Genomic DNA, 57,671 nt, shown 5'->3' with positions numbered 1-57,671 from the left:
ATGCCGCGTGCTGCCAGGGTGATCATGGCGTACTGCTCTGATTCCACCGGGATCTGTACGCTCAACCCATCTCGCTCTTCCAGCACCACTCCGCGTTTTGCCAGTGCCGCCAGTAACTGCTGGCGACGCTGCGCGTAAACGGTCTTCGCCTGTTGAACGCTCTGCTGTGTGGCCTCATCGGTGAGCATCCATGCCACCGCATCCTGCAAGATACGGCTGGTCCAGCTGACGCCGAAGTTACGCCACGACTGTAAGCGTTTCACCATGTCTGCCGTCGCGGATAACGCCGCCAGGCGCAGATCGGGACCATAGGCTTTGGAAAAAGAATGAACGTGAATGACCCGTTCCGGGAAGTGAAAACCGAGGCTCCAGGCCGGCCAGCGCGACAGATCGCCAATGCCATCATCCTCGACAATCATCGTGGTACAGTTCGCCAGCACCCTTGCTAACTCGGCGCTGCGACGCTGAGTCACGCTGTAGCCGGTGGCCGAATGCGTGCGCGGCTGATAGATAAACATCGCCGGTGATTTTTGCAGATGTGCGGCCAGCGCCGTGGGTATAGGCCCCTGATCATCACAGGGCAGCGGCAAAATTTCTGCGCCGATATTTTCCAGCATATCCAGCAAACGGGTGGCCGTGGGATTTTCAATCACCACCCGATCGCCCGGCGACAACAGCGTCTGCACAATCAGGTTCATGGCATCAAAACCGCCATCAGTGGCTAACCAGGCTTCCGCCGGATAGGGCCAGCGTGGACTGATGGCCGCTTGCAATTGCGGGGAGATCGCTTCGCGCTGATAGCTGTTTAACTCAGGTGAGGCAATCCCCGCGAGGATCGCCCGTTTAAGATCGGGTAGCAACGCCGGATCGGGTGACGCCATCGCCAGCGCCGCCCGGATGTTCTCGCCGTAGTTACCAATCTTCTCAAAGCGGATAGGGCGTGGCAGTACGCTGTTGCCACACACCCATACGCCACTGCGTCCTTTACCCGCCAGCACTTTCTGCTTCTTCAGTTGCGCCCAGGCAGCAGAAACGGTTGCCGGACTGACGCCCAGCCGCTCCGCCAGTTCGCGCACCGCAGGCATTTGCATGCCAACAGCAATTTGGCCGTCCCGAATTAAGGATGAGGCGGTAAGCGTTATTCCCTTTACCGAAGCATCGTCTATTTGATGGCTAAGCCACTCGACATCTACCGTTTGCGTCATAAGAAAATCATTTGTTCAGTAACAAAGAATTGATTGTTCAGATTAGTATTCGCGTTTTAGACTCAAATTCAAGCACTATTTGCTGAATAAATAAACAGCGCCAGATCTCTGGCCGAAAACGGGGAAAGCACAATTATGGTAACCATCAGACTGGCGGTGCGTGACTGGGATTATTTCACCCCGCTGGCACTCGGCGACATCAAACCGGAGGGCTTCACGCTGGAAATTGACCGCGTGGGCACGCTGGTTGATAACCTCGCGACCAGCGACAAATACGACGCGGGTGAAGTGTCATTCAGCCGCTATGCTCAGGCATGCGCCAGAGGCGATAACGCACTACTCGGCCTGCCGCACTTTCTGATGCGCGGCTTCCGCCAGCGCTGCATCATCACCACCGCTGACAGCCCGATTACCACGCCCGCTCAGCTGAAAGGCAAGAAAATCGGGGTGACCGGCTGGCAGGATTCTGGCAACACCTGGACGCGCACCGTGCTGCGTGAAGCTGGCGTAGAGATCGATGATGCGTACTGGTTTGCCGGCCGTTTGACCGAAGAACATCCGATTGTGGATCGCCTCGCGGGATTCGGTCGTCCGGGCCGCATTGAGCCGGCACCGGGTGAGCGCCCGCTGATCGAACTGCTGAAGGCCGGTGAGCTGGATGCGGTGTTCACGCCCTTTATGCCAGAAGGTTTCTTTATGAAAAATTCTGGCCTGCGTCAATTGCAAAACGACTTTGTGACCGCCGAGCGCGACTACTTTAATCGCGTCGGCTACGTGCCGGGTATCCATCTGCTGGCGATGAAACCGGCACTGGCGGAAATGCATCCCTGGCTGCCGCAGGCGTTAAGCGAAATCATCGATCGTTCGTACCAGATGTGGATGCAGAAACGCGAGAAATACGCCGACACCACACCGTGGCTGCTGGATGATTTGCGACGTACCGCGCAGGAATTACCGGCGGACTGGAATCAAAACGGATTCTCCGCTAACAAAAAGATGATCGCCGATTTTGCTAACGAGCTGTTCCAGCAAGGCTTAACCAAAACATTACTGACGCCGGAAGCGATTTTCCCGGCAGCAGTGCAAGGGGAGTGAAGATGAAAGTTGCAATGGGGCAGTTTGCTGTCAGCCGGGAATGGCAGGAAAACACCGATATCTGCATCGGTTTAATGAACAATGCACTGGCCGGAGGCGCGGATTTACTGGTCCTGCCAGAAGGCGTGCTGGCGCGTGATATTGCCGACCCTGATCTGGTACTGAAAGCCGCACAACCGCTGGATGGTCCTTTCATCACGCAGCTGCTGGCAGTCAGCAAAGGCAACGATTTGACCACCATGATGAGCGTGCACGTGCCAACTGAAGGCAACAAAGCGCTCAACGTGCTGATTGCCATTCGCAACGGTGAACTCATCGCCGCCTACGAAAAGCTGCATCTTTATGATGCGTTTGCAATGCAGGAGTCACAGCGCGTGAATCCAGGCAACGAAATCCCACCGCTGGTGGAAGTGGCCGGGATGAAAGTGGGCCTGATGACCTGCTACGACGTGCGTTTCCCTGAGCTGGCGCGCCGTCTGGTGCTGGACGGTGCTGATGTGCTGGTATTGCCTGCCGCGTGGGTCAAAGGCCCGCTGAAAGAGATGCATTGGGAATTGCTGTGTACGGCAAGAGCACTGGAAAACACCTGTTACATGGTGGCCGTGGGCGAATGTGGCCCGCGTAACATCGGCAACAGTCTGGTCATCGATCCTCTCGGCGTGGCGATAGCCAAAGCGCCAGAGTCGGCGGCACTGGTGTTCGCCGACCTCGATCCACAACGTATTGCCTACGCACGTAGCGTACTGCCGGTGCTGGAAAACCGCCGTTTTGCTCGTCCTGAACTGAAACCACTTTGATAGATTTTGGGGAACTGGCTCATGAATAAACTTACAACAGCAATAACGTTGGCGCTGGGGCTGACAGTCAGCGCAGTGCAGGCAGCGGAAACTATCCCAACGCAGAAAGTTGATCAGGCGCTGCATGACCGCTTGCCAGCAGAGATTAAAAGCGCTGGAAAAATGATTTCGGTAAACAACGGATCGTTTCCTCCTTATGAGATCGTGAACGGTCCACATTCGATGGACGGCGCCTCAGCCGACCTGACGAATGCTTTGGCTCAATTGCTGGGTGTGAAAATTGAACATGCCACGGTCAGCGGTTTGTCGGGTGTTTTAGCTGGCATTAACTCGGGCCGTTATCAGATGGCGATTGGGCCGATTGGCGACTATCCCGATCGTCAGCAGAAAGTCGACTTCATCGATTTTGTGCAGGAGTTCGTGGTGTTCGGCGTTCAAAAGGGCAATCCAGCGAAAATTAACGGTCTGGAAGACACCTGCGGCAAGCGTATTGCTGTGATGGCAGCCGGTTCAGCTGAGCAGGTGATTCGTAAGCAGTCGGACGCTTGCGTCGCCGCGGGCAAGCCCGCGGTGGTGGTGCAATCCTTTACCGATCAGCCTTCATCGATTCTGGCAGTACGCTCTAAGCGTTCTGATGCATTCTTCTCTTCACAGGCACCGCTGACTTACTTTATCGATCAAGCCAATGGCCAGTTGGAGCTTTCCGGTAAAGGACAGAAAAACGGCTTTGGCGACATTTTCCAGGGCACGGTGGTGCCAAAAGGTTCCGAACTGGGCAACGTAGTACTCGACGCCTATAAAGAGCTGTTCGCCAACGGCACCTACGCGGCGATCATGAAGAAGTGGAAACTCGACGGCAATATCTTGCAGCAGCCGGGTCGTAATCTGGCGCAGGGGACAGCAAAATGAATCCGGTCACCCACAATACGCGAGCCAGGGATAAGGCCAACGTGCAGCAGCGCGATGTCGCTTTCGCCCGCAGTGCGCCCACCTATGGACGCTGGATCTCATGGATTGTGGTACTGGTGGTCGCGGCCAACTTTCTCTGGCTGGTGGCGACCAATCCCAATTTTGAATGGAAAGTGGTGTTGCAGTGGTTCACCGAAGGTTCGGTGATGAAAGGGCTGCAGGTGACGCTCGGGCTGACGGTAGTCTCGATGATCCTCGGTACGCTGCTGGGGCTGCTGCTGGCGGTATGGCGTCTTTCGGAAAATAAACTGCTGAGCGGCATCTCGTCGCTTTACATCTGGTTTTTCCGGGGTACGCCGCTGCTGGTGCAACTGATCTTTTGGTACAACCTGTCGACGCTGTTTCCGAACATTTCGATTACCGTACCCTGGACGGATATTACCTTCGCCAGTTGGAATACCAACGATCTGATTACGCCGCTGACCGCTGCGTTTGCCGGACTGGCACTGAATGAAGCGGCGTATATGGCGGAGATTATTCGCGCCGGGCTGTTGTCGGTGGATCAGGGGCAGGTGGAAACCACTCAGGCGTTTGGCATGAGCCGCAGCCGTGCATTGCGCCGCATTATCATTCCTCAGGCGATGCGATCCATTATTCCTCCCACCGGCAATCAGCTGATCAGTATGATTAAAGCGACCTCGCTGGTCAGCGTAATAGCCATGGGCGATCTGCTTTACTCGGTGCAGGCCGTGTATAACCGCACCTTTGAAATTATCCCGATGCTGATGGTGGCCGTGATTTGGTATCTGCTGATCACATCGATCCTGAATATTGGGCAGTCAGCAATTGAACGCTACTACGCACGCGGCACCAAACGTACCGTGGTGAATAAACGCCGGACAGACACGGCTGTCGCAGCCACACATCAGCTGAAGGAGGATGTATGAGTGAGATTCAGCCGCTGGTCTCTGCGCGCAATGTCCAGAAGAGTTATGGCGATAACGAGGTATTGAAAGGGATCGATCTGGATGTGTTTCCAGGTGAAGTGGTGGTGATTCTCGGGCCATCGGGATCGGGCAAATCGACCTTCCTGCGCTGTATAAACCATCTGGAAGATATGAACGCCGGCTCCATCATGGTGGGTGAAGAGCAGATTGGCTACGAATTGAAGCGTGGGATTCTGCATCGCCTGTCGGCACGGCGGATTGCTCACCAGCGTCAGAAGATCGGCATGGTGTTTCAGCAATTCAACCTCTATCCACACATGACCGTGCTGCAGAACATTATTGAAGCGCCCATTGGTGTGCATAAGTTTCCCCGCCATGAAGCGTTGCAGCATGCGCGCGAACTGCTGACAACGGTGGGATTGAGTGACAAAGCCGATGCCTGGCCACGCCATCTTTCCGGCGGCCAGCAGCAGCGTGTGGCGATTGCTCGTGCGTTAGCCATCAAACCGGCGTTGATGCTGTTTGATGAGCCGACTTCCGCGCTGGACCCCGAACTCGTGGGAGAGGTGCTGGCGACGATGCGCACGCTGGCCGATCGTGGTCTGACCATGATCGTGGTGACACATGAGATTGGCTTTGCACGTGAGGCGGCGGATCGGGTGGTATTTATGGATGGCGGCGTGGTGGTGGAGCAGGGAACACCGGAGCAGGTGATCGGTAATCCACAGCACCCGCGTACGCAAGCCTTTTTGAGCCGCTTTATTTAATGTTGCGCGGGTGTTGATCGTAATCTGTTACAGATTCCAGTTGTGACAGCTGATAAACTGCGCGTTAATAGCTATGTCTGTTTTCGCTAAGGTTGAAAGGTAAAGTATGGAAGGTTTCAGCATTGCCAAACTGCTGATCATCGGTGCACTTATTGTACTGCTGTTTGGTACCAACAAGTTACGTTCACTGGGTGGTGATCTGGGTTCCGCCATTAAAGGCTTCAAGAAAGCCATGAAAGACGATGAATCCACCGCAACCAAAAGCACCGCTGAAGAAGCGCCGGCTGAACGCGTGAGCCACAAAGAGTAATCCGACTTCAAACGTCAATAAGTGTAAATGTTTATGACGTTGATAAAAAAACCAGACTGCTTCCAGTCTGGTTTTTGTTTTTTGGCACCGGTGAAAAAAAGGCTGGCTGCGGGCGTCACACCAGTAGAACCGATTATTTCACTTCCAGCCCTTTGGCCTGCATATCCGCATGATAAGAAGAACGGACGAATGGGCCACAGGCCGCGTGGGTGAAGCCCATCGCCATGGCTTCCTCTTTCATCTCATCAAACTCTGCCGGGCTCACATAGCGCTGTACCGGCAGGTGGTGGCGGCTTGGCTGTAAATACTGGCCGAGTGTGAGCATGGTGACACCATGACGACGCAGGTCACGCATCACTTCTACGATTTCCGCATTGGTTTCACCCAATCCGACCATCAGGCCAGACTTGGTTGGCACATCAGGATGCGCTTCTTTGAAACGCTCCAGCAGCTTCAGCGACCAGTCGTAGTTGGCGCCAGGGCGTACCTGACGGTAAACGCGTGGCACGTTTTCCATGTTGTGGTTGAACACATCTGGCGGCGTGGCGGTGAGGATTTCCAGCGCACGATCCATACGACCACGGAAGTCAGGCACCAGCGTTTCAATTTTGATGTTAGGGCTTTTTTCGCGAATGGCAGTGATGCAATCGGCAAAATGCTGAGCCCCGCCGTCGCGAAGATCGTCGCGGTCAACCGAGGTGATCACCACATAACGCAGCGCCATATCGGCAATAGTTTGTGCCAGTTTCAGCGGTTCGTTGGCGTCAGGCATATTTGGACGGCCGTGGGCGACGTCGCAGAATGGGCAACGACGCGTACAAATCGCGCCGAGGATCATAAAGGTGGCGGTGCCGTGGTTAAAACATTCAGCGAGGTTAGGGCAGGAGGCCTCTTCACATACTGAGTGCAGACCATTTTTGCGCATGGCGGCTTTGATACCCTGAATGCGGCTGGAATCCGCAGGCAGTTTTATCTTCATCCACTCCGGCTTACGCAGAATTTCTTCACGCTCGACCATCACGGTTTTCACCGGAATCAGCGCCATTTTGTCGGCATCGCGATACTTGACGCCACGTTCCATCTGAATTGGTTTACTCATAAATCTGCAGGTTCCGGTCGGGATTGCGATTTGAAAGCTTCCTCACTCAAACTGAGAACCAGGCTTTCAACTTTATTTGAAAATATGGCAAAAATTATATCATTTCGTCTGCGCATAAGCAGCCGATATGCGAGCGCTAAAGTTACAATTTTGTAAATGAGCACAGACAGTCAAGGTCAGACCCTGGCCTCATTTTGCCATTCAAGCTGGGTGAAACCCATTAAGCGGGCGAAATGTTGTACCAAACGGGGTTGTACGTCGGCGGTTGTGACGCCCGGCTGCTTTTCACTTAACTGCGTCATGCGCATGCCGGCATAACCGCAGGGATTGATGCGCAGGAAAGGTGCCAGATCCATCGCCACATTTAATGCCAGGCCGTGGAAGGAGCACCCTTTGCGAATGCGAAGGCCTAATGAGCACACTTTGTCATCGCCGATATAAACGCCGGGTGCGTCGGCACGTGCGCGCGCAGCGATACCATAATCCGCCAGGGTGGCGATCACGGTTTCCTCCAGCGCAGTGACCAGCTCTCTGACACCGATTTTGTGACGTTTAATATCAATCAACACGTACATCACCTGTTGCCCAGGCCCGTGATACGTCACCTGGCCGCCACGATCGCTCTGCACAACCGGAATATCGCCCGGCATCAGCAGATGTTCGGCTTTGCCTGCCTGGCCCTGGGTAAACACCGGATGATGTTCCACCAGCCAGATTTCATCGGCAGTGCTGCTGTCACGTTGATCGGTAAACTGATGCATCGCATCGGAGATAGGTTGCCAGTCGCGCTGGCCCAGTTGACGAACAAGAAGCGTGTTAGCTGACAAAGCGGAGATCCGGTAGAGAGTGAAGGGCTGAGTATAACGCTGGCAAAGCCGCCTTTGCCAGCGCGGGTATTACAGGACCATGCGCACGATATCGATGTTACCCAGTTCTTCGTACAGGGTTTCTACCTGTTCGATATGCGTTGCGGTGATGGTGATGGAAACCGAATGGTAGTTACCTTTGCTGCTCGGTTTCACTGCCGGGGTATAGTCGCCGGGGGCGTGGCGCTGCACCACTTCAACCACTTGATCAACCAGCTCCGGTTGCGCCAGACCCATTACTTTATAGGTGAAGGGGGTAGGGAATTCGAGCAGTTCATTCAGTTTGGTTTTCATGTTGGCTCCGGTGCTTAAAATTGAGAAGAGAAGCCCGAAGGCCGCCCCTACAACAGGTGATGCATAAAAATCGATAAGGGAGGCTTTCCAGCCTCCCCTATACGTTTGAAACGGGGGTTTCTAATTATATGGTATCAGACAGACGATTTTTCAAGCGTCTTAGCCAAACCAGTGATGGAACATCAGTTTGATGTAATCAATGATACGGCTGAAGAAGCCGCCTTCCTGCACTTCGTTCAGCACCACCAGCGGACGCTGTTCAATGGTTTTGCCATCCAGCTGGAAGTTGATGCTACCCACCACCTGGTTTTTCTGCAGCGGTGCATGCAGTTCGGTATTGGTCAGTACATAGCTGGCTTTCAGGTCTTTCATACGGCCGCGTGGAATGGTCAGGTAGGCATCTTTTTCAACGCCTAACTGGACACGATCGCTGTTACCAAACCAAACCGGCTCAGAGGCGAACTCTTTGCCTGCTTTCAGAGGTGCGACGGTCTCAAAGAAACGGAAGCCCCAGGTCAGCAGTTTTTTACTTTCGGTTTCACGACCTTTATAGGTGTGACCGCCCATGACGGCGGAGATTAGACGCATCTGGCCTTCAGTGGCAGAAGCCACCAGGTTGTAACCTGCCGCATCAGTGTGACCGGTTTTGATGCCGTCAACGTTCAGGCTGGTATCCCACAGTAAACCATTGCGGTTCATCTGTTTGATATTGTTGAAGGTGAACTCTTTTTCACGGTAGACCGAGTATTCGTCCGGCACATCACGAATCAATGCCTGGCCGATCAGCGCCATATCACGCGCCGAGCTGTACTGGCCTTCAGCATCCAGGCCGTGCACGGTCTGGAAGTGGGTGTTTTTCAGACCCAACGCGTCAACGTAGTTATTCATCAGGCTAACAAACGCATCCTGGCTGCCGGCAACGTAATCGGCCATCGCTACACAGGCATCATTCCCTGACTGCAACACGATACCGCGCGTCAGTTGAGAAACCGGTACGCGATCGCCTGGCTTCAGGAACATCAGTGACGAGCCTTTGAACACCGGATTACCGGTGGCCCATGCGTCTTTACCGACGGTGACGATATCATCGTTATGGATTTTGCCTGCTTTGACCGCCTGACCAATCACATAGCTGGTCATCATTTTGGTCAGACTGGCGGGATCGCGACGCGCATCGGCGTTCTTTTCGGCCAGGACTTTACCTGAGTTGGCATCGATCAGCACATAAGCTTCAGCATCGATTTCCGGGACGCCCGGGATCATCGTCTTAAGGTTAACATCGTCCGCAAAGGCGGCATGGCTGAGAGAAAGGGCGACCAGTGATCCCACTGTCAGGCGTTTCAGAAAACGAGAGGGTTTCAGCGTATTCATGTTAAGGACTACAACATCCGTGGGCTAAGAGTGAAAAAAGTGCCTTACTATAGCAAACGCCCGATCGAGCGACATCTTGCTTTGCAAATCAGTTTCAGCAGTAAAGGTAACTGCCCGTAACATTACGGACGGGCAGTTGTAATAAATGAGCTCATTTGTGCTTCAGTGGTCAGGCGCTGTTGTAACGCAGCGGCTTCCGCCCGGCTGCTGTAGCCGCCGAGTTGAATACGATAAACGTTGCCATTGGCTTCCACATTGCCGGGGACGCCAAAACGTTTACCCAGGCTGGTCGCCAGTTGACGGGCGCGCGCCGCATCATTGACCGCACCGACCTGAACGACATAACCACCGGCGGTATGCGTACTCTGAGGTGCAGCGCTGGCTGGAGCAGAAACCGATGCCGCGACAGGCGCAGCGGATGTTGCCTGCACAGGCGTGGCGGCCGGTTCACTGCCTTCCAGTACACCGTTTGCTAAAGGCTGAGGCGCGCCGAGGAAACCGCTGCTCTGCACCGGGGCACCGAGTCCACCGTTACTCTGCAGGGTGCTGTTATCGACTGCGCGAACATCCTGTGGCGCAGGTGCAGGCGTGGTATTGGCGCTGCCACCCATCATCACCATGCCGCCGTTAAGATCCGGGCGCGCGGGCAGGGCGTAGCTCTGCTTCGCCACTGTGGTGCCAATGGTGCCGGGGCCGGAAACAGAACCATCCGGTGCGACTTTGATGTAATCCACGCGAACACGGGAATTATTCGAGATATTCAAACGGTCGCCTGCCGCGCGAGACAGGTCAATGATGCGGCCGGGGGTATACGGGCCACGGTCATTAACACGCACCACGATCTGGCGACCATTGGCGAGGTTAGTGACGCGCACATAGCTTGGCAGTGGCAGAGTAGGGTGTGCCGCAGTTAAGGCGTCTGGATCGTAAGCTTCGCCGATCGCTGTGCGATTACCTTGTGCTTCTGCACCGTACCAGGTGGCCAACCCAACTTCGCTGAAGTTCGAAGGATCCTTGATTACGCGATAATTTTTACCATTAACGCTGTAATCCTGACTGGTAGAAGGATTGATCGGTTCATAGCGCGGTTCAACGCCTGGGATTTCCACCACCGGGCCATTATAGGCCGGCTGCGGTGGCGCAGTATTATTCTGCTGTTCCGGTGCGGAACAGGCAGCCAGTACCAATGATGCCAGTGCAACCCCAAGCCAATCCTTACGCATGTGCAGCCTCTTAAACGCTTTTAGATAACATTTTTCGATGAGTATGGATCGACATCACGATGCCAAATCCGGCCATTAATACAATCAACGCCGACCCGCCGTAGCTCACCAGCGGCAGCGGAACACCGACCACGGGTAAGATACCACTTACCATACCAATGTTAACGAAAACATAGACGAATAAAATCAACATCAAACCACCGGCCATCACGCGACCAAAGGTGGTTTGCGCGCGCGCCGCAATAATCAGGCCGCGCAAAATCAGCAGCAGATACAGTACCAGTAACACTAATACGCCGACCAGGCCGAGTTCCTCTGCCAGTACCGCAAAGATAAAGTCGGTGTGACGTTCAGGCAAAAACTCCAGCTGTGACTGGGTGCCATGCAGCCAGCCTTTGCCACGTAAACCACCGGATCCAATCGCAATCTTGGACTGAATAATGTGATAACCGGCACCGAGCGGGTCACTCTCTGGATCGAGCAGCATCATCACACGGTCGCGCTGATAGTCATGCATCAGGAAGAACCACAGTACCGGAATAAAGGCCGCCACCAGCAGCACCGCCAGGGCAATCAGCTTCCAGCTCATGCCCGACAGGAACAGCACAAACAGGCCGGACGCGGCGATCAGAATCGAGGTGCCGAGGTCAGGCTGTGCCGCCACTAACAGCGTCGGCATGAAGATCAACACCAGCGCAATGCCGGTATTTTTCAGCGTCGGTGGGCAGACATCGCGGTTAATAAAGCGCGCCACCATCAGCGGCACCGCTATTTTGGCGATTTCCGAGGGCTGGAAACGCACAAAGCCAAGATCGAGCCAGCGCTGAGCCCCTTTACTGATATGGCCAAAGGCATCCACCGCCACCAGTAATATCACGCAGACAATATAGAGATAGGGCGCCCAACTTTCATACACGCGCGGCGGCACTTGCGCCATGACCAGCATGATAATGATACCCATGGCAATCTGACCGAGCTTACGCTCCATCATGCCAGGATCCTGACCGCTGGCGCTCCAGATGACGATGGCGCTGTAAGCCAGTAGCGCAAGGATGATCAGCATAAACAGGGGATCGATATGGATACGCGTCCAGATCGATCTTTTCTGCGGGCTATCGTTCATGGACATCTTTATTCACCTTCGTAGCCAGGCGGCGTCGGTGCGGCTTCAGGCAGCACGGTATTGTTGTCGCCTAGCATTATGTGGTCGAGAATCTGACGCATCACCGTACCCACTGCCGGGCCGGCACCGCCGTTCTCCAGAATCATGGTTACGGCAACGCGCGGTTTGTCGTAAGGCGCGAAAGCCGTCATCAGTTTATGGTCACGCAGGCGTTCAGCAATTTTGTGCGCGTTATAGGTCTCGTTCTCTTTCAGACCGAATACCTGCGCAGTACCGGATTTCGCGGCGATTTTGTAAGGCGCATCGGCAAAACTTTTGTGCGCCGTCCCGTTCGCGCGGTTGGCCACGCCGTACATGCCATCTTTGGCGATTTCCCAATATCCCGAGTGGATGTCGCCAATCGGCGCATCCGGCGGCTGGCGATACGGCACCATGGCCTGACCTTCACGGGTGGCGCGCAGCAAATGCGGCACTTTGATAATGCCGTCATTGATCAGAATCATCATGGCTTTGTTCATCTGCACCGGCGTTGCAGTCCAGTAACCCTGACCAATGCCCACCGGAATGGTGTCACCCTGATACCACGGCTTCTTAAAGCGCTTCAGCTTCCACTCACGCGTTGGCATGTTGCCGGGACTTTCCTGCGGCAAATCAATACCGGTGCGATGGCCATAGCCAAATTTGGTCATCCACTCTGACAGGCGATCAATGCCCATGTCGTAGGCGACCTGATAGAAGAAGGTATCGGCAGACTCTTCCAGCGACTTGGTGACGTTAAGACGGCCGTGTCCCCATTTTTTCCAGTCGCGATAGCGTTTTTCCGAACCGGGCAACTGCCACCAGCCGGGGTCAAACAGGCTGGTATTGCGGTTAATCACCCCTGCACTCAGCGCAGAAACGGCAACATAAGGTTTCACCGTTGAAGCTGGCGGGTAGGATGCCTGTAACGCGCGGTTATACAGCGGACGGTTCTCATCGCTCAGCAGGGCTTTGTAATCCTTGCTGGAGATGCCATCGACAAACAGATTAGGGTCGTAGCTCGGTGTGGACACCAGCGCCAGAATTTCACCGGTGCGTGGATCGCTGACCACCACGGCGGCACGGCTGCCGGTCAACAGGGTTTCGATGTACTGCTGCAGTTTCAGGTCAACGGTCAGATAGATATCGCGACCGGCCTGAGGGGATTGCTCGTGCAACTGGCGGATCACCCGGCCGCGGTTGTTCACTTCAACCTCTTCGTAGCCGGTTTTGCCATGCAGCACATCTTCGTAATAGTTCTCGATGCCCAACTTGCCGATATCATGCGTCGCGGCATAGTTAGGCCATTTACCTTCATCATCGAGGCGCTTAACGTCGCGGTCGTTAATTTTAGAGACGTAGCCCACTACATGCGTCAGCGTCTGACCGTAGGGATAATAGCGGCGCTGATAACCTTTCACTTCCACACCGGGGAAGCGGTACTGATTGACGGCAAAGCGCGCCACCTGCACTTCGTTGAGTGCGGTTTTTACCGGAATGGAGGTGAAACGACGTGAGCGCTTACGCTCTTTTTCAAAGGCGTCGAGATCGTCGTCCGTCAGATCCAGCACCGTGCGCAGATCCTGCAGCGTCTGCTTCAGGTCATCGACTTTTTCGGGTACCAGTTCAGCCTGGTAAATGGTGCGGTTCAGCGCCAGCGGGACGCCGTTGCGATCAAAGATGATGCCGCGGCTGGGCGCAACGGGCACCAGCTTGATGCGGTTCTCATTGGAACGGGTGCTGTAATCGTCAAAACGCAAAATTTGCAGATGATAGAGGTTGACCACCAGCACGCTGGAGAGCAGGAAAATACCGACAAAAGCCACCAAAGCCCGGCGGACAAAGAGTTTCTGTTCGGCAGTGTAATCGCGAAAGGCGTTGCTCTGTAATTTCATCCGCTGCGTTTATTGTCTGGAGGTTGTCAGGCGTTTATTCACGGTGATAAGGATGATTCGTGGTGATGCTCCAGGCACGATACAGGCTTTCAGCGACCAGCACACGCACCAGCGGATGTGGCAACGTCAACGTGGACAGCGACCAGCTCTGCTCGGCAGCGGCTTTACAGGCCGGCGCCAGTCCTTCCGGGCCGCCAATCAACAAGCTGACATCGCGGCCATCTTGTTTCCAGCGCTCAAGCTGTTGCGCCAGCTGTGGGGTTTCCCACGGCTGCCCTGGAATATCCAGCGTGACGATGCGGTTGCCTTTGCCGACGGCCGCTAACATCGCTTCACCCTCTTTTTCCAGGATGCGCTTGATGTCCGCGTTCTTGCCGCGTTTACCCGCAGGCACTTCGGTCAGTTCAAACGGCATATCCTTGGGGAAGCGGCGCAGATACTCCATGAAACCGGTCTGAACCCAGTCAGGCATTTTGGTGCCGACGGCCACAAGCTGCAGTTTCAAGGCTTAGCTCCAGAGCTTTTCCAGCTCATACAGCTGGCGGCTCTCTTCCTGCATCACGTGTACGATCACTTCGCCAAGATCAACGACGACCCAATCAGCGGCAGCTTTACCATCGACGCCTAGCGGTTTTAAACCCGCGGCACGGGATTCCTGAACCACGTGATCGGCGATTGAAACCACATGACGCGTCGACGTGCCGGTGCAGATGATCATGCAATCGGTGATGCTCGATTTGCCCTGCACATCAACAGCAATGATGTCCTGGCCTTTAATATCGTCAATCTTATCAATAACGAAATCTTGGAGTGCTTTACCTTGCAAAAGGTTCCCCTTAAAAACAGGTGATTACGAGAAGGCTGAATGCCCGGAAAACATAGCCTAAAATGAAGCGGCGCAGTATAGCACGCAACGATCAACCGCGATATAAGCCAGCGCGATCGATGTAGTCGATAACCGCATCGGGCAGCAGATCGGTGCAGGATTGCCCCAGGTGACGACGCTGGCGTATTTCCGTGGCGGAGATGTCAAACAGCGGCGTATCAGCCAGCCAGATATGGCCTGCCGGTGCTTGATGCAACTGTTCTGCGTGCTGTGCACGATGCGCATCCAGCCACTGCTGCATCTCAGGCGTTTCCATCTGCGTTGCATAGCCCGGTCGCTGGCACACCAACAGATGGCACAAAGAGAGGAGATCCTGCCAGCGATGCCATTTGGCTAACGTTAGCAGAGAATCTTGTCCGATGATAAACCCGAGGGGCTGTTCTGCACCGCGTTCCGCACGGAGTGCTTCAAGGGTTGCCACCGTCCATGACGGCGTATCCCGTTCCAGCTCGCGCGTATCAATATCAAACAGGGGGCGGGTCGCAATGGCACAGCGCAGCATTTCCACGCGTTGCCGAGCACTGGCTTCGGGCTGTGGGCGATGCGGTGGCACGTTATTCGGCAGCAGCGTGACCTTTTTCAACCCCACCTGTTGCGCCAGCGCTTCCACCGGGCGCAGATGGCCAAAGTGGATAGGGTCGAAGGTGCCGCCGAACAGCGCGTAGAGTTTAGACATCAGTGAAGCTCAGGGGAAAATCGCGGTGACACAGCAGCAGCGACAAGGTCTCCAGCTGCGGCCAAAGATTTTGACCATAATCCTGCTTCATGGTCAGCTCCAGTTCGGCGAGCAGATGAACGGCGCGTTGCAGACGACGTGCATCAAGGCGTTGCAGCGCATCGGTAAACAGTGCGCGACGGTTTTGCCAGATGCGCTGTTGATCCATTAGCGCACGCAAGCCCTGTTTACCCTGATTGCGCTGCAAATGCAGCAGCGTCAGTAAATCACGTTGCAGAGAACGCAGTAAAATCACCCCTTCAGCATCCTCTTTTTCCAGCTGATGCAGGATATGCAGGGCGCGCTTACTTTTGCCCGCCAGCAGGGCATCCACCCAGTGGAAAGGGGTAAAATGCGCAGCGTCATTTACCGCGTCTTCCACGCGGGGCAGAGTGAGTTTGCCATCCGGCCACAGCAGTGACAGACGTTCCAGCGCCTGCGCCAGCGCCAGCAGATTACCTTCGTAGCAGTAGCACAGCAGTTGAATCGCCGCGTCATCAACACTCAACTTCATGGCTTTGGCACGGCTCGCGACCCAGCGCGGCAACTGCGCTTGTTCGGGCGTCTGGCAGGGAACCAGCACGGCATGAGCGCTGAGCGCTTTAAACCAGGCGCTGTTTTCCTGCGCTTTGGTCAGTTTTGCCATGCGCAGCACCAGCAGGATATCGCTGTGCAGCAGGCTGGCGAGTTTAACCAGTTGCTCGGCCATCGCTGCATTGGCACCGTTTTCTGGCAGTTGCAGCGTTAAGGTCTGGCGTTGAGTGAACAGGCTGAGTGCCTGACAGCTGGCAAAGATCGCATCCCAGTCGGTTTGCGCATCAAGAGTGACACTGAAGTGTTCTTCAAAGCCTTGAGAAGATGAGGCCGCGCGAATGGCATCGGCACTTTCCTGAATCAGCAACGGTTCATTGCCGGTCAGAAAATAACAGGCGCGCAGCCCCTCACGAAGCTGCGCGCTCAGTTGTTCAGGATAAATCCTGATCATTGCAGACTGGTTGCTGACGAAGAGGGCACTTCTGGTGAATTCTCACCTGGTGCGATGATCTCCGGCTGTGGCAACGTGTCTTTGTTGCTTTCCTGCGCGGCATGAACCGTTAACAGTTTACGCACCAGTTGCTCGGCGGCACGCTGGCGCATCTCCTGCACGATCATGTCTTGCTCGGCATCCTTCGCCAGTGCGGCATTCGGGTTGTCGAAGAAAGAACGGTACACGGTGGTGCTGATCGGGTAGATGCCTTTGCCCGGGATCAGAACCTGCGCGGTCACTGTCATCACCAGTGAATACTCAGCAGTGGTGCCGCTGATAAACACTGACGCGGTATCACGCCCCAGCACTTCTGCACCTAAGCGCAGAGTCGGGTATTTGGCACTGGCCTGTTTGCTGTCATTAACAATGGTGACATCATTGATACGCAGCTGTTGGCGCACGGTGCGCGCCATTGGGCCATACGGGTCGCCACTCTGGACGATCAGCGTTTTCATCTCGTTAGGCACCATGGTGGTGCCACGCGGGTGAAAACCACAGCCTGCGGTGATCATCACCGCGAGCAGGACAAACAGCCTGATAATCAGTTGTCGCACAGTTCCTCCTGAACTTAACCTACGACCAGGTTAAGCAGTTTGCCAGGGACATAAATCACTTTACGAAGTGTGACGCCTTCCAGATATTTCGCCACAATGTGCTCCTGCGCAGCACGCGCCTGAACCTGCTCCTGCGTAGCATCCGGCGCAACGGTAATCTTGCCGCGCACTTTGCCATTCACCTGTACAACGACCAGCAGTGAATCTTCCACCATCGCGGATTCATCCGCAACCGGCCAGCTGGCTTCATCGACACTACCTTCTCCGCCCAGCGCCTGCCACAGAACATAGCTGGCGTGCGGCGTGAACGGATAGAGCAGACGAACGACCGCCACCAGCGCTTCCTGCATCAGTGCGCGATCTTGATCGCTCTCCTGCGGGGCACGAGTCAGCTTGTTCATCAACTCCATGATGGCAGCGATAGCGGTGTTGAATGTCTGGCGACGACCCACGTCATCGGCCACCTTGGCGATGGTTTTGTGCAGATCGCGACGCAGCGCTTTCTGATCGTCGTTCAGTGCATTGAGGTCCAGCGCCACGGTGGCACCTTTCGCTACGTGTTCGTAGGCCAGTTTCCACACGCGCTTCAGGAAGCGGTTCGCACCTTCTACACCCGATTCCTGCCATTCCAGCGTCATTTCTGCTGGTGAAGCAAACATCATGAACAGACGCACGGTATCGGCACCGTAACGTTCAACCATCAGCTGTGGATCGATGCCGTTGTTTTTCGACTTGGACATCTTGCTCATGCCGGCATAAACCACTTCGCGGCCTGCGTTGTCGACAGCCTTAACAATACGACCTTTTTCATCGCGCTCAACGCTAACATCAACCGGAGAAACCCAGTTACGCTCGCCGTTCGTGCCGGTGTAATAGAACGCATCGGCCAGAACCATACCTTGACACAGCAGACGTTTGGCTGGCTCATCAGAGTTCACCAGGCCCGCGTCACGCAGCAGCTTGTGGTAGAAGCGGAAATACATCAGGTGCATGATGGCGTGTTCGATACCACCGACATACTGATCTACCGGCAGCCAGTAGTTCGCAGCGGCAGGATCCAGCATGCCTTCGTTGTAATTGGCACAGGTGTAACGTGCGTAATACCAGGACGATTCCATAAAGGTGTCAAAGGTATCGGTTTCGCGCAGCGCTGGCTGGCCGTTAACCGTGGTTTTCGCCCACTCAGGATCGGCTTTGATCGGGCTGGTGATACCGTCCATCACCACATCTTCTGGCAGAATCACTGGCAGCTGATCTTCTGGCGTTGGCATCACGGTGCCGTCTTCCAGTGTCACCATTGGAATTGGCGCGCCCCAATAACGCTGACGGGACACACCCCAGTCGCGCAGACGATAGTTGACTTTACGCACGCCGACGCCTTTCGCCGCCAATGCATCAGCAATGGCGTTGAAGCCCGCCTGATGATCCAGACCGTTGAACTCACCCGAGTTGAACAGCGCGCCTTTATCGGTCATCGCCGCTTCGCTCAGATCAGGCGTTGAACCATCCAGATTCAGGATTACTGGTTTGATGTTCAGGTTGTACTTAGTCGCGAACTCCCAGTCACGCTGGTCATGGCCTGGAACAGCCATCACTGCGCCGGTGCCGTATTCCATCAGGACAAAGTTAGCGACCCAGACTGGGATCTCTTCGCCCGTCAGCGGATGGATAGCAAACAGGCCGGTGGCCATGCCTTTCTTCTCCATCGTCGCCATATCTGCTTCAGCCACTTTGGTGGTGCTGCACTCTGCGATGAAGTCAGACAGCGCAGGGTTGCTGGCCGCAGCCTGGCGCGCCAGTGGGTGGCCAGCTGCCACAGCAACGTAGGTGGCACCGAGGAAGGTGTCCGGACGTGTGGTGTAAACCGTTAATTTCTCTTCGCTGTACGCCACATCGAAGGTGATTTCCACGCCCTCAGAACGGCCAATCCAGTTACGCTGCATGGTCTTGACCGTTTCAGGCCAGTCTTCCAGCTTATCCAGATCGTTGAGCAGTTCTTCCGCGTAAGCGGTGATTTTCACGAACCACTGAGGAATCTCTTTGCGCTCTACTTTGGTGTCACAGCGCCAGCAGCAGCCGTCGATAACTTGTTCGTTAGCCAGTACGGTTTGGTCATGCGGGCACCAGTTCACCGCTGAGGTCTTTTTATAGACCATGCCTTTTTCATACAGCTTGGTGAAGAACCACTGTTCCCAGCGATAGTACTCTGGCTGGCAGGTCGCCAATTCGCGGCTCCAGTCATAGCCAAAGCCCAGCAGTTTGAGCTGGTTCTTCATATATTCGATGTTGTCATAAGTCCATGGTGCGGGCGCGGTGTTGTTTTTTACCGCAGCGCCTTCGGCTGGCAGTCCAAACGCATCCCAGCCAATCGGCTGCAGGACATTTTTACCCAGCATGCGCTGATAGCGCGCAATCACATCGCCGATGGTGTAGTTACGCACGTGGCCCATGTGTAGGCGGCCAGAAGGATAGGGCAGCATAGAAAGGCAGTAGTATTTCTCTTTGCCTTCCTGCTCGGTCACTTTAAAGGTTTCGTTTTCGTCCCAGTGCTGTTGGACGCGGGATTCTATCTCTTCCGGGCGGTATTGCTCTTGCATGGCTGCCTGTGGTCCTTTATGAAAATCGTTAACCCTGAATAGTTCACGTCACAGGCAGGCGGCAAAGGTGTGAATACGCTCGCGCTTAACGAAGTAAGCGACGGCGTGAACACGTGCAGCCAACGCACCTGCGACTTGAAGTATGACGGGTTCGCATACATTTAGATCCGCATAGCATACCCATAAGGCTCTTCCTCAACAACATTTCACGCCCCGGCTGAGCGGATTTCTACTCAATGCGCCGCCGCTTTCACCCTTTTGCGATTTACTCCGCTTTCGTCACGGCAAATATGACAGAACAGCTAAACTTACTATCAGCTATTCCCGCGGAAAGGAGAACAAAATGAATAACGTGGCGCAGGAGTATCGTGCAACGATAGCGGCATTAACCCAGCGGCTGGAACAGGGCGAGCGTGATGTTGATGCCCTGGTCGCTGAGGCTCGGCAGGAGTTATTAGCGAAAAAGACGCTGACCTCTTCTGAAGTGAATGAGGTGATGCGGGCGGTCAGGCGTGATTTACATGAGTTCGCGCTCAGTTATCAGGAATCTTCAGATGTGCTCGGTGACTCCGTATTCTTGCGCGTCATTCGCGAGAGCGTATGGAAAGAACTGGCGGATATCACGGACAAAAGCCAGTTAGAGTGGCGCGAGGTGTTTCAGGATCTACGACATCACGGTGTTTATCAAAGCGGTGAAGTGGTGGGGTTGGGTAACCTGGTGTGTGAGAAGTGCGGTTTTACCCGGGCGATCTATACACCGGAGAGCTTAACGCGCTGCCCGGAGTGTGGGCACGATCATTTCCAGCGTCAGCCTTTTGAGCCTTGATTTGCGCAAAATCGCGCCGCTGCGTGATTAATGGGGAAACCCCATCCATACAGCGGCGCAATTGAGAGCGCTAATTAATGCAGGATCTTCGCGAGGAAGTCTTTTGCGCGGTCGGACTGCGGGTTATTAAAGAAGTCATCTTTGTTAGTGTCTTCGACAATTTTCCCTTCATCCATAAAGATCACGCGATTGGCCACTTTGCGCGCAAAGCCCATCTCGTGCGTCACCACCATCATGGTCATGCCTTCGTTCGCCAGCTCAACCATCACGTCCAGCACTTCGTTGATCATCTCTGGGTCGAGCGCAGATGTCGGTTCGTCAAACAGCATCGCGATGGGGTCCATACAGAGCGCGCGGGCAATCGCCACACGCTGTTGCTGGCCGCCCGAGAGTTGTCCAGGGAACTTCTCCGCATGCGCAGCCAGACCAACACGCGTCAGCAGCTTGAGACCTTTCTCACGCGCAGCGGCTTTATCACGCTTTAACACCTTGACCTGCGCCAGCACCAGGTTATCGACAATGCTGAGGTGCGGGAACAGTTCGAAGTGCTGGAACACCATACCGACTTTGCTGCGCAGTTGTGCCAGGTTGGTTTTCTTGTTGTTCACTTCGGTACCGTTAACCTGAATGCTGCCTTCCTGCACCGGTTCCAGACCGTTCACCGTTTTAATCAAGGTTGACTTACCTGAGCCGGACGGTCCACAGACCACCACCACTTCACCTTTTTTTACTTCGGTGGAGCAGTCGGTCAGCACCTGAAAGTGACCATACCACTTAGAAACATTTTTCAGGCTAATCATTTAAACCGTCCTCTTTCTTTTCAGATAGCTAACCAACAGCGAAGCGCTCAGGCTGATCACAAAATAGACCAGACCGGCAAACAGAACCATTTCAACCTGGGTACCGTCACGCTCGCCAATCGTCGAGGCGGTACGGAAGAAGTCAGCCAGGCTTAACACATACACCAGCGAGGTATCCTGGAACAGCACTATGCCCTGCGTCAGCAGCAGTGGCACCATGGCGCGGAACGCCTGCGGCAGGATGATCAATTTCATTGATTGCCAGTGCGTCATACCCAACGCGAGCGCAGCATTCGACTGTCCGCGTGAGATGCTCTGGATACCCGCTCGGATGATTTCCGAATAGTAGGCCGCTTCAAACAGTGCAAAAGCAATCATGGCGGAAATCAGGCGAATGTCAGTTTTGGGGGAAAGTCCCAATACCTGTTGCAGTAATGCAGGCACCACCAGATAGAACCACAGCAGCACCATCACCAGCGGGACGGAGCGGAACAGGTTGACGTACAGCTTAGCGAACCAGCGAATCGGCGCGAACGGCGACAGACGCATCACGGCCAGAATCGTGCCCCAGATAATGCCGAACACCACGGCGACGGCGGTAATCTTGAAGGTGATGATCAAGCCATTCCACAAATAGGGCAGGCTGGGAGGAATCGAACTCCAGTCAAACTCGTACATTATTTGCCTCCCAGATTGCCGGGCAGGCGAATTTTACGTTCTACCAAACTCATAATCAGCATGATCACCAGGTTAATACCCACGTAAGCCAGGGTAATGGCGGTGAAAGATTCATAGGCGTGCGCCGAGTAGTCGAGCAACTTACCGGCCTGCGCCGCCATATCCACCAGACCAATGGTCGAAGCGATGGCAGAGTTTTTCACCAGGTTCAGCATTTCCGAGGTCATCGGCGGCACAATCACGCGATAGGCATTCGGCAGCAGCACGTAGCGATAAGTTTGTGGCAGCGTCAGCCCCATCGCCAACCCTGCGTTTTTCTGACCGCGTGGCAATGATTGAATCGCGGCACGTACCTGTTCACAAACGCGCGCAGCAGTGAACAAGCCGAGGCAAATGGTTGAGGAAACGAAGAACTGAATATTGGGATCCAGCTCTGCTTTGAACCACATCCCCAGTTTTTCGCCCACCAGTTCTGGCGCCACCAGGTACCAGAAGAAGAACTGGACGATCAGCGGGATATTACGAAACAGTTCCACGTAGCAGGTGCCAATGGTCGACAGCAGTCGATTGGGCACGGTACGCAGAATGCCGAAGAAGGAACCTACCAGGAAGGCGATAATCCAGGCGCAGCAGGAAACCGCAACGGTAACCTGAAATCCGGACCACAGCCAGCCGAGGTAAGTCGTATTGCCGAACGGGGCCTGTTGTAAAAAGATGCCCCAGTTCCAATCGATACCCATAACGAGCTCCGGTAAAAAAAGGGTAGCGAGGCTACCCATAAGATTGTTGAGCGGTGTCTTGCGTCCTGCTTCAGGGGAACGACCTGTTGCAGTCTGTCTGTCCGCACCGCGTGTTCAGCAATCGAGAGGGCAGCCTGACTGCCCTTGTTTTCATTGTTAATTCAGAGTGCTTTATCGTTTGGTGCTTTGAACAGCGCCTGCATGTCAGAAGACAGCTCGAAGTTCATGTTCAGATTCTTCGGTGGGATTGGCTGTTTGAACCAGGTATCGAACCACTTAGCGGCTTCACCCGAGGTCTGCGCTTTGGCAATGGTGTCATCCATCAGCTGTTTGAACTGCGGGTCTTCTTTACGCAGCATACAGCCATAGGCTTCTTTCGACTGAGGTGTGCCAGTGATCTGCCAGTCGTCTGGTTTCTTCGCTTTAGCACGTTCACCCGCCAGCAGCGCGTCATCCATCATAAAGGCCACGGCACGACCGGTTTCCAGCGTACGGAAAGAATCGCCATGGTCTTTGGCGCTGATGATGCGCATGTCCATTTTCTTCTCATCGTTCAGCTTGTGCAGCAGAACTTCAGAAGTGGTACCAGAGGTCACGACAACGGTTTTGCCTTTCAGGTCCGCGAAATCTTTGATGTCGCCACCCTTTTTCACCAGCAGACGCGTACCGATGATGAAGACGGTATCGGAGAATGCGGCTTGCTGCTGACGTTCCAGGTTGTTGGTGGTAGAACCACATTCAAAATCGTAAGTGCCGTTTTGCATCAGTGGAATACGGTTCTGAGAGGTGATCGGCAGCATTTTTACTTGCAGATCAGGCTTGTTCAGCTTGGCTTTGATCGCCGCTACGATGGCGTTTGAGTAGTCTTGTGAATAGCCAACCACTTTTTGCTGGTTGTCGTAGTAAGAAAAGGGAACTGATGACTCACGATGCCCAACGACGATCACGCCGCTATCATTAATTTTTTTCAGGGTGCCGGTGAGATCTTCCGCCTGGGCCGCTCCCACTGCTGCTCCCAACAGCAGAAGAGATAATGCCACTTTGCGTGTCTGCATGTTCCTACTCCTTTGAATGGATGTTGCGCAGAACATAAACTGCGCAGATTGTGATGTTGTGTGTATTTCGTGCTGCTTTTTTAGTTATCCCTTAGCGCAACTGCGCGCAGGATAGTGATTAACATAGCGAATTGTTAACGCAATGAAACAAAAAAGTTTGTTTTTTGCGAGCCGCTCCGCACCATTTAGAGGCAATAAAAAGCCATTGCGCCGTTTCGGTGCGTGTCAGTGCCAAATAATAGTGCGTGAACATGGCATTACGCTGACAAAACGCTGATGTTGAGAAAATCACTGAAATAAATAGCAATGATCGTGCCAGCACGGTGAAATGCGTGAAAAAGCCAGCAGAGAATCTGGTAAAGCGTAGCCGATGGGAGCGGAAAACAGCGCAAAAAAAAGGCGAAGTGAGCACTTCGCCTGTCAGAATGTGATCGGAGTGTCAGTGGCGACGACGAATAATCGCCAGGACGATGCCGATTAACGTCAGAATCCATACCGGCCAGATGCCTGCTTTGGCATAAGGGGTCTCACCAGTGGTGGGTGTTACCCTGGCTTCCAGCACGTCACGCGTGAACTGCGGGATCTCTTTTTCAACCTCGCCGTTGGCATTCACCACCGCCGTGACACCGTTATTGGTGGATCGCAACAGCGGACGGCCCAATTCCAGTGCACGCATACGCGCCATCTGGAAATGCTGCCACGGGCCGATGGAGTGACCAAACCAGGCATCGTTAGAGACGGTCAGCAGGAAGTTGGTATCAGGACGGAAGTTGGCTCGTACCTGCTCGCCCAACACAATTTCGTAGCAAATGGCGCTGGTAAGATCATAACCCGCCACCTTCAACTGCGGCTGCACATAGGCACCACGGCTGAACGACGACATTGGCAGATCGAAGAACGGCGCCAGCGGACGCAGCAGATCTTCCAGCGGCACAAACTCCCCGAACGGCACCAGATGGTTTTTCTGATATCGGTTATGGCTTTGATAGCTGTAAGGCTGCTCGCCGCCCAGCACAATCACGGAGTTGTAATCGTGGTAGCGGTTATCCCCTTCAACGCGTGAATCGACAATCCCGGTAATTAGCGAGCTGCCGCGCTCGCGCAGTTCGGCATCCAGCGCTTTGAGGAACGGCTGCTGATTGCTTTCAAGGTCGGTAATCGCCGATTCCGGCCAGATAATGATGGGCGCTTTGCCCATATAAGGCTGGCTGTAAGAGGTGTACACACGCAACGTATTCAGCAACTGCTGTGGGTCCCACTTCATCGACTGGGGAATGTTGCCTTGCACCATCGCCACGTCCACGCTGCGTTCCGGCAGCGGCTGATACCACTGCAACATGCGCAGTGGCCATGGCAGCAGCAGCAATACCGCGGCCGCCACCAGGCTCTTCACCGTACGATGATAAAGCGCATGCACCATCAGACCGGCGATCACCATTAACAGGAAAGTGATGGTTTCAACGCCCGCCAGCGGCGCAAGGCCTTTGAGCGGACCGTCGATCTGGCTGTAGCCGAACTGCAGCCACGGGAATCCGGTCAGGATCCAGCCACGCAGAAATTCGCTGATTTGCCACAATGCCGGTGCCGCCAGCACCAGACGCCACAAGGTCGCACGTGGCCACAGGCGATTAAGCACCACCGCAAACAGCATCGGATAAATCGCCAGGTAAGCGGCCAGCAATATCACCAGGAAGATGTTAACCAAGCCAGGCATACCACCAAAGGTGGCGATGCTGACGTAAACCCAGTTAATGCCACTGCCGAACAGCCCAAAGCCCCAGACGAAGCCAATCGCGGCGGCTTGAGGGCTGCGGCGATCCAGTAGCAACAGTTGCAGTCCCGCCAGGGAAACTAATGCGGCAGGCCAAAAATCATAGGGAGAAAAGGAAAGGGTGCCAACGGCACCCGCAATCAAAGCCAGCAGCAGGCGAACCCGCTGCTGCGAGTAGAGAGAGGCTAAAGCCATAAAATTATTCGTCTTCCAGTTGCGGTTGTGGAGAGTCTTCCGGAATTTTCACATGCACCTGGATGATACGGCGGCTGTCGGCCATCGCGACTTTGAATTGGTAACCATCAATGTCGATGCTCTCACCGCGCGCGGGAAGGTGGCCGAATCCCTGCATCACCAGACCGCCAATGGTATCCACTTCATCATCACTGAAGCTGGTACCAAATACCTCGTTAAAATCCTCGATAGGCGCAAGCGCACGTACGGTATAGGTATGGCGGTTTAACTGACGGATATCACGATCTTCTTCATCGTCATATTCATCTTCAATTTCACCGACAATCAATTCGAGGATATCTTCAATCGTGACTAGCCCGGAAACGCCACCGAATTCGTCAATGACAATCGCCATATGATAGCGCTGGGAACGGAACTCTTTCAGCATGCGGTCAACACGCTTACTTTCAGGCACGACAACGGCGGTGCGCAGCACTTTCTCAATGCTGAAAGGTTCAGACGCGCTGCTCATAAACGGCAGCAGGTCTTTGGCCATCAAAATGCCTTCGACGTGGTCTTTATCTTCGCTGATCACCGGGAAGCGCGAGTGGGCGGAATCAATAATGACCGCAAGGCACTCTTCAAGACTTTGGTTGCGTTTAAGGGTGATCATCTGGGAGCGCGGGATCATGATGTCACGCACGCGCTGCTCGGCAATATCCAGCACCCCTTCGAGCATGTCGCGGGTGTCCTGGTCGATCAGCTCTTTTTGCTCAGAATCGCGGATCAGTCCCAGTAGCTCATCACGGTTTTTGGGTTCACCGTGAAAAAGTTGGTTAATTAACAGGGAGAAAAATCCCTTTTTACTACTGGGTGCGTCGCTGTTTTGAGAATGGTCGTCGCTCATGGCGTTTTTATTTCGTTCTCTCTGGTGAGGGAAAGGAACTGCTGGCATCCGCGCCAGCAGCGCAATAACCTGAACCTAAGGGGATCAGGCGTCTTCTTTCTCCGAAATGTACGGGTCAGGATAACCAAGAGCAAGCATTATCTCGGTCTCCAGCGCCTCCATTTCTTCGGCTTCTTCATCTTCAATATGGTCATAGCCCAGCAGGTGTAGCGTGCCGTGGACTACCATATGCGCCCAGTGGGCTTCAACGGTTTTGCCTTGTTCTTCCGCTTCTTGCTCAACAACCTGACGACAAATAATCAGATCGCCCAGCAGGGGCAGCTCAATCCCTGGTGGCGCTTCAAACGGGAAAGAGAGCACGTTGGTCGGCTTATCCTTACCGCGATAAGTCAGATTAAGCTCATGACTCTCCGCTTCATCCACCAGACGGATGGTGACTTCACTTTCCGGCTGGAAAGGCGTCACGGCGGCTTCGAGCCAGCGCTGGAAAGCAGGTTCGGCTGGCAGGCCATTTTCATCGGCACAGGCCAACTGTAAATCTAAAATCACCGCGCTCATGAAGGCTCCTGCGGGCTGGATGGGGCGGCAAGTTGAGACGCCAGCGTCTCACGCTTGCGCTCTTCTGCCAGTTTGTCACGGCGCTTCTGATCGGCTTCTTCCCACGCTTCATAAGCATTCACGATGCGTGCGACAACCGGATGACGCACCACGTCTTCGCTGTGGAAAAAGTTAAAACTGATTTCATCGACTTCCGCCAAAACCTCAATGGCATGGCGCAGGCCGGATTTAGTGCTGCGCGGCAGGTCAATCTGCGTCACGTCACCGGTGATCACCGCTTTGGAGTTGAAGCCGATACGGGTCAGAAACATCTTCATCTGCTCGATGGTGGTGTTCTGACTCTCATCGAGAATCACAAAGGCGTCGTTGAGTGTACGTCCACGCATGTAAGCCAGCGGAGCCACTTCAATCACATTGCGCTCCATCAGCTTTTCCACGCGCTCAAAGCCGAGCATTTCAAACAAAGCATCGTAGAGCGGACGCAGGTAAGGATCGACTTTCTGGCTCAGGTCACCCGGCAGGAAGCCCAGTTTTTCACCGGCCTCTACCGCAGGGCGCGTCAGCAAAATACGGCGGATTTCCTGACGTTCCAGGGCATCAACGGCAGCGGCCACCGCCAGATAGGTTTTACCGGTACCAGCTGGACCCACACCGAAGGCGATGTCATGGTCGAGGATATTAGCCACATACTGCGCCTGATTGGGCGTACGAGGTTTAATCACACCGCGCTTGGTTTTGATGTGAATCGCCTTACCAAACTCCGGCACGCTTTCGGCGGTTTGCTCCAGTACACGGCTCTCTTTGATCGCCAGATGCACCTGGTCCGGTTCAATATCCGGGATTTGGCCACGCACTGGCGCAGTACTCACGTACAGGTCACGCAGAATGTTGATGGCTGCGTCAACGCTGAGCGATCGGCCCACCAGTTTGAAATGGTTGTCCCGGCGGTTGATTTCGACACCGAGGCGTTTTTCCAGCTGCTTCACATTGTCATCAAACGGACCGCACAGGCTCATCAGTCGGCGGTTATCAGCCGGTTCAAGGGCGATTTCACGAGTTTCGATATTCAAATGAATCCTTTGGGGCACTCAGGGCCAGTTGAAGAAGGTGTATCCAATGCTCCATCACAGATTGAGCATCTATACGGAATTATTTATGGGGCAAGGCCCGGCTGCAAGTTACAGAAGCGATATTTGGGCGTTGCAGGTGGAATGCAAGGGGCACGGGATGAAACAGGCGGCAGCACCTTGTGCACTGCCGCGCAAAGTTGGAGTATCAAGGCTGGTAAAGACCGACACCGATGTCATTTTCACGGCGCGTGCGGGCTATCACCGCATCGGGGCTGAGGCTGACACGCAATGCCATTTCATCTTCAGTGCGGATCAGTTTGCCACGCAGCGAGTTGGCATGGACATCGACAATTTCCACGTCAACAAACTTACCGATCATCTCAACAGGCGCTTCGAAGTTCACCACGCGGTTGTTGTCGGTGCGTCCGGTCAGTTCCATGACATTTTTACGTGAGATGCCTTCTACCAGCACACGCTGTGTGGTGCCGAGCATGCGGCGGCTCCACGCCATCGCCTGCTGATTGAGGCGATCCTGCAGAATATACAGGCGCTGCTTTTTCTCTTCTTCCGAAACATCGTCAGGCAAGTCAGCGGCTGGCGTACCCGGACGTGCCGAGTAGATAAAGCTGAAGCTGACATCGAAATTCACGTCGCCCACCAGTTTCATGGTCTGCTCAAAATCCTGCTGCGTTTCGCCAGGGAAACCAATGATGAAATCTGAACTCATCTGAATATCAGGACGTGCTTTCTGCAGTTTGCGGACGATGGCTTTATATTCCAGCGCGGTGTGCGCACGCTTCATCAGCGTCAGGATACGATCGGCACCGCTCTGAACGGGCAAGTGCAGGAAGCTCGCCAGCTCTGGCGTGTCACGGTAGACATCAATAATGTCATCAGTGAATTCAATCGGATGGCTGGTGGTAAAGCGGATGCGGTCGATGCCATCAATGGCCGCCACCAGACGCAACAGTTCCGCGAAGCTGCAGAGCTGGTCATCAAAGGTCGTGCCGCGATAGGCATTGACGTTCTGGCCCAGTAAGTTAACTTCTCGCACGCCCTGCGCAGCCAGTTGCGCGATTTCCAACAGAATATCGTCACATGGACGGCTCACTTCCTCGCCTCGGGTGTAAGGCACCACGCAGAAAGTACAGTATTTGTTACAGCCTTCCATAATGGAGACAAAGGCCGTCGGGCCTTCTGCACGCGGTTCTGGCAGACGGTCAAATTTCTCGATTTCCGGGAAGCTGATGTCAATCACCGGGCTTTTCGTCCCGCGCACCTGATTCAGCATCTCTGGCAAGCGATGCAGCGTCTGTGGACCAAATACAATATCCACGCAATTGGCGCGTTCACGCAGGCGTTCACCTTCCTGCGAAGCGACACAGCCGCCGACGCCAATAATCACGTCAGGATTTATCGCTTTCAATTTCTTCCAGCGTCCTAACAGCGCGAAAACCTTCTCCTGCGCCTTCTCACGGATCGAGCAGGTGTTGAGCAGCAGGACATCCGCCTCTTCAGCGTCCTCGGTCAGGGTGTAACCGTGCGTGCTGTTCAGCAGATCGGCCATCTTTGATGAATCGTACTCATTCATCTGACAGCCCCAGGTTTTAATATGCAGTTTTTTGGTCATCGAACTAGCCATTGATTCAGAGCAGGGAAGTGCAGGGCGCGTATTGTAATGCTTTGCTGCTGTTGTGACCAGCACAGCAGGGGCTGAGATTGTGCAGCAAATTTCCGGTACACTTTATCTATCAACGTGATGACGTGAGCTATCACGACAAGCAGAAGGATTAGAGTCAATGCAGGATTCACATTTTGATGTGGTGGTGGTGGGCGGCGGTATGGTCGGTGCCGCGCTGGCTTGTGGACTGGCACAGCAGCAATTTCGTGTGGCGGTGATTGAACGTGCCGAACCCGCTGCGTTTGATGCAGAAAGCCCGCCCGATGTCCGCATTTCCGCGATTGGAGCCTCGTCGGTAGCACTGCTGCGTCAGTTGAATGTGTGGGAACGCGTGCTGGCGATGCGCTGTGCGCCTTATCGCAAGCTCGAAACCTGGGAGTGGCAAAGTGCACATGTGACCTTTGATGCTGCCTCGCTGGGCTTGCCAGAGCTGGGATATATGGTGGAAAACAGCGTGCTGCAACGTGCGCTGTGGGAAAAGATGCAGGAAGAGGGGATCATGCTGATTTGTCCCGCCAGCCTGCAGCAGCTTCAATCGCATCGTGGCGGCTGGCAGGTCCAGCTGGATAATGGTACCACGCTGGATACGCGGCTGGTGGTTGGCGCGGATGGCGCCAACTCGCGCGTGCGCCAGCTGGCGGGTATTGGCGTCCGTGGCTGGCAATACGCGCAGTCCTGCATGCTGATTAGCGTCGAATGTGAGCATGATGCGGGGGATTCGACCTGGCAGCAATTTACGCCAGAGGGGCCACGTGCTTTTCTGCCGCTGTTTGATCGCCACGCTTCTCTGGTGTGGTATGACGCACCGGCGCGTATTCGCCAGCTACAGGCGTTGCCATTGTCACAGCTTGAAAAAGAGATTCACGCCCATTTCCCGGCACGCGTTGGGCGGGTTCAGGTCAAGAAAGCAGCCTCATTCCCGTTGGTTCGTCGCCACGCTACGCGCTATGTTTTGCCGGGATTGGCGCTGGTGGGTGATGCAGCACACACCATCAATCCCCTTGCCGGACAGGGCGTAAACCTCGGGTATCGCGATGTTGATGCGTTGATCAATACGTTGGTGGAGGCGCGCAGCCAGGCTCAGTTATGGTCATCGGATGCGGTGTTAAAGCGCTATCATCGTCAACGCTATAACGATAATTTGCTAATGCAGGGTGGGATGGATCTGTTCTATTTTGCCTTTAGCAACACGCTGGCCCCATTGCGTTTTGTGCGTAATCTGGGATTGATTGCAGCGGAGAATGCCGGAGCGCTGAAACGTAAGGCGCTGAAGTACGCGTTGGGCTTATAGATGGCAGAGCGTCGCAGGGCGCTCCTGGCATTTTCCCGGATGCAGAAAACAATAAAGCCCGCAAAAGCGGGCTTTATTGTGCAATTTGGCTGGGGTGCAGGGATTCGAACCCCGGAATGCTGGTATCAGAAACCAGAGCCTTACCGCTTGGCGACACCCCAATTAATGGCGTTACAAATTATCTTTAATATGGCTGGGGTGCAGGGATTCGAACCCCGGAATGCTGGTATCAGAAACCAGAGCCTTACCGCTTGGCGACACCCCAAAAATTTGGTGGCTACGACGGGATTTGAACCTGTGACCCCATCATTATGAGTGATGTGCTCTAACCAGCTGAGCTACGTAGCCTGAGTTTACTGCTTACTGCATCCGATAATGGCTGGGATACCTGGATTCGAACCAGGGAATGCCGGTATCAAAAACCGGTGCCTTACCGCTTGGCGATATCCCATTTGTCGACTCGCATCCACGAGTAAATATCGGATTGGCTGGGGTACCTGGATTCGAACCAGGGAATGCCGGTATCAAAAACCGGTGCCTTACCGCTTGGCGATACCCCATCCGGCTGCCGAAGACTGAAATGGTGCGGGAGGCGAGACTTGAACTCGCACACCTTGCGGCGCCAGAACCTAAATCTGGTGCGTCTACCAATTTCGCCACTCCCGCGAAAAGATGGTGGCTACGACGGGATTTGAACCTGTGACCCCATCATTATGAGTGATGTGCTCTAACCAGCTGAGCTACGTAGCCATCTTTTTTCGCTAACCTTCATCGGCGTTGCGGGGCGCATTATGCGTATTGAGCTTTGTAGCGTCAACAAGTTTTTTGCCGTTTTTTGCCTTAAAACGCCTGTTTGACTGGCTTGTAACCAGGGTGGCGATTTATTCAGCAGTTTTCTATCGTCACATCGACGATGAAAACAAAAAGGGGCCTTTACAGACCCCTTATCCTACTCATTCACAAGCTTATTTGTAGGCGGACTGATGCACGCCGACAGCACGACCAGATGGGTCATCCATGTTTTTGAAAGCTTCATCCCACTCAATCGCTTTGGCCGATGAACAGGCAACAGATGGACCGCCTGGAACACACTCTGCTGCACTGGCAATCGGGAACAGCTCTTCAAAGATTTCGCGGTACAAATACGCTTCTTTCGAGTTCGGCGTGTTGTACGGGAAACGGAAGTGCGCGGTAGACAACTGCTGATCGGTGATCTGCTTCGCGGCCACTTCTTTCAGGCTATCGATCCAGCTGTAGCCTACGCCATCAGAGAACTGCTCTTTCTGACGCCATGCCACGCTCTCCGGCAGGTAAGAAGAGAAGCATTCACGCAGAATGTGTTTCTCCATTTTGCCGTTGCTGCCGCACATTTTGTCTTCCGGGTTGATGCGCATCGCCACATCAAGGAATTTCTTGTCGAGGAACGGTACGCGCGCTTCAACGCCCCATGCCGACATCGCTTTGTTGGCACGCGCACAGTCAAACATGTGCAGCGCCAGCAGTTTACGCACGTTCTCTTCGTGGAATTCCTGAGCGTTAGGTGCTTTGTGGAAATACAGGTAACCACCAAACACTTCGTCCGCACCTTCACCTGACAGCACCATTTTGATGCCCATTGCCTTGATTTTACGCGACATCAAATACATCGGCGTAGAGGCGCGAATGGTGGTGACGTCATAGGTTTCGATGTGGTAAATCACATCGCGAATCGCATCCAGACCTTCCTGCACGGTGAAGTGAATCTCGTGGTGCACGGTGCCCAGATGTTCCGCCACTGATTTGGCCGCTTTCAGATCAGGTGAGCCTTCCAGACCTACCGCAAAAGAGTGCAGCTGTGGCCACCAGGCATCACTTTTATCTTCATCTTCCACACGTTTTGCCGCAAAGCGCTTCGTCACGGCAGAAATGATAGAGGAGTCGAGGCCGCCAGACAGCAGCACGCCATAAGGCACGTCAGACATCAGGTGGCTTTTCACTGACTCTTCCAGCGCATGCTTCAGGCCCGCAGCGTCAGTGGTGTTCTCGGCAACGGCAGAGAAATCCATCCAGTCGCGCTGCCAGTAACGACGGATTTCGCCATCGCTGCTGCACAGGAAGCTTCCCGGCGGGAATTCTTTGATGGTGCGGCAAACCGGCACCAGCGCTTTCATTTCAGAGGCGACAAACAGGTTTCCGTGCTCATCGTTGCCCATGTACAGTGGGATAATCCCGATGTGGTCACGGCCAATCAGATACTGCTGCTTCACGCTGTCCCACAGAATGAAGGCGAACATACCTTGCAGATCATCGAGGAAATCGAGACCTTTTTCCTGGTACAGCGCGAGGATCACTTCGCAGTCAGAACCGGTCTGAAACGCATAACGATCGCTCAGTTCAGCACGCAAAGCCTGATGGTTGTAGATCTCACCGTTCACGGCCAGTACGTGGGTGTGGTCAGCGTTGTACAGCGGCTGTGCGCCGTTGTTGACGTCAACAATCGATAGGCGCTCATGCACCAGAATGGCTTTGTCATCGGCATACACGCCAGACCAATCCGGTCCACGGTGACGCATCAGACGGGAACACTCCAGCGCTTTCTTGCGCAGTTCAACAGGATCGGATTTCAGATCCAGCACACCAAAAATCGAACACATAACTGACTCCTGATCTCACCTTGCGGCGATGTTATTTCTACGTTTGTCCGGCAGCCTTGACTGCGTGATGTATAAGAAAATGCGCTATCAGGTGGTGTTAACGCAAGTTAAATTGCGATCTTTTGATAAAAAGATTGTTGTGATGGCTTAAAAATTGAATTTCATCTAATTAAATGTCAATTAAATTAAATGGCGTCTAATGAATTGGCGTTTTGGATGATTTCCTGCGCAATTAATGGTGCACAGAATCATAATAAAGGGATGTAAAAACAAACGCCCTGCTCACACGACGTACGGGCAGGGCGATAAGTAAACGCGATAAGAGAAGGTTTAGAACAGGTCGATATCGGCCACTGAAGGGTAAATCCAGTCAGGGCGGAAAGGCATCGCATCAATGTCACTCAGCGTCGAAACCCCGGAGAGCACCAGAATGGTTTCCAGGCCCGCCTGGAATCCGGCCAGAATATCGGTGCGCAGGTTATCGCCGACAATCACCGTCTCTTCCGAGTGGGCATGCATCTTATTTAGCGCAGCACGCATGATATACGGGCTCGGCTTACCGACGTAAAACGGTTTGCGACCGGAGATGGTTTCGATACCGGCGCAGAGTGCACCGCAGGCTGGCACAAAACCGCGTGCGTGGGTATCCGGGTTGGTGGCGATAAAGCGTGCGCCATTAGCGACAAAGAAAGCCGCTTTATGCATCATTTCCCAGTTAAAGGAGCGCGTCTCCCCAACAATCACAAAATCGGGATTCACATCGGTGATGGTAAATCCGGCTTTATACAGTTCGTGAATCAGCGCGCCTTCGCCAATCACGTAGGCTTTTTTGCCTTCCTGACGACGCAGGAAATCGGCTGTCGCCATCGCCGAGGTATAGAACACTGAATCCGGTATCTCGACACCTGCATTGGCAAAACGGTTTGCCAGATCCTGAGCGGTTTGCGACGGATAGTTGGTCAGCACCACCAGCGGCATCTCTTTTTGAAGGATACGCTGCAGAAACTCATTCGCGCCTTTCACGGCGGTATTGTCGTGCATCAACACGCCGTCGATGTCACAGATTACGCTTTTGATGGTCATATTGGCTTCCGGTCGGGCCCGCCAGACGGCAGGCTTCAATTATTCTTCCAGCAGATGCTGCAGCAAAATACCATTCAGCATCGCACGTTTCGCCAGGGCAAAGGCGCCAATAGCGGAACGGTGATCCAGTTCGGAACGCACCACCGGCAGGTTTTTGCGGAAGGCATTCAGCGCCTGGGTATTAATGCAGCCTTCAATTGCTGGGAACAGCACTTTGTCTGCGTCGGTGATTTCCCCCGCCAATACCACCTTTTGTGGATTGAACAGGTTAATGGCAATCGCAATCGCTTTCCCGAGGTAGCGTCCCACGTATTCGATCACTTCGCAGGCCAGCGCGTCTCCCTGATTAGCGGCACGACAGATTTGTGGCATCAGACAGTTATCCAGCGTCAACGTGCTCGGATAGCCCTGATTGAGCAGATGGCGCACGCGATTCTCAATCGCGCCGTTGGCGGCAATCGTTTCCAGACAGCCAAAGTTGCCGCAGTGGCAGCGCTCACCCAATGGATCGACCTGGATGTGGCCAATTTCGCCCACGTTGCCGTTGCTGCCAAGGAAAATATGGCCGTTAGCGATGATGCCCGCGCCGGTACCGCGATGTAAACGCACCAGAATGGAGTCTGCACAGTCACGACTTGCACCGAAATAGTGCTCTGCCAGCGCCAGACTACGGATATCGTGACCGACAAAGCTGGTGACGTTAAAGCGTTTCTGCAAGCTGGATACCAGCGGCCAGTGGCTGACAGCGATGTGCGGCATATAGCGAATAATGCCGTTAATCGGGTCCACCAGGCCTGGCAGAATCACCGCGATCGCGATTAATTCATGAATCTTGCGTTGATGCGCCGCCATAAATGCCGTGATGGCATTGAACAGCGCATTCTCCAGCGTTTCCTGGGTGCGCTCAGGCAGGGGATAATCTTCCTGCGCCAGCGATTTTCCGCTCAGATCGAATAATGTCAGCGTGGCATCATTGCGTCCTAAGCGAACGCCGATGGTATGAAAATGGCGAGTTTCGGTAATGATGGAAATGGCGCGGCGACCACCGGTAGAGGCTTGTTGCTCTACCTCTTTGATCAGGCCGCGCTCAATAAGCTGGCGGGTAATTTTCGTGACGCTGGCGGGCGCAAGCTGGCTGAGATCGGCAATCTGTATACGCGATATCGGCCCTTGTTGATCAATTAGCCGGTAAACGGCTGCACTATTGAGTTGTTTGACAAGATCGACATTTCCTATTTGAGTCTGGCCGCCAGTGGTCATTCAGTACTTACTCGCTGAGGACGTCGTCTCCATTGACTAACGTCTTAGTGATTTGATAATCGCGGGTAAAGACAGTGAGGTTAGCGACTTTTCCTGCTGTCACTGAACCCAGCTGTTTTTCCACACCCATTGCCTGGGCCGGGTAGAGCGTTGCCATGCGCAAAGCTTCATCCAGCGCGATACCACAATGTTCTACGCTGTTTTGCACCGCTTCAATCATGGTGAGCGCAGAACCGCTTAAGGTACCGTTTTCGTCAACGCAAAGGCCGTCGCGATAGTATATTGTTTTGCCTGCAAAAATGAATTTATCAATTGATGCGCCAGCGGGTGCGGTCGCATCCGTTACCAACACCAGCTTGTCACCTTTGATGCGCTTTGCATTACGCACGTTAGCGTAGTGGACATGTAAACCATCCGCAATGATGCCGCAGTATACATCAGGTGAATCAAACAGCGCACCGATCAGACCAGGTTCACGCCCTGCAAAGGTTGGCATGGCATTATAAAGGTGAGTGGCAAAAGAGACACCGGCACTGAAGCCCGCTTTGGCTTCTTCGTAAGTGGCGTTTGAATGGCCCGCAGAGACAATAATGCCGGCATTGCGCAGCTTGCCAATCACATCGGCACCGGCATTTTCTGGCGCCAGCGTCACTTTGGTGATCACGTCTGCGTTGGCGCAAAGAAAATCGACCATCTCCGCATCGGGCAGACGAATCAAATCTGGATTATGGGTACCTTTTTTGGCTTTGTTCAGCCATGGACCTTCCAGGTGCAGACCTAACGCCTGATTAGGGTGTTTGGCCAGATAGGCGCGCATGGTTTCGATGGCACGCTTCATCAAAGCATTGGTGCTGGTGATCAGCGTTGGCAGATAGCTGGTGCAGCCTGATTTTTCGTTGGCACGCTGCATGATTTCCAGCGTTTCCACGCTCAGTGCGTCGATATCATCGTTGAACTGCACGCCGCCGCAGCCGTTTAACTGTAAATCAATAAATCCGGGAGCGATAAACGCACCAGCCACATCCTGCTGTGCAATCGTTGCGTCAAGCGCCTCTCGTGGGCACACTCGCTCAATCAGGCCATCCGCAATCACCACTGCATGATTGTCCAGAATTTCATGACCGGTAAAAATCCGGCCGTTCACTAATGCGTACATCGTTTTTCTCTCCCGGCTAAGCCTGCCGCATTAAGGCAGCAGGTTTTTCACAACGTGTTCTCACACACCTTTCATATTTTCCGCTTCCATTTCGCGGAAATATTTCACGGTTTTCACTTTCAGTTCCATGGTGGCCGGTTCGTCACACACCACCACAGATTTCGCATGCAGCTGCAGACAGCTGATGGTCCACATGTGATTAACGTTACCTTCTACGGCAGCCTGCAACGCCTGCGCTTTCAGATGGCCCGTCACCAGAATCATCACTTCTTCAGCATCCAGTAACGTGCCCACACCTACGGTCAGGGCGTATTTTGGCACCTGATCCACATCACCATTAAAGAAGCGCGAGTTAGCGATACGGGTATCGTGCGTCAGGGTTTTAATGCGGGTGCGGGAAGAGAGTGAAGAAGCCGGCTCGTTAAAGGCAATGTGTCCATCGTTGCCCACGCCGCCCATAAACAGATTAATTTTACCGTAAGAGCGAATCTTCTCTTCGTACTGGCGACATTCTGCGTCAATATCTGGCGCATTGCCATTCAGAAGATTGATATTTTCTGGTTGGATATCAACGTGATCGAAAAAGTTGCGGTACATGAAGCTGTGGTAGCTTTCCGGATGCTCTTTTGGCAGGCCCACGTATTCATCCATATTGAACGTCACCACATGCTTGAAACTAACCTGGCCCGCTTTGTGCATATCAATCAGGTGCTTGTAAGCTTCCAGTGGCGTACCACCGGTTGGCAAGCCCAGCACGAAGGGACGTTCTGCGCTAGGCTTAAACGCATTAATGCGGTTAACAATGTGGCGTGCAGCCCATTTACCCACCTGGGTCGGTGTGGCCAAAGGGATCAGTCTCATGTCTTCACCTCAATTAAGATTAGGAAAATGTTGTCGCCGATGCTGGTTTAGGTTGCTGCCATTAAGCGTAATCGGTTTAAGCGCAACCAGCAGGGAAAAGTGCGACCTGATATTTTTCATCATAAAATAAGTTTGTGGTGGTGGCTAGCATTTCGCAGTGATAAACGTCCATTATGGTGATTAAAGTCACAGTTACTGTGGTTTTAATTTGCGAGGCGAATTAATTTATCTTTACACTGCGCCTCGTGGTGAAAGATGTCATCAAGGTACCGAGCGTAGGGATAATAAAATCAACCCGCGCTACGGCAAAACGCCAGTCTCATAGGGGGAGAAAAAGGTGAGTATTTTAGGATATCTGCAAAAGGTCGGCCGCGCGCTTATGGTGCCGGTAGCGACACTGCCGGCAGCGGCAATCTTGATGGGGGTAGGGTATTGGATTGATCCAGACAGTTGGGGTGCAGGCAATGCGCTGGCCGCTCTGCTGATCAAGTCCGGTTCTGCCATTATCGAAAATATGTCAGTGCTGTTTGCCATCGGTGTGGCTTACGGTATGTCCAAAGATAAAGATGGTGCGGCCGCGTTAACCGGCTTCGTGGGCTTCCTGGTGGTGACGACACTCTGTTCACCTGCCGCAGTAGCGATGATTCAGAAGATTCCGGTCGATCAGGTGCCTGCTGCCTTCGGCAAGATCAACAACCAGTTCGTGGGTATTCTGGTCGGTATTCTCTCCGCTGAAGTGTATAACCGCTTTAGCCATGTTGAGTTGCCCAAAGCGCTGTCGTTCTTCAGCGGGCGCCGTTTGGTGCCGATCCTTGTCTCATTCCTGATGATCGTTGTGGCGTTTATCCTGATGTACATCTGGCCAATCATCTTCGGCGGCCTGGTGAACTTCGGTGAGCACATTCAGAAAATGGGCTCGGTGGGCGCAGGCGTGTACGCCTTCTTTAACCGCTTGCTGATTCCGGTCGGTCTGCATCACGCACTGAACTCCGTATTCTGGTTTGACGTGGCAGGCATTAACGATATTCCTAAGTTCCTTGGCGGTGCACAATCAATCGCGAATGGCACGGGTATCCCGGGCATCACCGGTCGCTATCAGGCGGGCTTCTTCCCGATCATGATGTTTGGCTTGCCGGGTGCAGCATTGGCTATCTTCCACTGCGCACGTCCAGAAAACCGCGCGAAAGTCGGCGGTATTATGCTGGCTGCGGCCTTCGCGGCCTTCTTCACGGGGATCACTGAACCGCTGGAATTCTCCTTCATGTTCGTGGCACCGGTTTTGTATGTGATCCATGCCGTATTGACCGGTATCTCGGTATTTATTGCTGCGAGCATGCACTGGATTGCAGGCTTCGGCTTCAGTGCCGGTTTGGTGGATATGGTGCTGTCAACGCGTAACCCGCTGGCGGTGAATTGGTGGATGCTGATTCCACAAGGTCTGGTGTTCTTCGCCATCTACTATGTGGTGTTCCGTTTCACTATTCAGAAATTCAACCTTATGACCCCGGGCCGCGAATTGTCTGCGGGTGATGAAACTGATGGTTATGACGTTAACGTCGACCATAGTGGTAATGGTGAAAGCCAGACCGAATCACTGGCACGTCGTTACATTGCCGCCATCGGCGGTTCAGACAACCTGACCAACATCGATGCCTGCATTACTCGTCTGCGTCTGAACGTCAAAGACTCAGCCCAGGTGAATGAAGGCGTGGCGAAACGTTTGGGTGCGTCTGGTGTGATTCGTTTGAACAAGCAGAGCGTACAGGTGATTGTCGGCACTCAGGCTGAAAGCATCGCCTCCGCAATGAAAACGGTATTGAGCAAAGGCCCGGTTGCTGCGGCTTCCGCTCCTGCCGCCGCTGCGCCGGTCGCGACTAAACCCCAGGCCGTGTTGAACACTGAAAAAGCGGTGATTGCTACGCTGGTGGCACCAGTGACCGGTGAGATTGTCGCGCTCGACGCGGTGCCGGATGAGGCGTTCGCCAGCAAAGCGGTGGGCGATGGTCTGGCAATCAAACCAACCGACAAAACCGTGGTGGCACCGATTGCCGGTACCGTGGTGAAAATCTTCAACACCAACCATGCGTTCTGTCTGGAAGCCGCTAACGGCGTTGAGATCGTGGTGCACATGGGCCTGGACACCGTGGCGCTGGAAGGAAAAGGCTTCACACGTCTGGTGGAAGAGGGAGCAACCGTCACTGCCGGTCAGCCGATTCTGGAGATGGATCTGGACTTCCTCAACGCCAACGCGCGCTCAATGATTAGCCCGGTGGTGGTCAGCAACAGCGATGATTTCGCCGGACTGAATCTGCTGGCCAGCGGTTCAGTGGTTGCAGGTGTGACACCGTTGTATGAAGTGAAAAACTAAGTCCTTGTGATTTAGCCAGAAGGCAGGAAGCAATTCCTGCCTTTTTTGTTTTAAAACGACCAACAAACGGTTGTTTCCCTCCTGCGCTTTGTGGATCATACTCCGTTACTTCGTGGTACAAATCACCCGCTATTGTTTTGAGGATTTTGAGATGAGTGAGGCTGAAGCCCGCCCAACGAACTTTATTCGTCAGATCATCGACGAAGACTTGGCGAGCGGTAAGCACAGCAGTGTGCATACCCGTTTCCCGCCTGAGCCCAATGGTTATCTGCATATTGGCCATGCGAAATCTATCTGCCTGAACTTTGGTATCGCCCAAGATTATCAAGGACAGTGCAACCTGCGTTTTGACGATACTAACCCGGTGAAAGAAGACCTGGAGTTCGTTGAATCCATCAAGCGTGACGTGCAATGGCTGGGCTTTGAGTGGAGCGGCAACATTCGTTACTCCTCAGACTATTTCGACCAACTGTTTAACTACGCCGTTGAGCTGATCAATAAAGGTCTGGCTTACGTTGATGAGTTGTCTGCGGAAGAGATCCGTGAATATCGCGGCACCCTGACTGCGCCGGGTAAAAACAGCCCGTACCGCGACCGCAGCGTGGAAGAGAACCTCGCGCTGTTCCAGAAAATGCGTGATGGCGGTTTCGAGGAAGGTAAAGCTTGTCTGCGTGCCAAAATCGACATGGCTTCCAGCTTTATCGTGATGCGCGATCCGGTGCTATACCGCATTAAGTTTGCCGATCATCATCAGACCGGTGATAAGTGGTGCATCTACCCGATGTACGACTTTACCCACTGCATTTCGGATGCGATCGAAGGCATTACGCACTCACTGTGTACGCTGGAGTTCCAGGACAACCGTCGTCTGTACGATTGGGTGCTGGACAACATCACCATTCCACAGCATCCGCGCCAGTACGAATTCTCGCGTCTGAATCTGGAATACGCGGTGATGTCGAAGCGTAAGCTGACGCAGCTGGTCACCGAGAAAGTGGTGGAAGGCTGGGATGATCCGCGCATGCTGACCGTTTCAGGCCTGCGCCGTCGTGGTTACAGCGCAGCTTCAATTCGTGAGTTCTGCCGCCGCATCGGCGTGACTAAACAGGACAACATCGTTGAGATGGCGTCACTGGAATCCTGTATTCGTGACGATCTCAATGAGAACGCACCACGCGCGATGGCGGTACTTGACCCGTTGAAAGTGGTGATCGAAAACCTGCCCGCCGGCCACGAAGAAACGCTGACCATGCCTAATCATCCAAACAAGCCGGAGATGGGCACGCGTGAAGTGTCGTTCAGCCGTGAAGTGTGGATCGATCGCGCTGACTTCCGTGAAGAAGCCAACAAACAGTACAAACGTTTGGTTCTGGGCAAAGAAGTGCGTCTGCGCAATGCTTATGTGATTCGTGCTGAGCGTGTGGCGAAAGACGAAGAGGGTAACATTACCTGCATCTATGCCACTTGTGATGTTGACACCCTGAGCAAGGATCCGGCGGATGGTCGCAAAGTGAAAGGTGTGATCCACTGGGTTTCCGCCATTCATGGACTGCCAGCTGAGTTCCGTCTTTACGACCGTCTGTTCAGCGTGCCAAACCCCGCGGCGGCTGAGGATTTCCTCACCACCATTAACCCGAACTCGCTGGAGATCAAACAGGGCTTCGTGGAGTCTGGTTTGCGTGAAGCGGCCACTACCGCAGCTTATCAGTTTGAACGTGAAGGTTATTTCTGTGCCGATAGCGTCTACTCACAGCCGGGTAAATTGGTGTTTAACCGCACGGTTGGACTGCGCGATACTTTCGCGAAGATTGGCGAGTAATATCTTTCGTCGATAGCACAATATGATCATGAAAGGGCGAGCAATCGCCCTTTTTTATTGCCTGTAATTCGCCACGGGCAATCAATTATGCTGAAGGCCGGAAGCTGAGCTTGTTGTCTATTTTGCGAGAATTCTGACTTTAGCAAAATTAACCCATTTGCGAGTGTGAAAAATTGTATTTCAGGTAGGCTATGCGCTTTAAATAGAGCTCTGCGGGTTATCAAAGGAAAAAAAATGACAAGTCTCGCCCTGGAAGCTAAGCATAGTGTGGTGGTATTACATCAGCTTATTGAACGTGTTTTTAACCAGGTAGAAGGCAGTGATGACAGCATGGAACTGCTTTTGTCACACTTTCACCCGGATTTCAAAATGGTGACGCCGCTGGGTAAGCAGCTGGATCTGAATGAGACCGAAGTGCTGTTTCGCAAACTGCACGGTCAGCGGGAAGGGCTGCGCATTGCCACCAGTGAGCATGCCATCATTTCTCAACAGAGCCAGGAAGTGACGATTCAGTATCGTGAACTGCAGATGTTGAACGGCACCCATCAAACGCGCATCTCTTTGGCTGTGCTGGATTGCAGCACCACCATTCCTCGCTGGCGCTACCTCCACGAGACCTTTATCGCTTGATAACAGGCATAAAAAAACCGGTGACCAGCACCGGTTTTTTTATATTGCATAGCACACTCAATTACTTATCGTGGAGCGTCTCGTCTTCGCGGCAGTCTCCCAGTGCACAGTGGCCGTACAAGTACAGGCTGTGGTTACTGAGTTTAATGCCATGGCGAGTGGCAATCTCACGCTGACGCGTTTCGATTGATTCATCGCTGAATTCGATCACTTTGCCACAATCCAGGCAGATCAAGTGGTCATGGTGATGCTGCTGAGTCAGTTCGAATACGGATTTGCCGCCTTCGAAGTTATGACGGGTGACGATACCCGCGTCATCAAACTGGTTAAGAACGCGATATACCGTTGCCAGGCCAATCTCTTCGCCCATATCGATCAGGCGCTTATACAAATCTTCCGCACTGACGTGATGGGACTCGGGGCCCGGTCCCTGAAGCACTTCCAAAATTTTCAATCTTGGGAGAGTGACTTTCAGGCCAGCCTTCTTCAATGCGGAGTTGTTGTCAGTCATTCGGATATTGTCCTGTTACTTTGCATGTCACTTACGGCGCAGGGGCCTTGAATGTTTAGGTCACGCGTATTCTCATTTGCGTCTCATTATAGAACTCAAGCAGTGAAATGAAAACCGGGGTATCGCGCAAATCAACAAAAGTCGTAAGGTTAAACATCGCCTACGTCAGCGCGGAACGGTGTGGTTTGGGTTTCCATTTCACTCAGCCTCAGTCAACAATCAGAGGAATAAGCGGATGACCATTGCGGGTATTCTACAGATTTGCGGGGAAAAGTTAAAAAACCGTAGCTATTATTTTTATAGGAAATTCCTTTGTCCCAATGTGAGCCAGCGCTCACATTGGGGAGGCGAGGCTCAGGCTTCAATGATCTCTTTTAACTGCAGCTCATCAAAAATCTGTTTCACCCAGGCATCAACACGTTCATTGGTCAGCTCAGGTTGACGGTCTTCGTCAATCGCCAGGCCGAGGAAGTGTTTGTCATCGGCCAGACCTTTTGAGGCTTCAAAATGATAGCCCTCAGTCGGCCAGTGGCCCACAATCACCGCGCCATTTGGCTCAATGATGTCGCGAATCGTGCCCATCGCATCACAGAAATATTCTGCGTAGTCTTCCTGGTCGCCACAACCAAACAGCGCCACCAGTTTGCCATTAAAGTCGATCTCTTCCAGCGTAGGGAAGAAGTCATCCCAGTCACACTGTGCTTCGCCGTAATACCAGGTAGGAATGCCCAGCAGCAGGATGTCGAACGCTGCGAGATCTTCTTTAGTGCTCTTAGCAATGTCATGCACTTCGGCGACATCTTTACCCAGTTGTTTCTGGATCATTTTTGCAATGTTTTCAGTGTTGCCGGTATCGCTGCCGAAGAAAATGCCTACGATTGCCATGGGTTAAGTAACCTCTTAAAGCCTGATTGTGAAAGTAAGTCAATTGACTGCACATGTTAGCGAATGATAGCAGACCGTTGAAAAGGGCGGAACGAGTAAAGCTTGAACTTTGTGTTCCTGCGTGCGGTCAGCGCGCTAAGACAGTTTGAGTTGCGCCAGCAGCATTTGTTCAATCAATTCGCTGCGGCTGATGTTTTGTTGCTCGGCCAGCGTGTTCAGGGCGTCAACCGCTTCGCTGGACATTTTCAGCTCAACACGACGCAGCCCTCGCACTTTATCGCGCTTGAGCTGGTTACGTTTGTTGATACGCAACTGTTCGTCACGTGTCAGCAGGCTGGTTTTGGGTCGACCAGGACGCCGCTCGTTTGCAAAAAGATCAAGCGTGGTACGGTCTGTCTGTTCTTTTGCCATGATTTGTGAAACTGAGTGGGCGCGAACGGCGGAAAGGCGCTGCGCGATTTATACATTATCGGCCCGACCACGGCGAAAAAATCATCCGCGGCAAATTTTTAGCGCGACATCATACTCCAGCACCATCCGCGACGCCAACCCTAAACCGCATACGGCAAGCTTTTGCTTTTACAGGTTAAAAAAGCGACGAACTGCGCGCAAAACCGCATCAGGTTTTTCAGCATGTACCCAATGACCGGCCCCGCTAATCACGTGTGCGTGTGCCTGCGGGAACTGACGCAGCAGTGCATCGCGGTGCTGATTGTCGAGGTAAGGAGAATCGCCACCGCGGATAAACAATGCGGGATGTGGCCAGGCGGGAACTTCTTCCCAGCCAGAAATCGTGGTGTAGTTGTCCCACAGCACCGGCACGTTAAAGCGCCACTCACCCTCGACAAAGGACTTGAGGATAAACTGAATCACCCCCTCTTCAGTGACATGTTGACGCATCACCTCGGCCGCTTCGCTACGACGCGTTACACCCGCGGCGGTGACGGCGCGAATACCGGCAAAGATTTCATCGTGGCGGCGGGTTTGGTAATCCACGGGCGCGATATCGATCAGCACCATCTTCTCAATACGTTCGGGGGCCACTGCGCTCAATGCCATGGCGATCTTACCGCCCATCGAGTGGCCTATCACGCCAGCGCGTTCAATCTGGTGTGCATCCAGCGTCTCCACGATATCTTGCGCCATGGCGTGATAATTCATCACCTCACTGCGCTCAGATAAACCATGGTTGCGTACGTCCACTTGTAGCGTGGGGCGAGCATCCCGTACGCCGCGTGCCAGCACGCTAAGGTTATCCAGGCTGCCAAACAGGCCATGAATTAACAGAATCGGGGAAGCTTCAGGGGGAGATTGTTCAGTTTGCAGACGGGCGTTCAAAATCATGGCTAAAGTTCTTACGGTTGTGACCTTGGCTTAGGGTATCATGGATTCACCTGTCCAGGAGCCAGCCGGCCAGGCATTAGGGCATATTCCGACTTTTGCCCTGAAACGACGCCAGCGCTATCGGCTGCCACGGATTTAACTTTATAATCCTTATGTTAGAGCCCGCTCACGTTTTGCACAGCTCGATTTTGCTAAGGCCGTTGCAATAATGCGTGGTTCTGTCATTTGCCAGAATTGTACGGAATAAGATGAAAACGATTGAAGTTGACGAAGAACTCTACCGTTATATTGCCAGCCACACGCAGCACATTGGTGAAAGCGCCTCCGATATTTTGCGCCGCATGCTGAAGTTTACCGCGGGCCAGACCGCACCGACTGCACCTGTCGCTGCGGCTTCGGCTTCGGTCAAGGAAGCGCAGCCAGTGCGCAGCGAAGCGCGTCCTCAGGATCGCGTACGCGCCGTGCGTGAACTGCTGCTCTCTGATGAGTATGCTGAGCAGAATAAGGCGGTTAATCGCTTTATGCTGGTACTGTCAACGCTCTATCGTCTTGATCCAGCAGCCTTTGCTGAAGCCACTGCCTCGCTGCAGGGCCGCACTCGCGTCTATTTTGCGGGTGACGAGCACACACTGCTGCAAAATGGCACCCATACTAAGCCGAAGCACGTTCCCGGCACACCGTACTGGGTGATCACCAATACCAATACAGGCCGCAAATGCAGCATGGTGGAACACATCATGCTGGCGATGCAGTTCCCACAGGAACTGACAGAGAAAGTTCGCGGCACCATTTAAACTGAAGCGTCAGGGAGAAGCGTCAATGGCCAATCACCCCCGTGCCGGGCAGCCTGCCCAGCAGAGCGATTTGATTAACGTTGCACAATTAACCTCGCAGTATTACGTCCTGAAGCCCGATACGGCTAACCCGGACCATGCGGTGAAATTTGGCACTTCTGGCCACCGCGGCAGCGCGGGACGCCAAAGCTTCAATGAAGTGCACATTCTGGCGATTGCGCAAGCCATCGCAGAAGAGCGCAAAAAGAATGGCATCACCGGTCCGTGCTACGTGGGTAAAGATACTCACGCACTGTCTGAGCCGGCGATTCTGTCGGTGCTGGAAGTGCTGGCGGCGAACGGTGTAGATGTGATCGTGCAGCAGGATAATGGCTACACGCCAACGCCGGCGATCTCCAACGCCATTCTGGAACACAACAAACGCGGTGGCGCGCAGGCGGACGGTATCGTCATCACGCCTTCACACAACCCGCCAGAAGATGGTGGCATCAAGTACAACCCGCCAAACGGCGGTCCGGCTGATACCAACGTCACCAAGGTGGTGGAAGATCGCGCTAACCAGCTGATCAAAGGCGAACTGAAAGACGTGAAACGTCTGCCGCTGGATCAGGCCTGGGCAAGCGGCCATATCGTTGAGCAGGATCTGATTCAGCCCTATGTTGAAGGTCTGGCTGAAGTCATTGACTTCCCGGCAATCCAGAAAGCGGGCCTGAAAATCGGCGTTGATCCATTAGGTGGCTCCGGTATCGCTTACTGGCAGCGTATTGCTGAGCACTATAAGTTGGATCTGACCATTGTTAATGATGCGGTCGATCAGACCTTCCGTTTCATGCATCTGGATAAAGATGGCGTGGTGCGTATGGACTGTTCGTCTGAGTGCGCGATGGCGGGTCTGCTGGCGTACAAAGATAAGTTCGATCTGGCGTTCGGTAACGACCCGGATTACGACCGTCACGGCATCGTCACGCCTGCGGGCCTGATGAACCCGAACCATTATCTGGCCGTGGCCATCAATTACCTGTTCCAGCATCGCCCGCAGTGGGGCAAAGATGTTGCTGTGGGTAAAACCCTGGTCTCAAGCGCAATGATTGACCGTGTGGTCAATGACATTGGTCGCAAGCTGGTTGAAGTGCCGGTTGGTTTCAAATGGTTTGTTGATGGCCTGTTTGATGGCAGCTTCGGTTTCGGCGGCGAAGAGAGCGCGGGTGCTTCCTTCCTGCGCTTCGATGGTTCCGCCTGGTCAACCGATAAAGACGGCATCATCCTGTGCCTGCTGGCAGCCGAAATCACTGCGGTGACCGGCAAGAACCCGCAGCAGCACTATGACGAACTGGCAGCACGCTTCGGCGCGCCAAGCTATAACCGTCTGCAGGCGCCGGCGACCTCAGCGCAAAAAGCGGCACTGTCTAAGCTGTCACCGGAAATGGTGAGTGCTGATACGCTGGCGGGCGATCCGATTACTGCACGTCTGACCGCTGCACCGGGCAACGGCGCGTCAATCGGTGGTCTGAAAGTGATGACCGAAAACGGCTGGTTTGCTGCGCGTCCGTCAGGCACGGAAGATGCTTACAAAATCTACTGTGAAAGCTTCCTTGGTGCTGAGCATCGCCAGCAGATCGAGAAAGAGGCGGTAGAGATTGTTAGCGAAGTGCTGAAAAACGCGTAATTAAACGTCGAGGCGCGCTATGTGCGCCTTTTCACGCGTTTTCTATGGAACGACCCATGTGACAACATGGGTCGTTTTTTTATGGCATAAACCGATAGCCGATACCGGTTTCGGTCAGCAGATGGCTGGGTTGGGTGGGATTGCTTTCCAGCTTCTGACGAAGATGTCCCATATAAATGCGCAGATAGTGGCTGTGCTCCACCGCATTCGGCCCCCACACCTGATTCAACAACTGACGTTGCGTCAGAACCTTCCCGGCATTGTTCAGCAACAAACTCAGCAGGCGAAACTCGGTGGGCGTCAGGTGAATTTCCTGTTCATTACGCAGCACGCGGCGCGCAGCCAGATCGACACTCACTTCCCCAAATTTCACGATCGGCTCAGGCTGGCTGCTTTGATGGCGACGTAACGCCACGCGCACGCGGGCCAGTAACTCGCCGATACCAAACGGCTTAGTCAGATAATCATCTGCACCGGCATCCAGTGCATCGATTTTGTCCTGCTCATCACTGCGCGCAGATAGCACAATCACCGGCATGCTGCTCCACTGGCGCACTTCACGGATAAAGTCGTTGCCGTCACCATCCGGCAGCCCAAGATCGAGGATCACTAAATCCGGCTTTCGTGTCGCTGCTTCAATCAGCCCGCGCTGTAATTGCTCCGCTTCCACAATTTTCAAACCTTCGCTTTCCAGCGCCAGGCGCACGAAACGGCGAATCTCTTTTTCATCTTCAACAATCAAGATGGTCGTCACGCTGACTCCTGCCACAGGTAAAGTTAACACGGCACTTTATCAAGAATTGGTCACCGCGTCCGTCATGATGTTTGTAACCTTGCGAGATCCCTACGTTTACAATTATGTAACTTACTTTCAGCTTAAGCCGTAAAGCACAAAAAAAGACCAAAATTAGTGGTCGGATGAGTAGTAAAATTACACAACCAGGCGTAATATCTGAGGCAGATCACATTTCAACGCAAAAATTACCCCAGGAGGCAATCATGTATCAGGCATATCCACTCTATAAAATCGTGTTGCGCCGTTTTCTGGCGGTATTGGTCGGCATACTTGCCTTGCCCGTGATGCTGTTCCGCCAGGATCGTGCCCGTTTCTATAGCTATCTGCACCGCGTCTGGTGTAAGACCAGCACCAAGCCAGTCTGGCTGGCGCAGACAGAAGCGATAGGCAGCATCCACTGGTAAGTGCTCTCTTGGCTCTCTAAGAACCCGGCAGCTTCAATCAAGCGCCGGGTTTTTTTATTCTAAACTTTGTCTGTATTCCCCGGTTACCCGCTGTTATCCCTTGCCGTTTCAGCTACACTTAAACCTCTACAAGAATTTGGAGGTTGTACAAGTATGAGCGAAAAAATTCCTGTCGGTATCAGCGCTTGCCTGCTCGGGGATAAGGTCCGTTTTGACGGTGGCCACAAGCGTTTCGCTTTTGCAACTGAAGAACTGACTCCCTTTATCCGCTTTGAACCGGTGTGTCCGGAAATGGCAATTGGCTTGCCCACGCCGCGTCCCGCACTGCGTCTGGTCAAAGAGTCGGATGATCAAATCCATCTTTGTTTCAGTAAAGATGGCGGGCAAGAGGTGACCGATGAGATGGAACGCTGGTCGGCCGATCGTGTGAAATCGCTGCATCACCTTTGCGGCTATATTCTCTGCGCAAAATCACCCAGCTGCGGTCTTGAGCGCGTGCGCGTCTATCAGCCCGATACCAATGACAATCGCAAAGCGGGCACCGGCGTATTCACTGCCTTTCTGCAAAAAGAGATGCCATGGCTGCCTTTAGAGGAAGATGGCCGTTTACATGATGATGCTATCCGCGAAAACTTTATGGGGCGCGTGTATGCGCTGCATGAGTTCAATGAAATGTGGCGGAGCGGTTTAACCCGCCACAAGCTGATCGCCTTCCATAGTCGATACAAGTTGCTGCTGCTGTCGCATGCGCAGGATGAGTATCGCGAGATGGGGCGTTTTGTGGCGGCGATGGAACATTGGGATTCGCTGGATGATTACGCCTTTGAATACCGGATTCGCCTGATGCATTTGATGTCCCACCAGGCTTCGCGCCGTAATCACACCAATGTGCTGATGCATGTACAGGGCTACTTCCGCCCGCAGTTGTCCTCACCACAGCGCCAGGAACTGGCGCAGCTAATCGATCGTTATCGCACTGGCGTCCAGCCACTGTTGGTTCCCATCACCATGCTGAAACACTATATGGCGGAATATCCGCATCCGTGGCTGGCGCAGCAACGTTACTTTGATCCTTACCCGGAAGCGCTGCGTCTGCGCTACGGACAATAATTTCGGAGCATTATGACCACCCACTTAGTCTGGTTGCGAAACGATCTACGCATCAATGACAACACTGCGCTGGCTGCCGCTTGCCGCGACAGCCATGCCAGGGTGCTGGCGCTGTTTATTGCCACGCCTAAACAGTGGCAGCAACACCATATGGCACCCAAGCAGGCGGCCTTTATTCACCAGAATCTGTGTGCGTTGCAAGACTCACTGGCCGAGCGAGGTATTCCGTTGCATTACCATCAGTGCGATGACTTTGCCGCATCGGTGGATTATCTGAGTGAGTTTTGCGACCAGCATCAGGTGGATGAGCTTTATTACAACTATCAGTACGAGATAAATGAGCGCGAACGTGATGCTGCAGCTGAAAAGCGTCTCGATGCTCAGGGCGTAATTTGTCAGGGCTTTGATGACAGCCTGTTATTGCCGCCGGGCAGCGTGCAGACCGGCAATCACACCATGTTTAAAGTCTTCACGCCGTTCAGCCGCGCCTTTGTCCGTCGACTGCATCAGGGGTTACCGGAGTGTCATCATGCACCGAAAGCGCGCCGTGATGCGCCGATCAGTGCGGGTAAGAAAATCCCTGCTTTTGATTATCCGCAGGAAGATTTCGATGCATCGCTATTTCCGGCTGGGGAAGAGGCAGCGCTGAAGCAATTGCGCCATTTCGGCAAACAATCGGTGCAGCACTATCCCGAGGTGCGCGATTTACCGGCATTAGATGGTACCAGCCGCTTATCGCCTTATCTGGCGATTGGGGTGCTGTCTCCGCGCCAATGTTTGCATCGTATTCTGAAAGAACACCCAGATGCACTGAACGAAGGTAAAGCCTTTACCTGGCTGAATGAACTGATCTGGCGCGAGTTTTACCGTCATCTGATGGTGGCCTTTCCGGCGTTGTGTAAGCACCAGCCGTTTGTGGAGTGGACGCATAACGTACAGTGGCAAAAAAACGATGCACATCTCACGGCCTGGCAGCAGGGCAAAACCGGTTATCCCATCGTCGATGCGGCAATGCGCCAACTCAATACACTGGGCTGGATGCACAATCGCCTGCGCATGATTGTTGCCAGCTTTCTGGTAAAAGACCTGCTGATCGACTGGCATGAAGGTGAGCGCTACTTCATGCAGCAATTGATCGATGGCGATCTGGCGGCCAACAACGGCGGCTGGCAGTGGGCAGCTTCCACCGGCACCGATGCGGCACCTTATTTCCGTATTTTTAATCCCACTACTCAGGGTGAACGCTTCGACGAAAAAGGCGAATTTATCCGCCAGTGGCTGCCAGAGCTGAAAGACGTGCCGGAGAGTGATATTCATCAACCGCAGATTTGGGCGAAGAAAAATAATAAGAAACTCGATTATCCCGCACCAATCGTGGAACATAAGGACGCACGTAAAAAGACACTAGACGCCTTCGAGCGCGCGCGCAGCGCGGCCTGAGGCGGTCAGGGAGCCCTACTAAATGAATCATGTCGAGTTAGAACACATTGTTAATCAGCAGCTGAACACCAGCGCCTTCAGTGACTATGCGCCTAATGGTTTGCAGGTGGAAGGTCGCGCGGAAGTGAAAACTGTCATCACGGGCGTGACCGCGTGTCAGGCGCTGCTCGATGAAGCGGTCAAGCGCAATGCTGACGCTATCCTGGTCCATCACGGTTATTTCTGGAAGAGCGAATCGCCGCTGATTAAAGGAATGAAACGCCAGCGTCTGCATACGCTGCTGGTCAATGATATCAACCTGTATGGCTGGCACCTGCCGCTCGATGCACATCCACAGCTCGGCAACAATGCACAGCTGGCAAAGTTGTTTGATATTGAAGTGAAAGGGGAAATTCAGCCGTTAGTGCCATGGGGCGAGCTGGCTGAACCGTTGAGCGGTGAAGCGCTGGCGGCGAAAATCGCCGAACGCTTAGGTCGTAAACCGTTGCACTGTGGTGATAATGCCCCGGCACTGATCAAACGCGTCGCCTGGTGCAGTGGTGGCGGACAGGGCTTTATCGATAGCGCGGCTGCTTTTGGTGTAGATGCGTTTATCACGGGCGAAGTTTCTGAGCAAACCATTCACAGCGCACGTGAACAAGGCCTGCACTTTTTCGCCGCCGGGCATCATGCCACCGAGCGCGCTGGTATCAAGGCGCTGGGCGAATGGCTGGCGCAGAGCTATGGCCTCGACGTAACCTTTATTGATATCGACAATCCTGCCTGATTTCTCTCTCTCCGCGTCCTTAACCCACGTTAAGGACGCAAATCTGTTGACACATCTCTGTCACTTTCGCATAACTTATTGACTTTCATTATAAGCAAAGCGATTTGTGGACATTTTTTGTCCGCGCCAATCATGACCGGGAGGTGGGTTTTGCAACGAGCACGTTGTTATCTACTGGGTGAGCGAGCGGTGGTGCTGGAGCTGGCCCCCCCCGTTTCACTCGCCAGCCAGCAGCGCATCTGGGGACTGTGCCAGCGCCTGCAGCACAATGAACAGGTTCAGGAAGTGATTCCGGGGATGAATAACCTGACGCTGCTACTGCGCGATCCGCAATTGAATGCGCTGGATGCCATTGAGCGTCTTCAGCGCTGGTGGGAAGAGAGTGAGGAACAGATTCCTGAATCACGTCGGGTGGAGATTCCGGTGGTGTACGGTGGCGCGGGTGGCCCCGATCTGCAAGTGGTGGCTGAGGGGGCCAGCCTGTCGCCAAAACAGGTCGTCGAGCTGCACAGCAGTGTTGATTACGTGGTCTATTTCATCGGCTTCCAGCCTGGTTTTCCCTATCTCGGCGGCTTGGATGAACGTCTGCACACGCCGCGCCGTGCTGAACCGCGAGTTATCGTTCCCAGTGGATCAGTCGGCATCGGTGGCAGTCAGACGGGTATCTACCCATTGGCCGCACCTGGCGGTTGGCAGCTAATTGGCCATACGCCCGTCAGCCTGTTTGACCCCTTACAACACCCGCCGACACTGCTGCGCCCCGGTGACAGCGTGCGCTTTGTGCCGCAACCGGAGGGCGTATGTTAAACATTCTACGCGCCGGATTGATGACCTCGATTCAGGATCAGGGCCGTACCGGCTGGCGGCAATATGGCATTAGCGTTAGCGGCGCTCTCGATCAACCCTCAATGCGCACCGCCAATATGCTGGTGGGCAACCCGGAAGAGAGCGCGGTATTAGAGATTGTGCTCGGCCAGTTCAAAGCGGAATTCAAACGTGACGGCTGGTTTGCACTCACTGGGGCGGGCTGTAATGCCGATCTGGATGGCAAACCGGTGTGGACTGGCTGGCGACTGCCGGTGAAAAAAGGTCAGGTGCTGTCCCTGGCGATGCCGGTGCGCGGTATGCGCAGTTATCTGGCGGTCAATGGCGGTTTCGCCATTGATGAGATGCTCGGTTCACACAGTACCGATCTCAAAGCGGCTTTTGGCGGTTTCCAGGGCCGTAAGCTGCAGGATGGCGATCAGCTGCCGTTGGGCAAACCCTCCCGCACCTTCACAGGCAAAGCGGGCGTTCGTCAGTTGTTGTGGGGCAACCGCATTCGCGCTTTACCGGGCCCGGAGTATAACGAGTTCACGCGCGAAGCGCAGGAAGGTTTCTGGCGCAGCCCGTGGAAGCTGAGTCCGCAGAGCAATCGTATGGGTTACCGCATGCAGGGGCGTCAATTGCAGCGTAAAGCCACGCGTGATTTGTTGTCACATGGGTTAGTGCCCGGCGTGGTGCAGGTGCCGCCTAATGGCCAACCGATTGTGCTCATGGCCGATGCGCAAACTACCGGCGGTTATCCGCGTATCGCCTGTGTTATCGAAGCTGACCTGTATCAACTGGCGCAGATTCGACTCGGCGAACCGATTCACTTTATCCATTGCACTCTGGAAGAAGCGCTGCTGGCGAAGCAGCATCAACAGCGCTCCTTTGACCAAATTGCCTGGGGGCTTGCACATGAAGATTGATCTTAACGCTGACCTCGGCGAAGGCAGCGCCAGCGATCAGGAACTGCTGACGCTGGTGAGTTCGGCCAACATTGCCTGTGGTTTTCACGCTGGTGATGCGCAAACCATGCTGCAATCGGTGCGCTGGGCCAAAGCCTCGGGTGTGGCGATTGGTGCCCATCCCAGCTTCCCGGATCGCGAAAATTTTGGTCGCACCGCGATGCAGTTGCCACCGGAAACGGTGTATGCGCAGATGATCTATCAGATCGGCGCACTGAAGAGCATCGCCGAAAGTGAAGGTGAGCGTTTAGTGCATGTGAAGCCACACGGCATGCTGTACAACCAGGCCGCGGCGGACGCAACGCTCGCCGACGCGATTGCCCGCGCGGTGAAAGCGATCGATCCCGCATTGATTCTGGTCGGTCTGGCGGGCAGTGCTTCCATCAAGGCGGCTGCGCATCATGGCTTGCGCACGCGGGAGGAGGTGTTCGCCGACCGTGGCTATCTGGCAACCGGCGCACTGGTGCCGCGCAGCCAGCCAGGCGCGATGATTGAAGAAGCCGAGCAGGCGCTGGCGCAAACGCTCACTATGGTGCAGCAGCGTCAGGTGAAGAGTATCAGCGGGGAGTGGGTGCCGGTGAATGCAGAAACCGTGTGTCTGCATGGCGATGGTGCACACGCGCTGCAATTTGCGCGCACGTTGCGTGCGGCTTTTGCTAACCATCAAATTACTGTGACCAGCGCATGACAAATAACAACTCGCCCGATCTGTATCGGGCTTTTTATTTCTGATGAGGGGAAAAACATGGATAACGTGGTCAATCTCTGGCCGTTACTCGGCATTGCCGCCATCGTTCTGGGATTCGTGTTGCGCTTTAACCCGGTGCTGGTGGTGATTGTTGCCGGTTTTGTGACCGGCCTGGCCGCGCATCTGCCGCTGGCCGATATTCTGGAGAAACTTGGTTCCGGCTTCCTGAACACCCGCAACTTGCCGCTGATTTTGCTGCTGCCGCTGGCCGTGATCGGTTTGCTGGAGCGCCACGGTTTGAAGGAGCGCGCACAAAGCTGGATCGCGCAGATCAAAACCGCGACGGCGGGCCGTTTGCTGATTGTCTATCTGTTCGTGCGTGAAATCACCGCAGCACTCGGTTTAACCAGCCTCGGAGGTCATCCGCAGATGGTGCGTCCACTGCTGGCACCGATGGCAGAAGGCGCCACAGAAAACCGCTATGGTGAAGTGCCCGATGAAGTGCGCCATCGCTTGCGCGCCATGTCGGCAGCCACCGATAACGTCGGGCTGTTCTTTGGTGAAGATATCTTTGTCGCATTCGGCGCGATTATCTTCATGCACAACTTTATGCAGGAGTCGGCAGGCATTAGCACCGAGCCGCTGCATATCGCTTTGTGGGGTATTCCCACCGCACTCTGTGCCTTCCTGATCCATTCGGCGCGACTGGTGCGCCTTGACCGCCAGCTGGCGCGTGAATTGGGTGCCATTAATCAGCAGGCGTTGCACGCCAAAGGCGGGAAATAATGTTTCAGCAACAATATCTGATGTGGCTGGCAGGGGTGATCCTGCTGGTGGTCGCCGTTCTCTCCTGGCGTGATGCGGCTAACCCAAGACGCTTTACGACCGGTTTATTCTGGGCGCTGTATGGCCTGATGTTCCTGATTGGTGATGGTGCTTATCAACTGATGGGGCAGTGGGCAGGCGATGCCGCTGCGGGTAAACGCATGCTGCACATTGGCGTCGGCATTGCGGTGGTGTTGATGGCGTTAATTGCCGGTTTCGGCGGCGTGCGTCTCGGCAGCTATCATCAGCGCAGCGATCAGCAGAAGCGCGAAAGTGCGAAGCGTTTGCGTAATAAGCTGTTTTTGCCCGCGCTGGCGATTCCGGTGGTCACCGTGATTGGTGTGCTGGCGTTTAACAACATCCCTGGCTTGCAAGATGCTGTGTTTGGCCCGGGTAATCATTCAACGCTGGTGACCCTGTTCTCGATGATGGTCGGCTGCGTGCTGGGCTGGATCATCGCGCTGCAAATCACCCATGAAAAACCGCTGCAGTCGATGCAGGAAACTCGCCGCCTGCTGGATGCAGTGGGTTGGGCATTTATTCTGCCGCAAATTCTTGCCACGCTCGGTCTGTTATTCACCAGCGCGGGCGTCGGCACTGCGATTTCACATCTGACTGAACAGTATCTGGCAGTGGACAATCGCCTGATTGCGGTCGCGGTGTATGCGATTGGCATGGCACTGCTGACCATGGTGATGGGTAATGCGTTTGCCGCCTTCCCGATAGTGACGGCTGGCATTGGGATTCCTATTCTGGTGCTGCAACACGGCGGCAATCCGGCGGTCATGGCGGCAATTGGCATGTTTTCTGGCTATTGCGGCACCTTGATGACGCCGATGGCGGCGAACTTCAACATCGTACCCGCGCGCTTACTGGAGTTGCCGGATCGAAACGGGGTGATCAAGGCTCAGGTGCCAACCGGTGTGCTACTGTTATTGGTCAATGTCTTCCTGCTCTACTTCCTGATGTTCTTATGAGGTCGCAATGAAAACGGTATTGATGACGGCGTTTGAGCCGTTCGGTGGCGAAACCATTAACCCTTCATGGGAAGCGGTGCGCAGTTTTGACGGTAAAGAGATTGCCGGAGCCCGAATTGTGGTGCGCCAGCTACCCGTGGTGTTTGCCACCTGCGGAAAGGTGCTAACGCAAGCGCTGGATGAGATTCAACCTGACCGAGTATTGTGCGTGGGCCAGGCCGGTGGGCGTGTTGATATCACCGTCGAACGTGTGGCGATCAACGTGGATGATGCGCGTATTCCCGACAACGATCAGCAGCAGCCGATCGACCAGCCCATCGTGATGGATGGACCTGCCGCCTATTTTTCCACCTTACCGATTAAAGCGATGGTTGCAGCACTGCGCGAAGTGGGTGTGCCGGCCTCGGTATCGCAAACGGCCGGGACATTTACCTGTAACCACGTGATGTACAGTCTGTTGCACTGGCTGAAGACCACCAACAGTCCGGCGCGCGGGGGCTTTATTCATATTCCCTATATGCCAGAACAGGCGGTGAACCATCCCGGCGTCGCCAGTATGGCGACGGCCAGCGTGATCCTGGCGCTGGAAACCTCGTTGCAGGTGATGCTGAGCACTGAAAATGACATCCGCGTG

56 protein-coding genes and 7 tRNA genes (2 of these 63 only partly in view) are annotated in these 57,671 nt (G+C 54.1%); 23 read left to right on the top strand and 40 right to left on the bottom strand.

Translation table 11 applies throughout. The annotated features are described in order from the left end of the window. On the bottom strand, nt 1-1,205 hold the 5' portion of the coding sequence (locus FD737_RS02530) for a PLP-dependent aminotransferase family protein (RefSeq protein WP_097117442.1). The gene continues 151 nt to the left of window position 1, outside the view; 1,205 of the gene's 1,356 nt are visible here — the first part of the coding sequence; the start codon lies at nt 1,203-1,205; its stop codon lies beyond the left edge, outside the window. A 135-nt stretch (nt 1,206-1,340) separates the two neighbouring features. Between FD737_RS02530 and FD737_RS02525 the strand changes: the two genes are divergently transcribed. The 6 genes from FD737_RS02525 (at nt 1,341) to tatE (ending at nt 6,030) form a co-directional block, all read left to right on the top strand. Continuing rightward, entirely contained in the window at nt 1,341-2,300 is a 960-nt protein-coding gene (locus FD737_RS02525; protein WP_160832617.1) for an ABC transporter substrate-binding protein, read from the top strand. 2 nt (nt 2,301-2,302) lie between these two features. After that, nucleotides 2,303-3,097 (top strand): deaminated glutathione amidase, encoded by a 795-nt coding sequence (locus FD737_RS02520; protein ID WP_034829032.1) that lies wholly within the window; start codon nt 2,303-2,305, stop codon nt 3,095-3,097. A 21-nt stretch (nt 3,098-3,118) separates the two neighbouring features. Next, complete coding sequence (locus FD737_RS02515; RefSeq protein WP_058960808.1) at nt 3,119-4,006, top strand: ABC transporter substrate-binding protein; 888 nt, start codon at nt 3,119-3,121, stop codon at nt 4,004-4,006. After that, a complete protein-coding gene (locus FD737_RS02510) occupies nt 4,003-4,953 on the top strand; it encodes an amino acid ABC transporter permease (RefSeq protein ID WP_058960807.1) in 951 nt (316 codons plus the stop codon). Before FD737_RS02515 ends, FD737_RS02510 begins: the two co-directional genes overlap by 4 nt. Continuing rightward, nucleotides 4,950-5,720: an amino acid ABC transporter ATP-binding protein gene (locus FD737_RS02505; RefSeq protein ID WP_160832616.1), complete on the top strand. Its 771-nt coding sequence runs from the start codon at nt 4,950-4,952 to the stop codon at nt 5,718-5,720. Before FD737_RS02510 ends, FD737_RS02505 begins: the two co-directional genes overlap by 4 nt. A 106-nt stretch (nt 5,721-5,826) precedes the next feature. Next, on the top strand, nt 5,827-6,030 hold the full coding sequence (gene tatE / locus FD737_RS02500; protein ID WP_034829040.1) for a twin-arginine translocase subunit TatE: 204 nt from the start codon (nt 5,827-5,829) through the stop codon (nt 6,028-6,030). 133 nt (nt 6,031-6,163) lie between these two features. Here tatE and lipA read toward each other — a convergent pair whose 3' ends face one another. From lipA to leuS, 13 genes are all read right to left on the bottom strand, one after another. Further along, a complete protein-coding gene (gene lipA / locus FD737_RS02495; RefSeq protein ID WP_034829042.1) occupies nt 6,164-7,129 on the bottom strand; it encodes a lipoyl synthase in 966 nt (321 codons plus the stop codon). Between the two features lie 176 nt (nt 7,130-7,305). Further along, nucleotides 7,306-7,956, bottom strand: coding sequence for a lipoyl(octanoyl) transferase LipB (lipB, locus tag FD737_RS02490; RefSeq protein ID WP_160832615.1), 651 nt, complete (start codon nt 7,954-7,956; stop codon nt 7,306-7,308). A gap of 69 nt (nt 7,957-8,025) precedes the next feature. Further along, the gene (ybeD, locus tag FD737_RS02485) at nt 8,026-8,289 is read right to left on the bottom strand and encodes a DUF493 family protein YbeD (RefSeq protein ID WP_034829045.1); all 264 of its coding nucleotides are present in this window, start codon (nt 8,287-8,289) and stop codon (nt 8,026-8,028) included. A 159-nt stretch (nt 8,290-8,448) separates the two neighbouring features. Continuing rightward, nucleotides 8,449-9,660, bottom strand: a complete 1,212-nt coding sequence (dacA, locus tag FD737_RS02480) for a D-alanyl-D-alanine carboxypeptidase DacA (protein ID WP_160832614.1) — start codon at nt 9,658-9,660, stop codon at nt 8,449-8,451. Nucleotides 9,661-9,782: 122 nt separating this feature from the next. Continuing rightward, entirely contained in the window at nt 9,783-10,883 is a 1,101-nt protein-coding gene (rlpA, locus tag FD737_RS02475) for an endolytic peptidoglycan transglycosylase RlpA (RefSeq protein ID WP_097117438.1), read from the bottom strand. A 10-nt stretch (nt 10,884-10,893) separates the two neighbouring features. Continuing rightward, on the bottom strand, nt 10,894-12,006 hold the full coding sequence (gene mrdB, locus FD737_RS02470) for a peptidoglycan glycosyltransferase MrdB (RefSeq protein WP_097117589.1): 1,113 nt from the start codon (nt 12,004-12,006) through the stop codon (nt 10,894-10,896). A gap of 8 nt (nt 12,007-12,014) precedes the next feature. Next, entirely contained in the window at nt 12,015-13,919 is a 1,905-nt protein-coding gene (mrdA, locus tag FD737_RS02465; RefSeq protein ID WP_160832613.1) for a peptidoglycan DD-transpeptidase MrdA, read from the bottom strand. A gap of 34 nt (nt 13,920-13,953) precedes the next feature. Continuing rightward, nucleotides 13,954-14,424: a 23S rRNA (pseudouridine(1915)-N(3))-methyltransferase RlmH gene (rlmH, locus tag FD737_RS02460; RefSeq protein WP_038648318.1), complete on the bottom strand. Its 471-nt coding sequence runs from the start codon at nt 14,422-14,424 to the stop codon at nt 13,954-13,956. 3 nt (nt 14,425-14,427) lie between these two features. Next, nucleotides 14,428-14,745, bottom strand: a complete 318-nt coding sequence (gene rsfS, locus FD737_RS02455; protein ID WP_038648315.1) for a ribosome silencing factor — start codon at nt 14,743-14,745, stop codon at nt 14,428-14,430. A gap of 91 nt (nt 14,746-14,836) precedes the next feature. Continuing rightward, nucleotides 14,837-15,481: a nicotinate-nucleotide adenylyltransferase gene (nadD, locus tag FD737_RS02450; RefSeq protein ID WP_097117437.1), complete on the bottom strand. Its 645-nt coding sequence runs from the start codon at nt 15,479-15,481 to the stop codon at nt 14,837-14,839. Next, on the bottom strand, nt 15,474-16,505 hold the full coding sequence (gene holA / locus FD737_RS02445) for a DNA polymerase III subunit delta (protein WP_038648309.1): 1,032 nt from the start codon (nt 16,503-16,505) through the stop codon (nt 15,474-15,476). The genes nadD and holA overlap by 8 nt, the downstream gene beginning before the upstream one ends. Continuing rightward, nucleotides 16,502-17,101, bottom strand: coding sequence for an LPS assembly lipoprotein LptE (gene lptE, locus FD737_RS02440; RefSeq protein WP_058960800.1), 600 nt, complete (start codon nt 17,099-17,101; stop codon nt 16,502-16,504). The genes holA and lptE overlap by 4 nt, the downstream gene beginning before the upstream one ends. A 14-nt stretch (nt 17,102-17,115) precedes the next feature. Then, on the bottom strand, nt 17,116-19,698 hold the full coding sequence (gene leuS / locus FD737_RS02435) for a leucine--tRNA ligase (protein ID WP_160832612.1): 2,583 nt from the start codon (nt 19,696-19,698) through the stop codon (nt 17,116-17,118). 343 nt (nt 19,699-20,041) lie between these two features. On the opposite strand from leuS, the gene FD737_RS02430 reads away from it, so the two are divergent. Then, nucleotides 20,042-20,524, top strand: a complete 483-nt coding sequence (locus FD737_RS02430) for a zinc ribbon-containing protein (RefSeq protein WP_058960798.1) — start codon at nt 20,042-20,044, stop codon at nt 20,522-20,524. A gap of 74 nt (nt 20,525-20,598) precedes the next feature. Here the strand turns inward: FD737_RS02430 and FD737_RS02425 are convergent, their stop codons facing one another. From FD737_RS02425 to miaB, 9 genes are all read right to left on the bottom strand, one after another. Next, complete coding sequence (locus tag FD737_RS02425; RefSeq protein ID WP_034829065.1) at nt 20,599-21,324, bottom strand: amino acid ABC transporter ATP-binding protein; 726 nt, start codon at nt 21,322-21,324, stop codon at nt 20,599-20,601. Next, the gene (gene gltK / locus FD737_RS02420) at nt 21,325-22,002 is read right to left on the bottom strand and encodes a glutamate/aspartate ABC transporter permease GltK (protein WP_058960797.1); all 678 of its coding nucleotides are present in this window, start codon (nt 22,000-22,002) and stop codon (nt 21,325-21,327) included. Further along, nucleotides 22,002-22,742 (bottom strand): amino acid ABC transporter permease, encoded by a 741-nt coding sequence (locus FD737_RS02415; RefSeq protein ID WP_034829069.1) that lies wholly within the window; start codon nt 22,740-22,742, stop codon nt 22,002-22,004. The genes gltK and FD737_RS02415 overlap by 1 nt, the downstream gene beginning before the upstream one ends. A 161-nt stretch (nt 22,743-22,903) precedes the next feature. Beyond that, nucleotides 22,904-23,797: an amino acid ABC transporter substrate-binding protein gene (locus FD737_RS02410; RefSeq protein ID WP_160832611.1), complete on the bottom strand. Its 894-nt coding sequence runs from the start codon at nt 23,795-23,797 to the stop codon at nt 22,904-22,906. A 439-nt stretch (nt 23,798-24,236) separates the two neighbouring features. Next, complete coding sequence (gene lnt, locus FD737_RS02405) at nt 24,237-25,763, bottom strand: apolipoprotein N-acyltransferase (protein WP_160832610.1); 1,527 nt, start codon at nt 25,761-25,763, stop codon at nt 24,237-24,239. A 4-nt stretch (nt 25,764-25,767) separates the two neighbouring features. Beyond that, the gene (gene corC, locus FD737_RS02400; protein ID WP_034829075.1) at nt 25,768-26,649 is read right to left on the bottom strand and encodes a CNNM family magnesium/cobalt transport protein CorC; all 882 of its coding nucleotides are present in this window, start codon (nt 26,647-26,649) and stop codon (nt 25,768-25,770) included. Nucleotides 26,650-26,733: 84 nt separating this feature from the next. Next, a complete protein-coding gene (ybeY, locus tag FD737_RS02395) occupies nt 26,734-27,207 on the bottom strand; it encodes an rRNA maturation RNase YbeY (protein ID WP_034829084.1) in 474 nt (157 codons plus the stop codon). Next, on the bottom strand, nt 27,204-28,277 hold the full coding sequence (locus FD737_RS02390) for a PhoH family protein (protein ID WP_160832609.1): 1,074 nt from the start codon (nt 28,275-28,277) through the stop codon (nt 27,204-27,206). The genes ybeY and FD737_RS02390 overlap by 4 nt, the downstream gene beginning before the upstream one ends. Nucleotides 28,278-28,482: 205 nt before the next feature. Continuing rightward, nucleotides 28,483-29,907 (bottom strand): tRNA (N6-isopentenyl adenosine(37)-C2)-methylthiotransferase MiaB, encoded by a 1,425-nt coding sequence (gene miaB / locus FD737_RS02385; RefSeq protein WP_058960792.1) that lies wholly within the window; start codon nt 29,905-29,907, stop codon nt 28,483-28,485. A 169-nt stretch (nt 29,908-30,076) separates the two neighbouring features. Here miaB and ubiF point away from each other — a divergent pair, with 169 nt between their 5' ends. Continuing rightward, a complete protein-coding gene (gene ubiF / locus FD737_RS02380; protein ID WP_160832608.1) occupies nt 30,077-31,249 on the top strand; it encodes a 3-demethoxyubiquinol 3-hydroxylase in 1,173 nt (390 codons plus the stop codon). 86 nt (nt 31,250-31,335) lie between these two features. Here the strand turns inward: ubiF and FD737_RS02375 are convergent. From FD737_RS02375 to nagB, 12 genes are all read right to left on the bottom strand, one after another. Continuing rightward, nucleotides 31,336-31,410, bottom strand: a tRNA-Gln gene (locus FD737_RS02375). A 29-nt stretch (nt 31,411-31,439) separates the two neighbouring features. After that, a tRNA-Gln gene (locus FD737_RS02370) sits at nt 31,440-31,514 on the bottom strand. A gap of 6 nt (nt 31,515-31,520) precedes the next feature. Next, a tRNA-Met gene (locus FD737_RS02365) sits at nt 31,521-31,597 on the bottom strand. 28 nt (nt 31,598-31,625) lie between these two features. Further along, nucleotides 31,626-31,700: transfer RNA gene (locus FD737_RS02360), tRNA-Gln, on the bottom strand. 34 nt (nt 31,701-31,734) lie between these two features. Beyond that, nucleotides 31,735-31,809, bottom strand: a tRNA-Gln gene (locus tag FD737_RS02355). 21 nt (nt 31,810-31,830) lie between these two features. Next, nucleotides 31,831-31,915 (bottom strand) — tRNA-Leu (locus tag FD737_RS02350). Nucleotides 31,916-31,922: 7 nt separating this feature from the next. Continuing rightward, nucleotides 31,923-31,999 (bottom strand) — tRNA-Met (locus FD737_RS02345). A 215-nt stretch (nt 32,000-32,214) separates the two neighbouring features. Beyond that, nucleotides 32,215-33,882, bottom strand: a complete 1,668-nt coding sequence (gene asnB, locus FD737_RS02340) for an asparagine synthase B (RefSeq protein ID WP_034829093.1) — start codon at nt 33,880-33,882, stop codon at nt 32,215-32,217. A 330-nt stretch (nt 33,883-34,212) separates the two neighbouring features. After that, nucleotides 34,213-34,965: an HAD-IIA family hydrolase gene (locus tag FD737_RS02335; protein WP_160832607.1), complete on the bottom strand. Its 753-nt coding sequence runs from the start codon at nt 34,963-34,965 to the stop codon at nt 34,213-34,215. Nucleotides 34,966-35,004: 39 nt separating this feature from the next. After that, nucleotides 35,005-36,225: an N-acetylglucosamine repressor gene (locus tag FD737_RS02330; RefSeq protein WP_034829098.1), complete on the bottom strand. Its 1,221-nt coding sequence runs from the start codon at nt 36,223-36,225 to the stop codon at nt 35,005-35,007. 7 nt (nt 36,226-36,232) lie between these two features. Continuing rightward, nucleotides 36,233-37,381 carry an N-acetylglucosamine-6-phosphate deacetylase gene (gene nagA / locus FD737_RS02325; RefSeq protein WP_160832606.1) on the bottom strand — a complete coding sequence of 383 codons (1,149 nt, stop codon included), beginning with the start codon at nt 37,379-37,381 and terminating at the stop codon, nt 36,233-36,235. Between the two features lie 60 nt (nt 37,382-37,441). Then, on the bottom strand, nt 37,442-38,242 hold the full coding sequence (gene nagB, locus FD737_RS02320; protein ID WP_034829102.1) for a glucosamine-6-phosphate deaminase: 801 nt from the start codon (nt 38,240-38,242) through the stop codon (nt 37,442-37,444). A 343-nt stretch (nt 38,243-38,585) separates the two neighbouring features. Here nagB and nagE point away from each other — a divergent pair, with 343 nt between their 5' ends. The 3 genes from nagE (at nt 38,586) to FD737_RS02305 (ending at nt 43,059) form a co-directional block, all read left to right on the top strand. Continuing rightward, nucleotides 38,586-40,610, top strand: coding sequence for an N-acetylglucosamine-specific PTS transporter subunit IIBC (gene nagE, locus FD737_RS02315; protein ID WP_045816530.1), 2,025 nt, complete (start codon nt 38,586-38,588; stop codon nt 40,608-40,610). A gap of 151 nt (nt 40,611-40,761) precedes the next feature. Further along, on the top strand, nt 40,762-42,429 hold the full coding sequence (gene glnS / locus FD737_RS02310) for a glutamine--tRNA ligase (RefSeq protein WP_160832605.1): 1,668 nt from the start codon (nt 40,762-40,764) through the stop codon (nt 42,427-42,429). 234 nt (nt 42,430-42,663) lie between these two features. Then, the gene (locus FD737_RS02305; protein ID WP_038648263.1) at nt 42,664-43,059 is read left to right on the top strand and encodes a hypothetical protein; all 396 of its coding nucleotides are present in this window, start codon (nt 42,664-42,666) and stop codon (nt 43,057-43,059) included. A 61-nt stretch (nt 43,060-43,120) separates the two neighbouring features. On the opposite strand, the gene fur is transcribed toward FD737_RS02305, so the two are convergent. The 4 genes from fur to ybfF form a co-directional block, all read right to left on the bottom strand. Next, a complete protein-coding gene (gene fur / locus FD737_RS02300; RefSeq protein WP_058962149.1) occupies nt 43,121-43,570 on the bottom strand; it encodes a ferric iron uptake transcriptional regulator in 450 nt (149 codons plus the stop codon). 354 nt (nt 43,571-43,924) lie between these two features. Next, nucleotides 43,925-44,455 carry a flavodoxin FldA gene (gene fldA, locus FD737_RS02295; RefSeq protein WP_034829111.1) on the bottom strand — a complete coding sequence of 177 codons (531 nt, stop codon included), beginning with the start codon at nt 44,453-44,455 and terminating at the stop codon, nt 43,925-43,927. Nucleotides 44,456-44,590: 135 nt separating this feature from the next. Beyond that, nucleotides 44,591-44,866 (bottom strand): LexA regulated protein, encoded by a 276-nt coding sequence (gene ybfE / locus FD737_RS02290; protein ID WP_097117426.1) that lies wholly within the window; start codon nt 44,864-44,866, stop codon nt 44,591-44,593. A gap of 168 nt (nt 44,867-45,034) precedes the next feature. Next, nucleotides 45,035-45,799 carry an esterase gene (gene ybfF, locus FD737_RS02285; protein ID WP_160832604.1) on the bottom strand — a complete coding sequence of 255 codons (765 nt, stop codon included), beginning with the start codon at nt 45,797-45,799 and terminating at the stop codon, nt 45,035-45,037. A 248-nt stretch (nt 45,800-46,047) separates the two neighbouring features. On the opposite strand from ybfF, the gene seqA reads away from it, so the two are divergent. Both seqA and pgm read left to right on the top strand, forming a co-directional pair. Further along, entirely contained in the window at nt 46,048-46,593 is a 546-nt protein-coding gene (gene seqA, locus FD737_RS02280) for a replication initiation negative regulator SeqA (RefSeq protein ID WP_058962146.1), read from the top strand. 25 nt (nt 46,594-46,618) lie between these two features. Then, on the top strand, nt 46,619-48,259 hold the full coding sequence (gene pgm / locus FD737_RS02275; protein WP_097117424.1) for a phosphoglucomutase (alpha-D-glucose-1,6-bisphosphate-dependent): 1,641 nt from the start codon (nt 46,619-46,621) through the stop codon (nt 48,257-48,259). Between the two features lie 79 nt (nt 48,260-48,338). Here pgm and kdpE read toward each other — a convergent pair whose 3' ends face one another. Continuing rightward, a complete protein-coding gene (gene kdpE / locus FD737_RS02270) occupies nt 48,339-49,013 on the bottom strand; it encodes a two-component system response regulator KdpE (protein ID WP_034829121.1) in 675 nt (224 codons plus the stop codon). Between the two features lie 245 nt (nt 49,014-49,258). Here kdpE and FD737_RS02265 point away from each other — a divergent pair, with 245 nt between their 5' ends. The 10 genes from FD737_RS02265 to pcp all read left to right on the top strand — a co-directional run. Further along, nucleotides 49,259-49,459, top strand: coding sequence for a YbfA family protein (locus FD737_RS02265; RefSeq protein ID WP_058962143.1), 201 nt, complete (start codon nt 49,259-49,261; stop codon nt 49,457-49,459). A 153-nt stretch (nt 49,460-49,612) separates the two neighbouring features. Then, the gene (locus tag FD737_RS02260) at nt 49,613-50,569 is read left to right on the top strand and encodes a 2-thiouracil desulfurase family protein (RefSeq protein ID WP_097117423.1); all 957 of its coding nucleotides are present in this window, start codon (nt 49,613-49,615) and stop codon (nt 50,567-50,569) included. A gap of 12 nt (nt 50,570-50,581) precedes the next feature. Further along, nucleotides 50,582-52,009, top strand: a complete 1,428-nt coding sequence (gene phrB / locus FD737_RS02255) for a deoxyribodipyrimidine photo-lyase (protein ID WP_097117422.1) — start codon at nt 50,582-50,584, stop codon at nt 52,007-52,009. Nucleotides 52,010-52,031: 22 nt separating this feature from the next. Next, entirely contained in the window at nt 52,032-52,775 is a 744-nt protein-coding gene (locus FD737_RS02250; RefSeq protein ID WP_160832603.1) for a type 2 GTP cyclohydrolase I, read from the top strand. A 150-nt stretch (nt 52,776-52,925) separates the two neighbouring features. Beyond that, complete coding sequence (gene pxpB / locus FD737_RS02245; protein ID WP_160832602.1) at nt 52,926-53,582, top strand: 5-oxoprolinase subunit PxpB; 657 nt, start codon at nt 52,926-52,928, stop codon at nt 53,580-53,582. Then, entirely contained in the window at nt 53,576-54,508 is a 933-nt protein-coding gene (gene pxpC / locus FD737_RS02240) for a 5-oxoprolinase subunit PxpC (protein ID WP_160832601.1), read from the top strand. The genes pxpB and pxpC overlap by 7 nt, the downstream gene beginning before the upstream one ends. After that, nucleotides 54,498-55,235, top strand: a complete 738-nt coding sequence (gene pxpA, locus FD737_RS02235) for a 5-oxoprolinase subunit PxpA (protein WP_097117419.1) — start codon at nt 54,498-54,500, stop codon at nt 55,233-55,235. The genes pxpC and pxpA overlap by 11 nt, the downstream gene beginning before the upstream one ends. Nucleotides 55,236-55,292: 57 nt before the next feature. Next, entirely contained in the window at nt 55,293-56,021 is a 729-nt protein-coding gene (locus FD737_RS02230; protein WP_034829137.1) for a DUF969 domain-containing protein, read from the top strand. Beyond that, a complete protein-coding gene (locus tag FD737_RS02225; protein WP_160832600.1) occupies nt 56,021-57,037 on the top strand; it encodes a DUF979 domain-containing protein in 1,017 nt (338 codons plus the stop codon). Before FD737_RS02230 ends, FD737_RS02225 begins: the two co-directional genes overlap by 1 nt. Before the next feature lie 7 nt (nt 57,038-57,044). Beyond that, on the top strand, nt 57,045-57,671 hold the 5' portion of the coding sequence (gene pcp, locus FD737_RS02220; protein WP_058962137.1) for a pyroglutamyl-peptidase I. 21 nt of this gene lie beyond the right edge of the window; only the first 627 of its 648 coding nucleotides appear in the window; the start codon lies at nt 57,045-57,047; its stop codon lies off the right edge, out of view.

The organism is Pantoea sp. Seng (assembly GCF_009829935.1).
GTDB lineage: Bacteria > Pseudomonadota > Gammaproteobacteria > Enterobacterales > Enterobacteriaceae > Pantoea > Pantoea communis.
This window is presented reverse-complemented; position numbering and strand designations above follow the sequence as displayed.

Bases quoted from the DNA above. Each gene is read 5' to 3' on its own strand.
- phrB (WP_097117422.1), top strand. From the start codon at position 50,582: ATGACCACCCACTTAGTCTGGTTGCGAAACGATCTACGCATCAATGAC.
- FD737_RS02260 (WP_097117423.1), top strand. From the start codon at position 49,613: ATGAGCGAAAAAATTCCTGTCGGTATCAGCGCTTGCCTGCTCGGGGAT.
- FD737_RS02525 (WP_160832617.1), top strand. From the start codon at position 1,341: ATGGTAACCATCAGACTGGCGGTGCGTGACTGGGATTATTTCACCCCG.
- lnt (WP_160832610.1), bottom strand. From the start codon at position 25,763: ATGGCTTTAGCCTCTCTCTACTCGCAGCAGCGGGTTCGCCTGCTGCTG.
- miaB (WP_058960792.1), bottom strand. From the start codon at position 29,907: ATGACCAAAAAACTGCATATTAAAACCTGGGGCTGTCAGATGAATGAG.
- ybeD (WP_034829045.1), bottom strand. From the start codon at position 8,289: ATGAAAACCAAACTGAATGAACTGCTCGAATTCCCTACCCCCTTCACC.
- FD737_RS02425 (WP_034829065.1), bottom strand. From the start codon at position 21,324: ATGATTAGCCTGAAAAATGTTTCTAAGTGGTATGGTCACTTTCAGGTG.
- pxpA (WP_097117419.1), top strand. From the start codon at position 54,498: ATGAAGATTGATCTTAACGCTGACCTCGGCGAAGGCAGCGCCAGCGAT.
- FD737_RS02265 (WP_058962143.1), top strand. From the start codon at position 49,259: ATGTATCAGGCATATCCACTCTATAAAATCGTGTTGCGCCGTTTTCTG.
- ybeY (WP_034829084.1), bottom strand. From the start codon at position 27,207: ATGAGCGCGGTGATTTTAGATTTACAGTTGGCCTGTGCCGATGAAAAT.
- FD737_RS02335 (WP_160832607.1), bottom strand. From the start codon at position 34,965: ATGACCATCAAAAGCGTAATCTGTGACATCGACGGCGTGTTGATGCAC.
- asnB (WP_034829093.1), bottom strand. From the start codon at position 33,882: ATGTGTTCGATTTTTGGTGTGCTGGATCTGAAATCCGATCCTGTTGAA.
- FD737_RS02305 (WP_038648263.1), top strand. From the start codon at position 42,664: ATGACAAGTCTCGCCCTGGAAGCTAAGCATAGTGTGGTGGTATTACAT.
- FD737_RS02225 (WP_160832600.1), top strand. From the start codon at position 56,021: ATGTTTCAGCAACAATATCTGATGTGGCTGGCAGGGGTGATCCTGCTG.
- ybfF (WP_160832604.1), bottom strand. From the start codon at position 45,799: ATGATTTTGAACGCCCGTCTGCAAACTGAACAATCTCCCCCTGAAGCT.
- mrdB (WP_097117589.1), bottom strand. From the start codon at position 12,006: ATGAACGATAGCCCGCAGAAAAGATCGATCTGGACGCGTATCCATATC.
- nadD (WP_097117437.1), bottom strand. From the start codon at position 15,481: ATGTCTAAACTCTACGCGCTGTTCGGCGGCACCTTCGACCCTATCCAC.
- FD737_RS02515 (WP_058960808.1), top strand. From the start codon at position 3,119: ATGAATAAACTTACAACAGCAATAACGTTGGCGCTGGGGCTGACAGTC.
- pxpC (WP_160832601.1), top strand. From the start codon at position 53,576: ATGTTAAACATTCTACGCGCCGGATTGATGACCTCGATTCAGGATCAG.
- glnS (WP_160832605.1), top strand. From the start codon at position 40,762: ATGAGTGAGGCTGAAGCCCGCCCAACGAACTTTATTCGTCAGATCATC.
- nagB (WP_034829102.1), bottom strand. From the start codon at position 38,242: ATGAGACTGATCCCTTTGGCCACACCGACCCAGGTGGGTAAATGGGCT.
- leuS (WP_160832612.1), bottom strand. From the start codon at position 19,698: ATGCAAGAGCAATACCGCCCGGAAGAGATAGAATCCCGCGTCCAACAG.
- seqA (WP_058962146.1), top strand. From the start codon at position 46,048: ATGAAAACGATTGAAGTTGACGAAGAACTCTACCGTTATATTGCCAGC.
- ybfE (WP_097117426.1), bottom strand. From the start codon at position 44,866: ATGGCAAAAGAACAGACAGACCGTACCACGCTTGATCTTTTTGCAAAC.
- lipA (WP_034829042.1), bottom strand. From the start codon at position 7,129: ATGAGTAAACCAATTCAGATGGAACGTGGCGTCAAGTATCGCGATGCC.
- holA (WP_038648309.1), bottom strand. From the start codon at position 16,505: ATGATCAGGATTTATCCTGAACAACTGAGCGCGCAGCTTCGTGAGGGG.
- rlpA (WP_097117438.1), bottom strand. From the start codon at position 10,883: ATGCGTAAGGATTGGCTTGGGGTTGCACTGGCATCATTGGTACTGGCT.
- ubiF (WP_160832608.1), top strand. From the start codon at position 30,077: ATGCAGGATTCACATTTTGATGTGGTGGTGGTGGGCGGCGGTATGGTC.
- FD737_RS02415 (WP_034829069.1), bottom strand. From the start codon at position 22,742: ATGGGTATCGATTGGAACTGGGGCATCTTTTTACAACAGGCCCCGTTC.
- FD737_RS02520 (WP_034829032.1), top strand. From the start codon at position 2,303: ATGAAAGTTGCAATGGGGCAGTTTGCTGTCAGCCGGGAATGGCAGGAA.
- FD737_RS02250 (WP_160832603.1), top strand. From the start codon at position 52,032: ATGAATCATGTCGAGTTAGAACACATTGTTAATCAGCAGCTGAACACC.
- corC (WP_034829075.1), bottom strand. From the start codon at position 26,649: ATGAGCGACGACCATTCTCAAAACAGCGACGCACCCAGTAGTAAAAAG.
- fldA (WP_034829111.1), bottom strand. From the start codon at position 44,455: ATGGCAATCGTAGGCATTTTCTTCGGCAGCGATACCGGCAACACTGAA.
- tatE (WP_034829040.1), top strand. From the start codon at position 5,827: ATGGAAGGTTTCAGCATTGCCAAACTGCTGATCATCGGTGCACTTATT.
- fur (WP_058962149.1), bottom strand. From the start codon at position 43,570: ATGACTGACAACAACTCCGCATTGAAGAAGGCTGGCCTGAAAGTCACT.
- FD737_RS02230 (WP_034829137.1), top strand. From the start codon at position 55,293: ATGGATAACGTGGTCAATCTCTGGCCGTTACTCGGCATTGCCGCCATC.
- FD737_RS02505 (WP_160832616.1), top strand. From the start codon at position 4,950: ATGAGTGAGATTCAGCCGCTGGTCTCTGCGCGCAATGTCCAGAAGAGT.
- nagA (WP_160832606.1), bottom strand. From the start codon at position 37,381: ATGTACGCATTAGTGAACGGCCGGATTTTTACCGGTCATGAAATTCTG.
- gltK (WP_058960797.1), bottom strand. From the start codon at position 22,002: ATGTACGAGTTTGACTGGAGTTCGATTCCTCCCAGCCTGCCCTATTTG.
- dacA (WP_160832614.1), bottom strand. From the start codon at position 9,660: ATGAATACGCTGAAACCCTCTCGTTTTCTGAAACGCCTGACAGTGGGA.
- FD737_RS02330 (WP_034829098.1), bottom strand. From the start codon at position 36,225: ATGACCACTGGCGGCCAGACTCAAATAGGAAATGTCGATCTTGTCAAA.
- FD737_RS02410 (WP_160832611.1), bottom strand. From the start codon at position 23,797: ATGCAGACACGCAAAGTGGCATTATCTCTTCTGCTGTTGGGAGCAGCA.
- pgm (WP_097117424.1), top strand. From the start codon at position 46,619: ATGGCCAATCACCCCCGTGCCGGGCAGCCTGCCCAGCAGAGCGATTTG.
- FD737_RS02510 (WP_058960807.1), top strand. From the start codon at position 4,003: ATGAATCCGGTCACCCACAATACGCGAGCCAGGGATAAGGCCAACGTG.
- FD737_RS02430 (WP_058960798.1), top strand. From the start codon at position 20,042: ATGAATAACGTGGCGCAGGAGTATCGTGCAACGATAGCGGCATTAACC.
- mrdA (WP_160832613.1), bottom strand. From the start codon at position 13,919: ATGAAATTACAGAGCAACGCCTTTCGCGATTACACTGCCGAACAGAAA.